Raw genomic sequence first — 56,923 nt, forward strand, 5'->3', positions numbered from 1 at the left:
TGTCTTCCTCCGCCACCGTCCCGCGGCCCTCGGCCTGTCCGGGATTGCTGCGCATCGTGCCCGCGCGCGATGGCGGCCTGTGCCGGGTGAAGTTGCCGGGTGGACGACTAACGGCAGACCAGGCACGGGCCATCGCTGCCGCCAGCGAGCGCTGGGCGACTGGGGTTTTGGAACTGACCAACAGAGCCAACCTGCAACTGCGTGGCGTGCGCCCGGAAGGGGCCGATGCCCTGGTCGCTGACTTGCAAGCCGCCGGTCTGGGCCCCAGCGATCCGGCTGCCGACGACGTGCGCAATCTGTTGCTGAGCCCTGCGGCGGGCCGCGATCCGCAACAGCAGCAGGACGTCCGCCCCCTGGCCGCCGAACTGCTGGCCCTGTTGGAAGGCGACCGCCGCCTGCATGGGCTATCGGCCAAGTTCGCCCTGCAATTGGACGGCGGCGAAGCCCTGGCGCGGCTCGATCATCCCCACGATGTCTGGCTGTCGGCGCGCGCCGAGGGCTTCGTGCTCGGCCTGGCCGGTACGCTGCTGGATGCACCCCTGGGTCTGATCCCCGTGGGGCACGAGGTAGCCACGGTGGCGACCCTGCTGCATCGCTTTCTCGACCTGGCCGGTCCCGAGCAGAGCCGCATGCGACAGTTGCTGGCGCAATATCCGGTCGAGGAGCTGCTGGTCGGTCTGGATCTGCTGCCGACTCCAAGCCAGCCACGCGCGCCAGCGGAAACCGCCAGGCGCCTGGGTAGCCATCCCCAGCGCCAAGCCGGCTTCCACTGGGTCGGCACCCAACCCGCCCTGGGTCGACTGCCAGCCGCGACCCTGGCCGCGGTCGCCGACCTGGCCGAGCGCCTGGGCAATGGCGACCTGCACCTCACCCCCTGGCAGGGCCTGCTGCTGCCGGATGTACCAGTAGATAAGGCAGCCGAGCTGCTCGCCTTGCTGGCTGCCCTGGAGCTGACCACCGATGCCGCGGCGCCCCTGGCCCGATTGGTCGCCTGTACCGGCAGCCAGGGCTGCGCCAAGGGCCAGGCCGACACCAAGGGCGATGCGCTGCGCCTGGCCGGGCAGCTGCCCGCGGACGTCGAGGTGCACCTCTCCGGTTGCCCACGCAGTTGCGCCCTGGCCGGCCAGGCCCCCCACACCCTGCTGGCGGTGGCCCCCGGCCGCTATGACCTCTTCGCGCGCGACGCTACCCAGCCCGGTCCGGGCCGGCGGCGCGCCACCCAACTATCCCTCGACGAGGCCGCCGCCTGGCTGGCCCGGAGTCCTAGTGATGCTTGAATACGAACGCGACGGCCAGGCGATTTATCGCCAATCCTTCGCCACCATCCGCGCCGAGGCCGATCTCTCGGCCATCCCCGCCGATCTGGAAAAGCTCGCCGTGCGGGTGATCCACGCTTGCGGCATGGTCGACGTGGTCCGGGACCTGGCCTTTTCCCCGGGTGCCGGGGCGGCCGGTCGCGCGGCCCTGGCGGCCGGTGCGCCCATCCTCTGCGACGCGCGCATGGTCGCCGAGGGCGTCACCCGTACCCGGCTGCCGGCGGATAATCAGGTCATCTGCACCCTGCACGACGAGGGCATTCGCGAGCTGGCGCTGGAGCGGGGCAACACCCGCTCGGCAGTGGCCCTGGAGCGCTGGCGGCCGCACCTGGCCGGCAGCGTGGTGGTGATCGGCAATGCCCCCACGGCGCTGTTCTACCTGCTGGAAATGCTCGATGCCGGCGCGCCCAAGCCGGCGCTGATCCTCGGCATGCCGGTGGGCTTCGTCGGGGCGATGGAGTCCAAGGACGCCCTGGCCGCCGACAGCCGTGGCGTGCCCTACGTCATCGTCCGCGGTCGGCGGGGCGGCAGTGCCATGGCCGCCGCGGCGGTCAACGCCCTGGCCACGGAGGTGGAGTGATGGCCGGCCGCCTGCTCGGCCTGGGCGTCGGCCCGGGCGATCCGGAACTCATCACCCTGAAGGCCCTGCGCCTGCTGCAGGGCGCACCGGTAGTGGCCTATTTCGTCGCCAAGGCCAAGGCTAACGTCGGCCAGGGCGGCAATGCCTTCGGCGTCATCGAGGGCTATCTGCAGGACGGCCAGCAGCGCCTGCCGCTGGTCTATCCGGTGACCACCGAAAAGCTGGCGCCGCCGCTGTCCTACGAGACGGTGATCGCCGACTTCTACGACACCGCCGCCGCCCAGGTGGCCGATCATCTGGACGCCGGCCGCGACGTGGCGGTGATCTGCGAGGGCGATCCCTTCTTCTACGGCTCCTATATGTACCTGCACGACCGCCTGGCCGAGCGCTACGAGGCCCAGGTGGTGCCGGGGGTCTGCTCCATGCTCGGCGGCGTGGCCATGCTCGGCCTGCCGCTGGTCTATCGCAACCAGACCCTCACGGTGCTCTCCGGGGTGCTCTCCGCCGAGGAACTCAAGGCGCGCCTGGCGAGCGCCGACGCCGCCGTGGTGATGAAGCTCGGCCGCAACTTCGAGAAGGTGCGTCAGGTCCTGCGTGACCTGGGCCTGGACCAGCGCGCCCGCTACATCGAGCGCGCCACCATGGACAACCAGCGCATCGTCGCGCTGGACGAGGTGGAGCCCATGGCCTCGCCGTATTTCTCGCTGGTAGTGGTGCCGGGGGTGAAATGGAAGGGTTGAGCCCGGCCATCGTCATCCTCGGTCCCGGCGCCCTGGCCACCGCCCGCCGCTTGCAGAGCGGCTTGCCAGGCAGCCTGGTGCACGGCCTGGCCGGCCGGGTCGAGGGCGATGTCAGCTACAGCGCCTTCGGCGACCATCTGCGTGACCTCTATCGGCAACAGCGGCCGTTGGTGGTGCTCTGCGCCGCCGGCATCGTCATCCGCAGCCTGGCGTCCTTGCTGGATGACAAGACCGCCGAGCCGCCGGTGCTGGCGGTGGCCGAGGACGGTAGCGCCGTGGTGCCGCTGCTGGGTGGCCTGGCCGGCGCCAATTGCCTGGCCCGTCAGCTCGGTACGCTGCTGGAGGTGGCCCCGGCCATCACCACCAGTGGCGAACTGAGATTCGGCACCTGTCTGCTCGATCCGCCGGCCGGCTATGCCCTGGCCGATGTCGACGTGGCCAAGCACCGGGTGGCCGATCTGCTGGCCGGTGAGCCGGTGCGCATCGAGGGCGAGGCGCCCTGGCTGGAGGAGGTGCCCCTGGCCCGCGATCCTGGCGCGCGGCAACGCATCCTGGTCTCGCCCATGATCAGCGCTGACGACCACACCCTGTTGATCCATCCCCGCGCCGTGCTGGTGGCGGTGCGCGCCGATGCCACGGCTGCCGCGGTCAGCGAGCGACTCGCCCGCGCCGGCTATGCACCGGCTGCCGTGGCGGTGCTGCTGGCGCGCGCCGAGGACATGCCCGACCTGCGCCTGGCTGAACTGGCCGACGCCCTGAGGCTGCCACTGCGTTTCGTCGATAATACCACCCCTGAATTCGCCGGGCAGGCGGTGGTGCAGGCGCAGGAGGAGGGTGTCGCCCTGTACCTGCACTCGGCGCCGCTGGAGATCGATCTTCTCGGCCAACGCCGCGGGCGCCTTAGCGTGGTGGGCCTCGGCCCCGGTGCGGCGGAGCTCATGGCACCGGTGGTGCGCCGCGCCCTGGACCAGGCCCAGGACGTGCTCGGCTACGCCACCTACGTGAAGTTGGCCGGCCCTTTGCGCCCGGACCAACTGGCCCATGCCAGCGACAACCGCGAGGAATTGCAGCGCGCCCGCCATGCCTTCGAACTGGCCGCCAGCGGGCGCCAGGTGGTGATGGTGTCGTCCGGCGATCCGGGCGTCTTCGCCATGGCCGCCGCGGTGCTGGAGGTGCTGGAAGGCGCCGACGATCCGCGCTGGGCGGCGGTTGAGCTGGAAATCCTGCCAGGCATCACCGCGGCCATGGCCAGCGCCGCCCTGGCCGGCGCGCCCCTGGGCCACGACTTCTGCCTGATTTCCCTGTCCGACAACCTCAAGCCCTGGGCGGTGATCGAGCAGCGCCTGCGCCAGGCCGCCGCGGCGGACCTGGCCATGGCCTTCTACAACCCCATCTCCAAGGCGCGTCCGCACCAGCTGGAGCGGGCGCTGGACGTCCTGCGCAGTTGCCGCCCGGCGACCACCCCGGTGATCCTCGGCCGCGACGTCGGCCGTCCGGGTGGCGGTCTCGAATACACCAGCCTCGGTGCCCTGCGCAGCGAGATGGTGGATTCGCGCACCCTGGTGATCCTCGGCTCCAGCCATACCCGGCGTTTCCCCCGGGCCGATGGCGGTGAATGGGTCTATACGCCGCGCTGGTATGATCCGAAATTGTTATAAAGTAACATTTAGTGCTTGAATCCTGGTCGCCGCTGCCTCACCCTCGGCGACCCCTTAGATCCCTTGGCGGGAAGCCGGTGAGAATCCGGCGCGGTCGCGCCACTGTGAGCTTCAAGAGAAGCGAGCCAGACCTTGCCAGGGGACACCCAACATCCAAAAGGGACGCGTCATCCCAAGGAGAGTCCATGTTTCGCCATCTTCTGCCGCTGCTCGCCGCCGGCCTGTTGTCCGCTGCCTCTCTCACAACCCAGGCGGCCACCGCCTATCCGCTAACCGTGCACAACTGCGGTCGTGACCTGGTCTTCGAGCGCGCGCCCCAGCGGCTGGTCAGCCTCGGCCAGGCCAGCACCGAGCTGCTGCTGCGCCTGGGCGTAGGGTCGCGAATAGTGGGTACCGGTGTCTGGTTCGGCGGCTTGCCCAAGGATCTGCAGGAGGCCGGCAAGGGCATTCCGCGCCTGGCCGACAATGCGCCCAGCTTCGAAGCCGTGGTCGGCACCCGACCGGACCTGGTGGCGGCCCAGTACACCTATCACGTCGGCCCCGGCGGCGAGGTGGCGGACTTCCCGCGCTTCGCCAAGCTGGGGATCGCCGCCTACGTGGCGCCCAGCGATTGCGAAGGCAAGGCGGTCACCGCCGACTCCAACAGCGACGGCAGCCGCAGCTCGCCCTTCGACATGAATCTGGTGACTCGCGAGGCACATGAACTGGCGGCCATCCTCGATGTGCAGCCGGCCGGTGAGCATCTGGTCGCCGAACTGGACCGCCGCATCGCCGCCGCCGGCGAGCAGGCCAAGGCGGCCGGCGTCCAGGGGCGTTCGGTGCTGTTCTGGTTTTCTAGTCCGCGGTTAGAGGGCGATCCCTGGGTCGCCGGCAATCTCGGCGCACCGGCCTGGATCGCCCGGGCCCTGGGGCTGCGCAATGTGGTCGACAGCGCCGAGGAATGGCCGGCGGTGAGCTGGGAGCGCGTCGCCGCCCTGGACCCGGACTATCTCGTGGTGGCGCGTATGGATCGTCGTCTCTACCCGGCCGATGACGTGGACAAGAAGCTGGCCTTTCTGCGTAGCGATCCCCTGACCCGCGAATTGCGCGCGGTGCGCGAGAATCATCTGCTGGTGGTGGACGCCGCGACCCTCAACCCCTCGCTGCGGGTCGTGGACGGCGTCGAAGCCCTGGCTGCCGACCTGGCCAAGCCGCAACCATGAGTCTGCCCCTGGCCGCCGAGGGCGCCCGGCCCTGGCGCTGGCTGCTGGGCCTGGCCGCGGTGCTGGCCCTGGCGGCCAGCGTGGTGTTGGCGGCGTCCTTCGGCGAGATGCCCATCGCGCCCCTGACCAGCCTGCAGGCCATCGCCAACGGCCTCGGCTTGGGGCCCTATCCGGTGGAGCGCATCGTCCAGGGCATCGTCTGGGAATACCGCCTCAGCCGCGCCCTGGTGGCCGCCTGCTGTGGCGCGGGGCTGGCGGTGTCCGGCGCCATCCTTCAGGCGCTGCTGCGCAATGCCCTGGCCGAACCCTATGTGCTGGGCCTGTCGGCCGGTGCCTCCACCGGCGCAGTGCTGGTGATGCTGCTGGGCGTCGGTGGTGGGATGCTTGGCGTGTCCCTGGGCGCCTTCCTCGGCGCGGTGCTGGCCTTCGCCGTGGTGCTGCCCTTCCTCGGCAGCGGCGGCAGCACCCGCATCATCCTCGCCGGAGTGGCCGCCTCTCAGCTGTTCAATGCCCTGACCGCCTATATCGTCGCCACCGCGGCCAATGCCGAGCAGGCGCGCAGCGTGATGTTCTGGCTGCTCGGCAGCCTGGCCGGGGTGCGCTGGCCGGATGTCTGGCTGGCCGCCGGGGTGGTGCTCGCCGGCCTGCTGGTGTGCCTGGCCTGCGCCCGGGCGCTGGATGCCTTTGCCTTCGGGGAAGACGCCGCCGCCAGCCTCGGGGTCGCCGTGGGGCCGCTACGGCTGCTGCTGTTGGCGGTCACTGGCTTGATCACCGCCTGCCTGGTCAGCCTGGTGGGCGCGGTGGGCTTCGTCGGCCTGGTGATCCCCCATGTGGCGCGTTTCCTGGTCGGGCCGGGACATGGCCGGTTGCTGCCTACCTGCGCCCTGATCGGCGCCCTGTTCATGGTGCTGGCCGATATCGTCGCCCGCACCCTGGTGGCCAAGCAGACCCTGCCCATCGGCGTCGTCACCGCCCTGGTGGGCGCGCCGGCCTTCGCCTTGATCCTCTATCGCGCCCGGGAGGTCCGATGAGTCTCGCCGCGCAGGACGTGGCCTGGAGCGCCGGCGGCCAGCCGATCCTCCGGGGCGTGACCCTGCAGGTGCCACCCGGCGGGGTGCTCGGCCTGCTCGGCCCCAACGGCTCGGGCAAGTCCAGCCTGCTGCGGTTGTTGGCCGGACTGCGGCGGCCAGAGGAGGGGGCGGTCAGTCTCGACAAGACGCCGCTGTCTGAGGTGCGCCGCCGCGACCTGGCGCGCCGCGTCGCCCTGGTGGAGCAGCAGGCCGGCACCGAGGCCGATCTCTCGGTGGCCGAGGTGGTACGCCTGGGGCGCACGCCCCATCGCGGCCTGCTCGACGCCTGGAGCGCGCGCGACGCCGAGGTCTGCCAGCGTGCCCTGGCCCAGGTCGGTCTGGTCGACAAGGCCGGTCGCCGTTGGCATAGCCTCTCCGGTGGCGAACGCCAGCGCGCCCAGATCGCCCGCGCCCTGGCCCAGGAGCCCAGTGAACTCCTGCTGGACGAGCCCACCAACCACCTCGACATCCAGCACCAGTTGGAAATCCTCGACCTGGTGCGGCGCTTGCCGGCCACCTGCGTGCTGGCCATCCACGACCTCAACCTGGCCGCGCTGTTCTGCGACCGCCTGGCGGTGCTCCAGGACGGCCGCCTGGTGGCCGAAGGCGCCCCGGGCACGGTGCTGACGGCAGAGCTGATCCAGCAGGTCTGGGGCGTGCGGGCGCAGGTAGCCTTGGATGGCCCCGACGCCCGCCCGACGATCCGCTACCGGCTGGGCTGACGGCGCCGTACCGGGCCGGCCCGTTCTTCGATGGTCCGCCGCAGGTCCGGGCGGCCACCCATCAGGAACACGGCTTCGGTAGCGATGAACAGCGGGCCGATGGCCAGGCCGGCCAGGTCGTCGAGAAAGGCCGGCTTGCGCCCCTCGTAATGGTGCCCCACGAACTGGATGGCCCAGCCGACCAGGAACAGGCCCAGCCCCCAGGTCAGCCAGACGCCCGTGGCCTGGGCCGCCAGTGCGGCACCCAGCCAGAGGGCAAGACCGAGCAGGACGCTCATCAGCAGGCCTAACGGCCGATCCAGACGTAGGTAGAAGAGGGCCACCGCACCGGCCAGCGGTACCGTGGGTGACAGTGGCCAGCCGGCCAGGCTGAAGACCGGACGCGACAGCAGGATGGCCACCGCCAGGACGATCATCAGGATGCCGGGGAAGTGGCTGGCGATATTGCGCGGGTCGCGGTGATAACGGGCGTACTGACTGAGGTGATCTTCCAGGGTCTTCATCGGCGGCCATCCGTATGTCTGGCGGAGGTTTCAGCATGCGCCCGAGCGGTCGTTTTGTCTGCCTGACAGTAGATCATCAGGATTGCGATAATCGCCCCTTCGCTCGATAATCGATCAAAAGCCTGCCGAGGACCGCCCCGATGGACGATAACCGCACCGCTCACGCCACCGGCCTGCCGCCGCTGGCGGCGCCGCCCATCATCGCCTCGCCGGCCAAGCGCATCGAGGCCTTCACCGGCGACCCGAACTTCATGACCTCCCTGGCGCGTGGGTTGGCGGTGATCCACGCCTTCCAGGAACGCAAGCGCCAGCTGACCATCGCCCAGATCAGCCATCGCACCGAGATCCCTCGCGCCGCGGTGCGCCGTTGCCTGCATACCCTGATGAAGCTGGGCTACGTCACCACCGACGGTCGCACCTATTCGCTGCTGCCCAAGGTGCTGACCCTGGGCCATGCCTATCTGTCGTCGACGCCGCTGGCGGTCACCGCCCAGCCGGTGCTCGATCGCCTGAGCGAACAGCTGCACGAGGCCTGCTCCATGGCCACCCTGGAGGGCGACGAGATCCTCTACATCGCCCGCTCGGCGACGCCGCAGCGGCTGATCTCGGTGGATCTCAGCGTCGGTAGCCGGCTACCGGCCTATTGCACCTCCATGGGCCGCATTCTGCTCGCCGCCCTGGACGATGCCGCGCTACACGACTATCTGGAGCACGCCGACCTGCAGGCCAAGACCAGTCGCACCCTCTATCAGCCGCCGGCGCTCATCGAGTGCCTGGGCCAGGTGCGGCAGCAGGGCTACGTGATCGTCGATCAGGAGCTGGAAGTGGGGCTGAGATCCCTGGCAGTGCCCTTGAGAGACGCGGCCGGCCAGGTGCTGGCGTCGCTCAACGTCGGCACCCATGCCAGCCGGGTCAGCCGCCAGGAGCTGGAGGCGAAATTCCTGCCGGTGTTGCTGGCGGCCAGTGAAGAGCTGAGCACCCGGCTGTTCCACTAGCCGGGCACTCCGCCAACCTGGGCTTAGAAGCGCACCGTCAGCCCGGCATTCACCGAGTGGAAGCGGGTGTCCGAGCCGAACTGGCCCTGGTAGGACAGTCCTACGTCGGTCAGTCGGTTCACCCGCAGGGTCGCCCCGACCTCGGTTACCGCGGTGTCGCGCGCCTGTGGCACGCCCTGCACCTCGAAGCTCGGACCGCCGGCGAAGGACTGCACGTTGCGCGGGTCCAGATCACCATAGGCGCGGCGCCAGCCCAGCGAGCCATAGAGCTGCGTTTCGTGGTTGGCCAGCCGGGTGTTGGCCGTCGCGCGCAGGCCCAGCGTCGAGAAGAAGGTGTCCTGGGTGTCGCTGGAGATGTCCAGCGCGGCCGGGCCGCCTTTCTCGTGTAGGTCCGCGGCGTCGAAGCGCACGTAGGAGAGCCCGGCGAAGGGTTCCAGCACCACCTGGCCGAAGGGGATGCGATAGGCGGCTTCACCCCCGGCCTGCAGGGATTCGGCGTTGCGCTTGCCGGTCAGGCGATCGCTGTAGCTGGCGAAGCCGACGTCGCGCTCGCTCTCCAGGCGATGCCAGGTGTAGCCCAGGTCGGCACTCAGGCGCAGGGCGTCGATCTGGCCGCCGGTGTAGAGGCCGAGGTGGTAGTTGTCGCTGTGGCCGCTGGCATCGCGATCGTCGGCGTTGAAGTTCGAGCGGCTGTAGCCGCCGTAAATGCCGCCGCGCCAATCCTCGGTGAAGCTGCCGTCGGCACCGATCAGCACGCCACCGGTGTCTTGCCGCAGGCCGCTGGCGCCGTTCTGGCCGCCCAGGCGGGTCCAGTTGCCGAAGGGCTGTACCCAGGCGCCGTTTTCCGCCGGTGCGGTGCCGGGCTGGAAGTTGAGCGCCATGGCCGGCATGCGCAGCGAACCCAGGTCCAGCAGGCTGCGCAGACGATTGCCGAGGACGCCGGAGACCACCTGGCTGTTGGCGATCAAGGCGGTCGAGGTACTGGCCTGGTAATCGCCGGACAACTGGTCGGCGGCCTCGCGGGCGCTGGCTGCATCCAGGATCAGCAGGTTGTTGTACAGGCGCAGGGGGGCGCCGCTCTGGGCCAGCTCGCCGAGGGCGCCCGCGGTGTTCCACTGGTTGGAGGTTTCCATCACGGTCTGGAAGATGCCCGGATTGGTCGGGGTGCCGGTGCCCGGATTGCCTGGGTTCGACGGATTCCCGGGATTGCTGGGATTGCCTGGATTCGATGGATTGCCGGGATTCGTGGGGGTAGTGTCCTTTTGCGCGATGGTCAGATTGAGGTCGGTGGCCGTCCGCTGCAGGCTCACGTCGAGGAAGGCCGAGTTGCTCACCGCCTGGGCATAGGCGGTGCCCTGAGCGGCACCGTCGACCAGGCCGCCCTGGGCGCGCAGCAGGGTATAGCTCTGGCCGCTCTGGTAGCTTTGCTGCGGGTCCAGAGCGGTCACCGCGACCTGAGTGCCGCGCAGGGTGGCGGTGCCGCTGACGTTGATGCGGTCGCCCGTACCGTTGCCGGCGATGTCCGCGGCGTAACGCGAGCCGGAGGCCATGTCCAGGTTGCCCTGGATGCTCAGGGTGCCGATGGCGCCCTCGCCGGGCGAGAGGGTACCGCCGGAGGCCACTGTAGTGCTGCCGACCTGGCCGTTACCGGCCAGGACACCACCGTCCAGCACCTGGGCGCTGTTGGTGTAGGTGTCGAATTGGGTGCGGCCGACGGTGCCATTGACCACCAGGGTGCCGTTGCCGACGTTCAGCCGCGAATAACTCTGGGAGAAGCTGGAAGCACCGCCCAGGTTGACCTGGTCGACGTTCCCGGCGAGCACCAGCCGGCCGCCGCGCACCACGACGGAGCCGGAGAAGCCGGAGAGATCGCCACTCATCGTGGTGTCCCCGGCGAAGGAGTAGATCCGCCCTTGGCCGCCTACGCTGTTGCCGAATTGCAGGCCGCTGTCGGTATGGTTGAAGGCCAGGGTACCGCGGCCGGGACCGAAGCGGACGGCGGTCTGGGGATCCAGTTGCCCAGCGGCCTGGGCGCTACTGGCGGTGACGGAGTCGTAGGCGCTACTGCCATCGTCCACCGTCACGCCGCCGCCGATGCTGAGAGCGCCACTCGCGGCGGTGTTGACCCCGGTCAGGGTGCCGAGGGTCAGGCCGTTGCCGGCGCTCAGCTGGGCGCCGTTGGAGAGTGTCAGCACGGTGCTGGAGCTGGTGGTGCCGAGGGTCAAGCCTTGGGCCACGGCCAACTGCGTGCCTTGGCCGGAGACGGTCACCTGGGTATTGCGGTCGTTGTGCGCCGAGCCCAGCGCCAGGGTGTTGCTGGTCAGCACCGCGCCGTCGCTCAGGCTGAGGTCGTTCTTGGTGGTGAAGGCGCCGCTGTTGTCCCAGCGGCTGCCGTTGCCCGAGAGCTGGGTGACCGAGTCGATGGCGACCTGTTGGCTGGTGATGTGGCCGCCGTTGGCGACCGTGATGCGCGAGTCGTACAGCAAGCCGGACCAGCCGGCATTCACATTGACGGTGTCGAGCAGGGAATTCTGTCCGTTCACCACCAGCTCCGCGCGGGACAGCGCATTGCCGGTGTTGCCGTTGCTACTCAACTGCAGATCCCTGACCGATACCTGGGCACCGTCATCGATGGTGAGAATGCCCCGACCGCTGCTGCCGATCAGGATGGTATTGCCCAGCACGTAAGGCGTTTGCGGCACCGTCCAGTGGGTACCGGCGCCCGTTACCAGGATGCTGCCCTGGCCGACGTTGGCGGCGGAGTTGCTGGAAGGGCTGCTGACCTCGCCGCCCTGGCTGGTCACGGTCGCGCCGTTGTTGATGACGAGGCTGGCGGTGCCGCCACTGCCTGGCCTGACCACTACTTCGCCATTGATGGTTCGATCCGAGCTCCAGGTTTCCTGGCCACTGCTGATCACATAGTCCGCCGCCTGGGCCTGCGGCAACAGCGCAAGGGTGATGGCGAGGGCGAGCGGGGATTGTTTGAATAGGGGCTTCATAACGACTCCAGAGACTCCATGGGTGTCAGGGTGGCAGCGACCTTTGTCGCCACCTCGACCTTTCCTGACCGGCCGGTAGCCAGCGCGGGAAGTATCTGGAGCCGCTCTGCAGCGACGAATAGTACGGGTGTACAGCTAGTGCTTCTGTACTAGTGGCGATTGGCCGTGGATCGCCTTGGCTGTCGTCGGGGACGCAAATGGCTATCTCGTCGTGGCGCCGATCCCGCGGCATGGTGCGGTGGGGCGCCATACCCTGGGGGTATGGACAGGCAACCTCGCTGGTATTGGACAGGTGCTAGAGCGGCTGCGCATCCTGGCGGCATAACAACAAACTGCCAGGAGCATCGCCATGGACAGGGTCTTGCTGAGTGAACGCAGCCAGGTCTTCGCTGCCTGCGCGCCCGGTCAGGTCTCGGAGTACGTCGGTCGTCATCTGGGCAACCATCGCCTGCAGATCGGCCGCGACGTCGCCGCCCGGGCCAGTCTCGCCCATCGTCCTTTCGCCGCCCTCGACCTCTGCCGGCTGCACTACGCCGGCCAGGTGCGCATCCTCGCCCCCGCGCTCGACGACCTCTACCACCTGCAGATCCTCTTGCGCGGTCGCTGCCTTTGGCAGGGCCGTGACGGCTCGCGCTGCTACGGCCCCGGCGAGTTGATGCTGCTCAATCCCAGCGAGCCGGTGGACCTGGTCTACTCCGACGACTGCGAGAAGTTCATCGTCAAGCTACCGGCGACGCTGCTGGAGCGTGTCTGCCAGGCCCGCGGCTGGAGTCTGCCGGCTGCGGGCATCCGCTTCACCCGACCTCAGGCGCAACGTCCTTCCAGCGACATCCTCGACCTGCTCAGCCTGATCTGCCATGAGGCCGAGACGGCGCTGCCCGGGGGCTTTCACGAGCCCTACCTGCAGATCCTGGCGAGCAAGCTGCTGCTGCAATTGCCGAGCAACCTGGCTGCGCCGGCGAGCAGGAGGGAACCCTGCAATCGCTTCGCCCAACTGGTGGAGCTTATCGAGGCGCAGCTGGACGCAGAACTCACGCCGCGCCAACTGGCTGCCCAGGTGCACCTCAGCGAGCGGGCCCTGTTCAGCCTGTTCCAGCGCGAGGTCGGCTGCTCGCCGCTGGAATTCGTGCGGCAACGTCGGCTGGAGCGGGTCCGCCAGGTGCTGCTCGATCCCCAGGCGAGCGCGCGCAGCGTGACCGAGGTGGCCCTGGCCCATGGCTTCCTGCACCTGGGGCGTTTCGCCCAGCAGTATCGGGTGCGGTTCGGCGAAACGCCCTCGACCACCTGGCGCGACGGCCGAGCTAGACGGCGGTAGGCGGATAGTCCCGCACAGTGGCGGGATAGTGACGAGGGTGAGTGGAGGCGAGCATGGACACCAGGGACGCCAGACGTCCCGCCCAGCGACAACGCTCCTACAACAACAACTCGAGCGCACCGCCATGTCCAAGCCTTTCGCGTTATCCGCCAGCACGGTTCTGCCCGTCGCCTCCGCCTTGCTGCTCGGTCTCGGCACCAGCCTGCCGGTCCAGGCCAACAATGGTGTCCAACTGCCCGCCTATGGCGCCAAGGCCATGGGCATGGCCGGGGTGTCCATCGCCCTGCCGCAGGATGCCGCCGCCTCCGCCAACAACCCGGCCGGCATGGCCCTGCTGGGCAATCGCTTCGACGCCGATCTGACCCTGTTGCGGGCACCGATCCGCACCGAGGTCGGCAACAACCACTATGCCGACAATGCCGTGGTCGCCGTGCCCACCGGCGGCTTCAACCGGGTCATCAACGAGGATCTGAGCGCCGGTCTCTCGGTGTTCGGCCAGGGCATCGCCCTGGACTACGGCGAGCCGGTGTTCGGTACCCATGACCTCAAGTCCAGCCTGCAGCAGGTGGTGCTGGCGCCCACCGTCACCTGGCGCCTGGCTCCGGGTCACTATATCGGCTTCTCGCCGCGGCTGGCTTACCAGCGCCTGGACATCGCCGGGCTGGAAGGCTTCGGCTTCGCCAGTCCGGGGGCCGACAAGGCCTATGGCGGCGGCTTCGCCCTGGGCTACCAGGGCGCCCTGAGCGAGCGCCTGAGCCTGGGCATCAGCTACGCCAGTCCGCTGTGGTTCCAGCGCCTGAAGCGCTATCGCGGCCTGTTGCCGGACGGTCGCCTGAACCTGCCGCAGCAGGCCGGCGTCGGCCTGGCATTCAAGGCCACCCCGCAACTGACCCTGGCTGCCGACGCCCTGTGGATCAACTGGTCCGGCGAGCATGCCTATGGCAATCGCCTCACCGAAGGTGGACCCCTGGGCGCCAGCGACGGACCCGGCTTCGGCTGGCGCGATCAGAAAATCCTGCGTTTCGGCGCCAGCTACGAGCTGAACGAGCAGTGGACGCTGCGTGCCGGCGCCTCCTTCTCCAACCACTTCATCCCCAGCAGCGAAGCCACCTTCGCCACCCTGGCCCCGCTGGCCCAGTACGACCACTACAGCCTCGGCGCCAGCTATCGGCTGGGCAACGGCTGGGAGCTCACCGGCAGCTACCTCTATGCGGTCAACGACCGCCTCAAAGGCAGCGGCGCCAGCCAGGGCATCACCGTCGGCACCGACGTCAACTATCTCAATCTCGGCATTGGCTACCGCTTCTAGGAGGACGACACCATGACCACTACCTACCTGCTGATCCATGGTTCCTGGCACGACGGCCGTGCCTGGGACGGCGTCGCCCAGGCCCTGCGTGCCCAGGGTGCCGAGGTGCATGCCCCGACCCTGGCTGGCCACGGTCACGGCGCGGACCTGGCGGCCAGCCACGCCGACTGCGTGGATTCCCTGGTCGACTACGTGCGCCGCCACGACCTGCATGACGTGGTCGCCCTCGGCCACAGCTGGGGCGGCACCGTACTGCAGCGCCTGGCCGAGATCGAGACCGCGCGGCTCAAGCGGCTGGTGTTCCACAACGCCTTCGTGCTGCGTGACGGCGAGGCGCTGTTCGACCTGGTACCGCCGCACTACCAGGCTCTCTGGCGCCAGCTGGAGCAACCCGATGGCGGCATCATGCTGCCCTTTCCGGTGTTCCGGGACGCCTTCATCGGCGATGCCAGCCTGGAGCAGGCCCAGGCGGTCTATGCCGAGTACCTCACCCCGACCCCGGCGCGTAGCCACTTCGACGCCGTGCCGCTGAAGACCTTCGACAGCCTGCCGCTGCCGCGCAGCTGGCTCTACGCCCAGGACGACGTGGCCCTGCCGCCCGGCCAGTACGGCTGGCACCCGCGCCTGAGCGAGCGCCTGGGCGGCTATCGCCTGGTGTCCCTGGCCGGTAGCCACGAGGTGCTCTTCACTCGGCCCCAGGCCCTGGCCGAAGCCATCCACCTGGCCGGTCGCGACTAGCGGCAGGCCCTGCGCGAGGAATTCCCATGAACGCTCCCCTCAACGTCGCCATCGTCGGTGGTGGCATCGCCGGCGTCGGCCTGGCCCTCGGCCTGAAGGACGCGCCGCACCTCAAGGTCACCCTGTTCGAATCCGCCCCGGCCTTCGGCGAGATCGGCGCCGGGGTGTCCTTCGGCGCCAACGCCGTGCGCGCCCTGGCCGGGCTGGGCATGGCCGAGCCCTACCAGGCCCTGGCCGACCGCACCCCCGAACCCTGGCAGGACGTCTGGTTCGAGTGGCGCCGCGGCAGCGATGCCGGCTACCTGGGCGCTACCCTGGCGCCGGGCGTCGGCCAGTCCTCCATCCACCGCGCCGACTTCCTCGACGCCCTGGCGCGCCGGCTGCCCACGGGCCTGGCGGTGTTCGGCAAGCGCGCCTGCGGCCTGCAGCAGGACGCCGCGGGCGCCACCCTGAGCTTTACCGACGGCACCACCCATCATTGCGACCTGGTACTGGCCGCCGACGGCATCAAGTCCGGCCTGCGCGCGCCGGTCCTGGCCGGCCACGGCTTGAGCGATCCGGGACCGCGCTTCACCGGCAGCGTCGCCTATCGCGGCCTGGTGGAGCGCGAGCTGTTACGCGAGCGCTTTCGCGCCGCCGGACTCGACCAGCACCTGCTCGACGTACCGCAGATGTACCTGGCCCAGGACGGCCATATCCTCACCTTCCCAATCAAGCAGGGGCGGATCATCAATATCGTCGCCTTCCTCACCGCCCAGCCACGCTCGGCGGTCTGGCCGGCGGACCAGCCCTGGGTACGCAACGCCAGTCGCGCTGAGGTGGGGGCGGCCTTCGCCGACTGGGGCCTGGCGGCGCGCACCCTGGTGGAGTCCATCGCCTCGCCGACGCTCTGGGCGCTGCACGACCTCGAAGAGCTGCCGCACTACGTGCACGGGCGCGCCGCACTGCTCGGCGATGCTGCCCACGCCATGCTGCCGCACCAGGGCGCCGGCGCCGGTCAGGGTCTGGAAGACGCCTGGTTCCTGCGCGAACTGCTGATCGATCCGCAAGTGGAACAGGGCAACCTTGAGCGGGTGCTGCAGGCCTACGAACGCTGGCGCCTGCCCCGCGCCTGCCGAACCCAGCGCACCTCCTGGGAGGCCGGCGAACTCTACGAGTACCGCGATAGGACCGTCGGCGACGACGAGGCCCGTCTGGGCCAGACCCTGGCCCAGCGCTTCGCCTGGCTCTGGCAGCACGATCTCTTGAGCGACGTGCGCGAGGCCCGGCGCTGGTTGGGCTGGGCGCTGCAACCCGCCTGAGACCGACCGGTCAGGAAAAGCGGTCGATTATCGATCAGGTCGCCGATAATCGAATTGTCAGGGCATTGGGGAGGGGCTTAAGGTCGGGCGAGCGTCGTATGACGGAATAACAACAATGAGCGCCTCGCCATGACCCAAGCCTTCGAATCCACCGCCTTGCCCTTGGCCGGCAGTCCCGCGCCGGCCGTGTCCGGCACCCTGGACGTCCAGCAGTTCATCAATCGCCAGGCGCTGTCCGCCTACCAGTGGCGCATCGTCGCCCTGTGTTTCCTGATCGTCTTCCTCGATGGCCTGGATACCGCCGCCATGGGTTTCATCGCCCCGGCGTTGTCGGTGGAGTGGGGCATTCCGCGCGCCAGCCTCGGGCCGGTGATGAGCGCCGCCCTGGGCGGCATGGTCTTCGGCGCGCTGTTCTCCGGTCCGCTGGCGGATCGCTTCGGCCGCAAGGGCGTTTTGGTGGTCGCCACCTTCATCTTCGGTGGCTTCAGCCTGCTGTCGGCCTTCAGTGCCAACCTCGACCAACTGGTGGTCCTGAGATTCCTCACCGGCCTGGGCCTCGGCGCCGCCATGCCCAATGCCACCACGCTGCTCTCGGAATACACCCCCGAGCGGCTCAAGTCGTTGCTGGTGACCAGCATGTTCTGCGGTTTCAACCTGGGTATGGCCGGTGGTGGCTTCGTCTCGGCCTGGATGATCCCGGCCTACGGCTGGCACAGTCTGCTGGTGCTGGGTGGCGTACTGCCCCTGGCGCTGGCCGTGGTGCTGCTGCTCTGGCTGCCGGAGTCGGCACGCTACCTGGTGGTGCATGGCAAGAGCGCCGAGCGCATCCGCAAGGTTCTCGCCCCTATCGGCAGCGAGGCCGCCGAGGCGCGGCACTTCGTGGTGCCCGAGCAGCGGACGGTCAAGGCTGGCAATGTCTTCGCGGTGATCTTCAATCGCACCTTCAGCGCCGGCACCCTGCTGCTGTGGCTGACCTATTTCATGGGCCTGGTGATCGTCTACCTGCTCACCAGCTGGTTGCCGACCCTAATGCGCGACGCCGGTGCCAGCCTGGAGCAGGCCGCGCTGATCGGCGCGCTGTTCCAATTCGGCGGGGTGCTCAGCGCGGTGTTCGTCGGCTGGGCCATGGACAGATTCAATCCGCACAAGGTGATCGGCCTGTTCTATGCCCTCGCCGGCATCTTCGCCTACTGCGTCGGCCAGAGCCTGGGGCAGGTCGCCCTGGTAGCCACCCTGGTGCTGGTGGCCGGCATGTGCATCAACGGCGCCCAGTCGGCCATGCCCTCGCTGGCGGCGCGCTACTACCCGACCCATGGCCGCGCCACCGGAGTGTCCTGGATGCTCGGTATCGGCCGCTTCGGCGCCATCACCGGCGCCTGGATGGGCGCGACCCTGCTGGGCCTGGGCTGGACCTTCACCCAGGTGCTCACCGCGCTGCTGGTGCCGGCCGGTCTCGCCGCCCTGGCCGTGCTGATCAAGGGGGGGGTCAGCCACGCCGATGCGACTTGAGAGGAAGTGTCAGGGTTGGGCTACGCATTGGAAGCGCAGGCAACCTGCCTGTTCAGCAGCTTGTAAGACTAGCGCTAGATCGCTTCCCTTGGTTCTGTACGCGGCCAGGATGTAACGCGAAGTCCGCTCGTGGGGTAGCGGCCTTGCCCGCTTGCGCATCTTTGCATATCAACTCTACAATCACTAAATAAATGGACTGGGGGTTCCCGGTCGGCGTCATGGCCTCGGTGCGATCACCGGGGCCTTTCGCTTTCTAGCGGTGGGTGAATTTTCAAGCCCCAGCCTTCGAAGCCTATGCCTACCTGCATACGGCCACCGCTGCAGAAGAATTTTCGCTTCAGCAGGTCGAAAGCCCGGTTCGGCTGCTCGGGTTTGACGACCGATAGTCCTATAGGCCGTGCTACCAGATCTGCCAGTTGCAGGCCGGAAGAGTTGGTCTTCTTGTCGGCGAAGACGATCTCGAAAGGTAGTATTCGACTGAATCTATTGTCTCCAGCACACAGGCGCCTGAATTCAAGTTCAAGTTCCGCGTCTTCTCGTCTGCCCCGGCATTCCACCACGATATGCGTCGTCAATGACTGTTCCTGCTTTTCTTCGAGAAACTCGTACAGCGTCTCTAAACAAAAGCCCAGCGCCAGGTGGTAAGGATTGTCGCTCCGCTCACGCAAGCGATGCTTGTCGATGACGCAAGCGATCAGGATGAAGTTGCTGGTTTCGATGATGTCCGTCAGCTCATCCAGGAAGAGCTCTTTATGTTGGCGACTGTCGAAGCGGAAACCACTCTTCTCCTTGCGAATGTCGGTTTCATGCAAGACCACGAGATCATGTCCAAAATGTTTGAACTTGAAGGTCTCGATTGAAGGCACTACGCGTTGGGCATAGTGGTTCTTGTGGAAAATGCAGAAGGCTAGGGTAAAAACGGGATAGTTAGGGTCAATTCGTTCCAGTCCATGGTCCCCACTTTCATCTACGTAGACGACATATCTGCTGAATGATTTTTCTGTCCGAACAGGCTCTGCACTCATGGCAGGCGGCTCGTCGACGGCAGGGAAAAGCGGTAGTTGGTGAGAGTGCAGCCCTGTTTGGTCCTGCGGCGTCGCGGTGCGTGTATCCATCGTCATGGGTTTGGCTGCACGAAGTAAAGGGTATGGAAAAGATAACGCTGTGACAGGACATGGCGCCACAGTCGCACGAATCTTTCGAAATTATAAAGATAGAGTCATCTTGGGAATACGTTGAGCGACGCGCCAACATTCATGTCGACGATTAAACCGGGGTACAGATCGCTCGACTGAGCGGCGGGCTAGGCAAGATGGATGCGCATTAGTTCATCATGCGCCAAGTATCTTCGTGGTGGTGAGGGGGTGGTAAAAGAATTCAATCCCGAAGAGGCGCCGCGGTGCTTTGGCAGTGTTCTGCTCGCACTCGCCTAGCGCGTAATCAGGCATTGTCATGGTTATCCCTCGGGACGATCGGTTTCGGCGTAGCATGCACGCCTTGTCCCGCTATAGATCCGACCATGAACACCGCCATTCTCGCCACCCTGACCAATCTCCTGACCTCTGCCCTGGCCGACCCGCCCCGCGAAGCGCGCCGGTTGATCCATGGCCGCGGCCGCTTGCTGCCAGGGCTTGAGCAGCTCACCGTCGACTGGCTGGAAGGCGTGGTGCGGGTCTGCCTGTTTCGCGAATTGCCAGCCGCCGAGCTGGAGGCCTTGCGCGCCACCCTGGTGGCGCTGGCGGAGACCCCGGCCTGGACCGGCAGCGGGGCGCGCAGTCTGCTGCTGCAACACCGCTATCGCCTCGACGCCGCCAGCGAGGCGCTGATTGGTGCGCCAGTGGGGGAGCATGTCATCCATGAGGACGGCCTGAAATTCGGCCTGGATCTCTCCCGCCATCAGAACATGGGGCTGTTCCTCGACATGCGCCTGGGCCGCCGCTGGGTGCGCGAGCAGGCGGCCGGGCGGCGGGTGCTCAATCTCTTCGCCTACACCTGTGGCTTCTCCGTGGCCGCCATCGCCGGGGATGCGGCCCAGGTGGTCAACCTGGACATGGCGCGCGGGCCCCTGACCCGCGGGCGGGAGAACCATCGCCTTAACGGCCACGACCTCGGCAAGGTCGCCTTTCTCGGGCACGAACTGTTCAAGTCCTGGGGCAAGGTGCGCAAGCTGGGGCCCTACGATCTGGTGATCGTCGATCCGCCCAGCTTCCAGCAGGGCAGCTTCGCCCTGACCAAGGACTACGCGCGCATCCTGCGCCGCCTGCCGGAGCTGCTCACCCCCGGTGGCCAGGTGCTGGCCTGCGTCAACGATCCCGGCGTGGGCGCGGACTTCCTCATCGCTGGCATGGCCCAGGAGGCGCCGAGCCTGGCCTTCGTCGAACGTCTGGCCAACCCGCCAGAATTCGCCGATGAAGACCCCGAAGGTGGGCTCAAGGTGCTGGTGTTCCGGCAGGGCTGAGCGCCTGGCTGTTGGCGTCTGGGCGTAAGTGGGTGCTGAGCCAACGCTGCCCGTGTTCCGCCGCGCGGGGATCGTGGCAGCGTCTCATCCAGACGTTTCGCGGTGGCTCTGTGTCAGTGGAAAACGCTGCGCGGTTTTCCACGCTACGGTGAGCGTGGCCAGGGCGGTCCGTCGATGTGGATCTAGGGAGAAGGGATCCTTTGATCGCGGCCATGGGCCGCTCCTACGGTGCCTGTAGGAGCGGCCCATGGCCGCGATAGGCCGGCACATCTTAGGCGCGGCCACATCGACGGACCGCCATGGCCGCGATAGGCCCTTATTGGAGAGAGCCTTTGGGGCCTGGGGCAGGGCGCGGCTTCGGTGCGGGCGGCGGGGTCGCCTTGCCGGGGCCTTGGCTGGTGCAGCGCTGGCCGGCCTTGAGGTACTTGCTGGCGATCTTCCAGGCCGGTGCGTCCTGGCCGTTGCGGGGTTCCAGGCTGAGGTTGTAGTCACCCCAGCCCGGGCCGCCGGCCCAGAGAGTGACCGGCAGGCAATTATCGGCCAGGTACTTGAGCGTATTCTCGAAGGGTACCAGCCAGTTCGGATTGTCGTTGGGAATGCCCAGTTCGCCGAGCAAACCCTGCTTGTTGTTGACCTTGAGCCATTCGACGAAGGGCTTGAGGCGGTTCACCCCGACCATCGGATCCTGGGGACCGGCGTCATCGGGATGGTCGTAGGTGCCGCTGTTGTTGCGATCCAGATAGGTGTGGGCCGAATAGATCAGCTTGTTGGCGGGGTCCTTGATGTCGAGCAGACCCACGCTGCCCCAGACGTCCCACAGCCAGGCGCTGGAATAGCCCTCGCCCTCGATGATCACCGGATGGACGCTGTCGTAGCGGCGAACCCCGTCGACCCCGGCCTGCATGATCTTGACGATGTTGTTGTCGGTGTAGACCGGTTCGTTGGACAGGTCGTAGCCGTACAGACCGGGGTGGTTGCCGAAGCGCAGGGCCAGGCGCTGGTAGAGATCGGTGAAGGCCTTGAAGGGCACGGCGTCGCTGCCCACCAGCTCGCCGCGGTAGCGCACCGAGTTGTGCAGGTCGAGCAGGATGCGGATGCCGTTCTTGTGCGCATAGCCCAGGGTCTTGCCGATCAGGTCGGCGTAGGCACTGTCCAGCGGCCCCATGAGCGTGGGCTGGAGTCGCTCCCAGAGGATCGGCAGACGCACGGTCTTGACCCCGCGCGCGCTCCAGTCCTTGAAGTATTGTTCGCTCGGGAAGACGTAGTTGACCCCATTGGTACCCGGCAGCACCTGGGGCGCGAAGGAGGCGGCGGAGAGGTTGATACCGATCAGGTCGATCCCGGCCTGGGCCAGAGGGGCGCTACCCAGCAAGAGCAGGGCGAGGGTGGCAGTGCGCAGCCGCAAGCAGGCAGCGGCAGGTCGCCGGACAGAGGGCATGGGAGCATCCTTGCAGAGCCGATGGGGAGGTGGTGAGGCGACGGTAGCACTACGAAAAAGTGCGTCGTAGAGGGCTTCGCTGGCAATTTTGCCATTAGGTGATGGCCATCACGGGCTGTGCGCGATGTTCTTCGGCGGTCAGGTGATCCAGGCACCCCCCGCGTCGGGGAGGACCTACGCAAACACCGGGGCAGAGGCTGCCCTGCCGATAGGTATGGCGGGTGCTACGAGCGTCCTTCACCTACGCTCACCGGGCCTTGGGCGAGCGTCCTCCTACCGCTCAGGTCGCGCGCTTGGGCAACCGTCGATAGAGCTGTTCCACCTTCTCCCGCGCCCAGGGCGTGCGCCGCAGGAAGGTCAGGCTGGATTTGATGCTGGGTTCGTGGGTGAAGCAGCGCAGCGGAATGCGGCGCCCGAGTTCTTCCCAGCCGTGATGCTCCACCAGGCGGGTGAGCAGGGCTTCGAGGGTGATGCCTTCGAGGGCGGGGCGGGATTTGTCGGACATCGGTTGGGCTCTTGGCTAGGATAGGGCAGTGTAGCCGGTGCGCCGGCTGACCGCGTACCGGTCGGGTCGATAGCCTGCTGAGCAATCCTGTTCGATAATCGAACTATTAGTCGATTATCGGATTGTTTGCGCCGGTAGGGCTTTGTAGTCTGATCCCAGACCGCCGCACCGGGCGGCGCCGATAACAAAGACGCGAGTCGACAATCCATGGCCCAGATCCTGTCCCTGAGCGAAGCCATCCAGCGCTTCGTCCACGATGGTGACACCGTCGCCCTCGAAGGCTTCACCCACCTCATCCCGACCGCCGCCGCCCACGAGTTGATCCGCCAGAACCGGCGCGATCTGACCCTGGTGCGCATGACCCCCGACCTGGTCTACGACCTGCTGATCGGCGCCGGCTGCGCCAAGCGGCTGATCTTCTCCTGGGGTGGCAACCCCGGCGTCGGCTCCCTGCACCGCCTGCGTGACGCGGTGGAGAAGGGCTGGCCGCACAAGCTGGACATCTCCGAGCACAGCCACGCGGCCCTGGCCAACGCCTATGTCGCCGGTGCCTCCAACCTGCCGTTCGCCGTGCTGCGTGGCTATCAGGGCTCGGACCTGGTCAAGGTCAACCCGGACATCAAATTCATCGAATGCCCCTTCACCGGCGAGAAGCTCGCCGCGGTGCCCAGCGTGCGTCCGGACGTCACCGTCATCCACGCGCAAAAGGCCGACCGCCAGGGCAACGTACTGATCCAGGGCATCCTCGGCGTGCAGAAGGAAGCCGCCCTGGCCGCCCAGCGCTGCATCGTCACCGTGGAAGAGATCGTCGACGACCTCCAGGCGCCGATGAACGCCTGCGTGCTGCCGACCTGGGCGCTGAGCGCCGTCTGCGTGGTACCGGGTGGGGCGCATCCGTCCTATGCCCACGGCTACTACGAGCGCGACAACCGCTTCTACCAGGCCTGGGACCCGATCGCCCGCGACCGCGATACCTTCACCCAGTGGATCGACACCTACATCCGCGGTACCGCGGACTTCGCCGCCTTCCAGGCGAAGCTGGCTGCGGAGGCCTGAATCATGAGCGACTTCACCACCAATGAAATGATGACCGTGGCCGCCGCGCGCCGCCTCGGCAATGGCAGCGTCTGCTTCGTCGGCATCGGCCTGCCGTCCACCGCGGCGAATCTGGCGCGCCTGACCCATGCGCCGGACGTGGTGCTGATCTACGAATCCGGCCCCATCGGCGCCAAGCCCACGGTGCTGCCGCTGTCCATCGGCGACGGCGAACTGGCCGAGACCGCCGACACCGTGGTGCCCACCGGCGAGATCTTCCGCTACTGGCTGCAGGGCGGGCGCATCGACGTCGGCTTCCTGGGTGCCGCCCAGGTCGACCGCTTCGGCAACATCAACACCACGGTGATCGGTGACTACAACCAGCCCAAGGTCCGCCTGCCGGGCGCTGGCGGCGCGCCGGAGATCGCCGGCTCGGCCAAGGAGGTGCTGATCATCCTCAAGCAGTCGCACCGCAGCTTCGTCGACAAGCTGGCCTTCATCACCTCGGTGGGTTACGGCGAGGGTGGCGATCATCGCCAGCAGCTGGGCCTGCCGGGCAAGGGCCCGACCGCCATCATCACCGACCTCTGCATCATGGAGCCGGAAGCCGGCACCCACGAATTCGTGGTGACCGCCCTGCATCCCGGGGTGACTCGCGAGCAGGTGGTGGCTGCTACCGGCTGGGCCATCCGCTTCGCCGACCAGGTCGCCACCACCGAGGCGCCCACCGCCACCGAACTCGACGCCCTGCGCGATCTGCAGGCGCGTACTGCTGCCGCTCATGGCGGCCAGAAGGGAGGTGAGGAATGAGTCGCGCCGTCTATATCTGCGACGCCGTCCGCACGCCCATCGGCCGGCTCAACGGCGGACTGTCCGCCGTGCGCGCCGACGATCTGGCGGCCATCCCGCTCAAGGCATTGCAGGAGCGTAACCCGCAGGTGGACTGGTTCGCCGTGGACGAGGTGTTCATGGGCTGCGCCAACCAGGCCGGCGAAGACAATCGCAACGTGGCGCGCATGGCGGTGCTGCTGTCGGGATTACCGGAAACCGTACCGGGCGTGACGCTGAATCGTCTCTGCGCCTCGGGCATGGAGGCGGTGGGCCAGGCCTACCGCGCCATCGCCCTGGGCGAGATGGACCTGGTGATCGCCGCCGGGGTGGAGTCCATGACCCGCGCGCCCTATGTCATGGGCAAGGCCGACAGCGCCTTCGGGCGCGGCCAGAAGCTGGAAGACACCACCCTGGGCTGGCGCTTCGTCAATCCGGCGCTGAAGGAAGCCTATGGCGTCGACAGCATGCCGGTCACCGGCGATAACGTCGCCGCCGACTATGGCGTCAGCCGCGCCGACCAGGACGCCTTCGGCCTGCGCAGCCAGCAACGCGCCGCCGCGGCCCAGGAGTCCGGTTACTACGCCGAGGAAATCGTCCCGGTAACCATCAAGGGCAAGAAGGGCGACGTGGTGGTGGAGCGCGACGAGCATCCCCGCCCGGATACCACCGCTGACGGCCTGGCCAAGCTCAAGCCGGTCAACGGCCCGGATAAGACCGTCACCGCTGGCAACGCCTCGGGGCTCAACGATGGCGCCTCGGCGATCATCCTGGCCTCGGCGGAAGCCGTGAAGAAGCACGGCCTCAGGCCGCGCGCCAAGGTACTGGGCATGGCCAGCGGCGGGGTAGCGCCGCGCATCATGGGCGTCGGCCCGACGCCGGCGGTGCGCAAGCTGCTGGGGCAACTGGACCTATCCATCGACGCCTTCGACGTCATCGAACTCAACGAAGCCTTCGCCGCCCAGGGGCTGGCGGTACTGCGCGAGCTGGGCGTGGCCGACGACAGTCCCAAGGTCAATCCCAACGGCGGTGCCATCGCCCTGGGCCATCCCCTGGGCATGAGCGGCAACCGCCTGGTGCTCACCGCGGTGCACCACCTGCAGAAGACCGGCGGCCGCCTGGGTCTCGCCACCATGTGCGTGGGTGTTGGCCAGGGGTTGGCGTTGGCGGTGGAGCGGGTGGACGGGATCTAAAGCTTTATCGCTCGGGCCATCGCGGCCATGGGCCGCTCCTACAAAAGCATGACCCTGTAGGAGCGGCCCATGGCCGCGATTCTCGGGGCCGAGCGTCGAGCAAACCACCCAAATCTCATCCACTCCATGCCCACAACCCCTGTAACCGCGTGTGTCTCCCAGAGTCCGAATGGCGGTAGTCTGTCTCCCGTCCATCCATACCTATAACTAAGGATTCCCATGAGCACGCAGCCACATTACAGCTTCGAGGAGCGCAAGAAGCGCATCTTCGCCATCGTCGGTGCCTCCTCCGGCAACCTGGTCGAGTGGTTCGACTTCTACGTCTACGCCTTCTGCTCCATCTACTTCGCCGCCGCCTTCTTCCCCAAGAGCGACCCCACCGTGCAGTTGCTCAACACCGCCGGGGTGTTCGCCGCGGGCTTTCTCATGCGGCCCATCGGTGGTTGGATCTTCGGTCGCATCGCCGACAAGTACGGTCGGCGCACCTCCATGGTCATCTCCATCCTGATGATGGGCGCCGGTTCCCTGGCCATCGCCTGCCTGCCCACCTATGCCAGCATCGGCGTCGCGGCGCCGGCCCTGTTGCTGCTCGCGCGACTGCTGCAAGGCATCTCGGTGGGCGGTGAATACGGCACCACCGCTACCTACATGAGCGAGGTGGCGCTGCGCGGCCAGCGTGGCTTCTTCGCCTCCTTCCAATACGTCACCCTGATCGGCGGCCAGTTGCTGGCGGTGCTGGTGGTGGTGATCCTGCAACAGGTCTTGAGCGACGCCGACCTGCGCGCCTGGGGCTGGCGGATTCCCTTCCTGGTCGGCGCCGTTGCCGCGGTGATCTCGCTGTTCCTGCGCCGTTCGCTGGAAGAGACCACCACCGCCGAGAGCCGCGCCAACAAGGAGGCCGGCACCCTGGGTGGCCTGTTCAAGCACCACAAGGCGGCCTTCTTCACGGTGCTCGGCTACACCGCCGGCGGCTCGCTGATCTTCTATACCTTCACCACCTACATGCAGAAGTACCTGGTCAACACCAGCGGTATGGATGCCAAGACCGCCAGTGGCGTGATGACCTGCGCCCTGCTGGTGTTCATGCTGATGCAGCCACTGTTCGGCATGCTCTCCGATCGCATCGGCCGCCGTGCCTCCATGCTGCTGTTCGGCGGTCTGGGCGCGGTCTGCACCTGGCCCATCCTTACCGCCCTGGCCAGCGTCCAGAGTCCCTTCGTGGCCTTCCTGCTGATCTGCCTGGCCATGGCCATCATCAGCCTCTACACCTCCATCAGCGGCCTGGTGAAGGCGGAGATGTTCCCGCCCGAGGTGCGCGCCCTGGGCGTGGGCCTGTCCTATGCGGTGGCCAACGCGCTCTTTGGCGGTTCAGCGGAATTCGTCGCCCTGAGCTTCAAGACCCAGGGGCACGAGGAAGTCTTCTATATCTATGTCTCGGTGATGCTGGCGGTGGCCTTCCTGGTCAGCCTGCGGCTGCCGCGGCAAGCCGCCTATCTGCACCACGACCACTAAGTCCGAGGAGTCCCCATGTCCAACCTGCTGTTCGACGCCTATTTCACCAACGCTGCCATGCGTGAGGTGTTCTGCGACCGGGGCCGACTGCAGGGCATGCTGGACTTCGAGGCGGCCCTGGCCCGTGCCGAGGCCGCGGTGGGGGTGATCCCGCAGGCGGCGGTGGCGCCCATCGCCGCCGCCTGCCGGGCGGAGCTGTATGACGCGGCCGAGCTGGCTCGCGCCGTGGTCAGTGCCGGCAACTCGGCCATTCCCCTGGTCAAGGCCCTGGGTCGGCAGATCGCCGCCGCGGATCCCGAAGCCGAGCGCCACGTGCATCGCGGCGCCACCAGCCAGGACGCCATGGACAGCGGGCTGGTGCTGCAGATTCGCCAGGCACTGGACCTCTTGGACGCCGACCTGGCACAACTGGCCGAGGCCCTCGCTACCCAGGCCGAGCGCCATGCCGGCACCGTGTTAGCCGGCCGTACCTGGCTGCAACACGCAACGCCGGTGACCCTGGGCATGAAACTGGCCGGGGTGCTGGGCGCCATCACCCGGCAGCGCCAACGCCTGGCCGAACTGCGACCAAGGGTGCTGGTGCTGCAATTCGGCGGTGCCTCGGGCAGCCTGGCCGCCCTGGGCGAGCAGGCCCTGCCGGTAGCCGAGGCCCTGGCTGGCGAGCTGGAACTGAGTCTGCCGGAGCAACCCTGGCACACCCAGCGTGATCGTCTCGTCGAAGTCGGCGCCTGGCTCGGCCTGGTGGCCGGCAGCCTGGGCAAGCTGGGGCGGGATCTCTCGCTGCTGATGCAGACCGAAGCCGCCGAGGTCTTCGAGCCTTCGGCGCCGGGCAAGGGTGGTTCCTCCACCATGCCCCACAAACGCAATCCGGTCGGCGCGGCCGTGCTCATCGCCGCCGCCACCCGCGCGCCGGGACTGGTCAGCACCCTGTTTTCCGCCATGCCCCAGGAGCACGAGCGCAGCCTCGGCCTCTGGCACGCCGAGTGGGAAACCCTGCCGGAACTGTTCTGCCTGGTCTCCGGCGCCCTGCAACAGGCCCAGGCCATCGTCGCCGGCCTGGAAGTGGACGCCGCACGCATGCAGGCCAACCTGGAGCTCACCCACGGCCTGGTGCTGGCCGAGGCGGTGAGCATCGCCCTGGCCGGCCGCCTGGGCCGCGAGGCCGCCCATCACCTGGTGGAGCAGAGCTGCAAGCGCGCCGTCCAGGAGGGTCGCCACCTGCGCCAGGTCCTCGGCGATACCCCCGAGGTAACCGCCGAGCTCTCCAGCGCCGAGCTGGATCGCTTGCTGGACCCCGCCCATTACCAGGGCCAGGCCCGGGCCTGGGTGGCCCGCGCCCTGGCCGAACACCGCTCTCTGCTTGCCCACTCCTAAACAAGAGGACTGCCTGATGCCCAGCGTACGTCTCGCCGATGGCGACCTGAACTACCGGCTGGAGGGCCCCGAGGGCGCTCCGGTGCTGATCCTGTCCAACTCCCTGGGCACCAACCTGGCCATGTGGGATGACCAGGCCGCGGCCTTCAGCGAGAGCTTCCGCCTGCTGCGCTACGACACCCGCGGTCACGGCGCGTCCCTGGTGACGCCCGGCCCCTATCGCATGGACCAGAACGGCCGCGACGTCCTGGCCCTGGCCGATGCCCTGGGCATCGATCGCTTCGCCTTCTGCGGGCTGTCCATGGGCGGTTCCATCGGCCAGTGGCTGGGCATCAACGCGCCCGAGCGGGTCACCCGCCTGGTCCTGTGCAACACCGGCGCCAAGATCGGCACCCCCGAGGTGTGGAATACCCGCATCCAGACCGTGGAAGCCGGCGGCGAGCAGGCCATGCGCGACCTACGTGACGCCTCCATCGGCCGCTGGTTTACCCCCGACTTCGCCAGCGCCGAGCCGGCGAAAGTCGACCGTATCGTCGCCATGCTCGCCAGCACCTCGCCCCAGGGCTACGCGGCCAACTGCGCGGCGGTGCGCGATGCCGACTTCCGCGAGGTGCTGGACGCCATCCAGGCGCCGACGCTGATCGTCGCCGGCACCCATGACGCCGTGACCACCCCGGCCGACGGACGCTTCCTGCAGGAACGCATCCCCGTCGCCGAGTACGTCGAGTTCCCCGCCGCCCACCTGTCCAACGTGCAGATGGGCGCTGCCTTCACCCAACGCGTGCTGGCCTTCCTCAGCGCCTAAAGGAGTCGATCTTGGACGAAAGAGAACGTTACGCAGCCGGCATGCAGGTCCGCCGCGCGGTGCTGGGCGATGCCCACGTCGACCGCAGCCTGGAAAAGCTGACGCCCTTCAACGAAGAATTCCAGGAGATGATCACCCGCCACGCCTGGGGCGACATCTGGACCCGCCCCGGTCTGCCGCGGCACACCCGTAGCCTGATCACCATCGCCATGCTCATCGGCATGAACCGCGAGGGTGAACTGCGCCTGCACCTGCGCGCGGCCCGTAGCAACGGGGTGACGCGGGAGGAGATCAAGGAGTTGATCATGCAGAGTGCCATCTACTGCGGCATCCCGGCGGCCAATGCCACCTTCCATCTGGCGGAGGCGGTGTGGGATGAGTTGGGGGTGGAGTCGTTGGAGGGGTGAGTTTTCCCCCCTCTGTTGCCCCCTTGAATGGCGCCCGCTGGAGTGATCTGGTGGGCGTTGTAGGTTGGGGTGAGCGAAGCGAAGCCCAACGGATTACGGTTAGGGTTATAGGTGCCCTAGCTATTTATCGCGGTCTGCTTGTGGCTCTTGTTTCGCCCACCCGGGCGACTCACTTTTTTCAGTCGCGAAAAAAGTAAGCAAAAACGCTGTCCCCACGTTTCGGCCCTCCGCTTCGCTCCGGGTCCCCTCGTTCCGGTGCCGCTCCGGGGGCAAGGCACGAAGGGGCCTCCTGCCCCTCGCGCCTTGCTCGGCGTCCTGCCTCGCATCCCCCCTCCGCAACACCTACACTCGGCCTCACTGACGGGGACGGGACGCCAGCCTGAAATTTTGGGAGCGCTTGCAGGGAAGCCAGCGCGATTCGTAGCGTGGAAAACCGCACAGCGTTTTCCACAGGTGGGCACCGAAACCATCAGCGGACAAGGCTTCGCCGTTGTCCACGCTACGGGCTACGGGCTACGGGCTACGGGCTACGGGCTACGGGCTACGGGCTACGGGCTACGGGCTACGGGCTACGGGCTACGGGCTACGGGCTACGGGCTTTTTTGGCTATTCAACCAAAACTTTCAGGCTGGCGAATCGCCCCGTTCAGGAGGGCGAACGCCGGGGTCGTGGAGAGGGTCGAGGCGCATGGATGCGGCGAGAGGTCCAGTGGGCCATGGATGGCCCATCTGGACCGACCCCGGAACGGCGCTGGTGTGAGCGGACCCGAAGCGCAGCGTAGGGCCGGATGGTGGGGCAAGCGTTTTTGGTTACTTTTGCCGCGATTGGCAAAAGTGACTCGCCCGGGTGGGCGAAACAAGAGCCACAAGCAGACCACGATAAACAGCTAGGACACCGGTAAACCAAGCCATCCCGGCCAAACTCAGCGGTGTTGGGCTTCGCTCCGCTCGGCCCAACCTACGAAACCGGCACCCGTATCAGCTCTGTCTTGTCAGGCTTCGCTAACTGCCAAGGCAAGCCTGAATTCACGCCTTATCGCGGTCATGGACCGCTCCTACGCAAGCGGCCACCAGCCCGGAGCTGGTTACTTAGCCATCACCCGCGTAATCCGATCCCCCTCGGCATCATCCTGCCCCTTGGCCTTGTTCACCGCGTAGACCACGCCCTTGCTGTCCACCACCGCATGGTTGGGGAAGGTGCCCAGCTCCAGGTTGGCCTTGATGGTGCCGTCCGGGTCGACCACCGTCAGGGTGCCGGCGCCGCGGTTGGTGACATAGGCCAGGCGCTTGACCGGGTCGAAGACCACGCTCAGGGCCCCGGCGCCGGTGGTGACGTTGTGCAGGGTCTGGCCGGTCTTGGCGTCGACGATCAGCAGGTTGTCGCTGCCCTGGGCGGCGATGAACAGACGGTCGGTTTGCGGATCGTGGGCCACGTTCATGGGGGTCTTGGCGCCCTGGATCGGGAAGACCTTCTCGACCTTTTCGGTCTTGGCGTCGATCACCGCGGCTTCGTTGGTCTTCATGCTGACCGCGTAGAGCTTGTGCACCGCCGGGTCCAGGTGCATGCCGACCACGGCGAACTGTTCGCCGCGCACGCCGGACTCGATGGTGATGTGCTTGCGCACGGCCGGGGTCTTGGCGTCGAAGCTGACGATGTCCGGGGTCATGGCCGCCGAGGCGAAGGCGCGGTCGAGTTTCTCGTCGACCACCACGGTGTGGGCATGGGCGACGAGGCCGGGTTCGAATTGCTTGACCAGGCCCAGGTCGCTCTGGCGATAGACCGCCACGGTGTTCTGCCGGGTGTTGGTGGTCCAGACGGTGCCGTTGCGGTCGTCCACGCCGACACCGTAGACGGCATAGACCCCGGCGTCTTGCCCAGGCGCGGCGGCCGGGGTCACCTGGCGTTCGATGGACAGGTCCTTGGGATCGAGCTTGAGCAACTGCGAGACCTTGACCGGCGGACGGCCCACGGCGGAGGTGACGAAGAGGGCGCCGGTCTTGGCGCTGATGTCCACCTGGTAGAGGCCGGGGACCAGTTTGACCGCGGTGAGGCTGTAGGCGTCGGCGCCGGACAGCGGCACCACCGGCGAGACCTTGAGCGGGAAGACCGCGGCGCCCGAGGGCTGGGCGGTGTTGACCACGATGGGGTGCTGGCCGGGAGCGGCGTCTTCGGGGACGCGGATGGTCGCCTTGAAGTTGCCCTGGGCGTCGGCCACGTAGGCGGCGTCGGGGTTGAGCGCCACGCCGCCGCGGGACAGGGTGATCTGCTGACCGGGCTTGAAGCCGCGGCCTTCCAGCGTCACCTCGCTGCCCGCCAGGATGGCGGTGCCGGCGACGGGGCTGGCCTTGATCTCACCACGGTAGTCCGGATCGGGAGCGTCGAAGCTGGAACGCGCCTGGGCGGTCTGCACGCCCAACGCCAGCACGCCGGCGAGCAGGGTAAGGGAAAAGGCACGCCGGCCCTTGGCCGCGGACGCTAGAGCGAAGTTCATCGGGGATTCCTTGTATCGGCGATCGAAACGCCGGCGCCAGAGCGCCGGGCAGGAGAAGACCTCCAGGGCGCGGCTATGTTAATGCGAAAAGCGAAATACTTGCATTTAGATTTGCAAGTTTTACGAGTGCGCGTCGGTCGGGGCGTCGAGGCTGAGTTGCATCAGGCAGGCGCCGACGCCATAGCCGGCCAGCTTGGCGGTGAGCGCCGCATCGGCGGGGACCGGGCGGTATTGGTGACGCTGCCAGTAGCCGATGGCGTTGGACAGCGACACCAGCCGACCCTGGCGCAGGCGGGCGCGCCGGGCCTGGCCCTTGGCGTGGCGATAGAGCCGCCCGGCCACGCCCTGGCCCTGGGCGTCGGGGTGCACGGCGCAGTCGTGGAGGAACCAGGTCGAGGCCTCGCCCGGCAACTGCTCCAGGCGGGCGCCGAGGACCGGTGGCAGGCCGTCGTCCCAGGGATAGCCGATCAGATAGCCTTGCAGCCGGTCCTGGGGGTCGGTCGCCGCCCAGCAGTGCTCGGGCGCCAGGGCCAGGCGATTGGCGTAGAAGGCGTGGTCTTCGAGCAAGTCGGCGGGGTAGTTGGCGGCCTGGATGGCAAGGACGGCGGGGAGATCGGCGGGGCGGAGTGGGCGAATCGAGGACATGGCGGCAGGGGAAAAGGTCCGGCCGGGCAGTATGGTCACTGCCCGGCCGGGAGGCAAATGCCTCGGAGCCGTGGGTGGTGAGTCCCGCTGCAAGACTGCAACGGCAACGGTGAACCGCAGGTGCCGTCGACGACATCGACGTACCTCGCGGCGCCTTCTGGCACGCGGGTTACGACCGCAACGTCGCTTATGGCTCCTTGGCTGTGGTTTCAGGCCTTGGCGATCAACCGCGAGTTGCGGGCGTTACGGAATTGCAGGTCCTCGATGCCCAGGGTGGTGGTCTCGGCTTCGGCGCGGGCGGCGAGGATGAGGTCGTGGTGCGGGGACTTGGCGCAGACCGGATCGGCATTGCGCGCATCGCCGGTGAGCATGAAGGCCTGGCAGCGGCAGCCGCCATAGTCCTTTTCCTTCTCGTCGCAGGAGCGGCAGGGCTCGGGCATCCAGTCGTAACCGCGGTAGAGGTTGAAGCCGAAGGAGTCGTACCAGATGTGCCTGAGGTCCTGCTCCTTCACGTTGGGGAAGGCGACGGGCATCTGCCGGGCGCCGTGGCAGGGCAGGGCGGTGCCGTCCGGCGTGATGGTCAGGAACAACTTGCCCCAGCCGTCCATACAGGCCTTGGGGCGCTCTTCGTAGTAGTCCGGGGTGACGAAGATCAGCTTGCAGGGATGGTTCTCGGCCTTGAGCCGGGCACGGTATTCGTTGGTGATGCGCTCGGCGCGCTCCAGCTGGGTCTTGGTCGGCAACAGGCCGGCGCGATTGCGTTCGGCCCAGCCGTAGAACTGGCAGGTGGCGAGTTCGACGAAGTCGGCTTCCAGGGCCAGGCAGAGGTCGATGATCTGGTCGATGCGCTCGATGTTGTGCCGGTGGGTGACGAAGTTGAGCACCATGGGATAGCCATGGGCTTTCACCGCCTTGGCCATGGCCAGCTTCTGGGCGAAGGCCTTCTTCGAACCGGCCAGCAGGTCATTCACCTGGGCATCGCTGGCCTGGAAGCTGATCTGGATATGGTCCAGGCCGGCCTGCTGGAACTCGGCGATGCGCGCCTCGGTGAGGCCAATGCCGGAGGTGATGAGGTTGGTGTAGTAGCCCAGCCGGCGCGCCTCGCGGATCAGTTCGGCGAGATCCTGGCGCACCAGGGGTTCGCCCCCGGAAAAGCCGATCTGGGCGGCGCCCATCTCCCGCGCCTCGGCCATGACCTTGAACCACTGCTCGGTGGTCAACTCGCGACCCTGGGCGGCGAAGTCCAGCGGATTGGAGCAATAGGGGCACTGCAGCGGGCAGCGATAGGTGACCTCGGCCAACAGCCACAGCGGCAGGCCGACACTGGGCGCTGCAACGGTAGGCGGCTGCGGCAACTGCATGGGTACGCCAGGCAGCGGCGTATCAGCCGAGCAAGAGCCAGTGCTCTGCACGGGCAACCTCCATGAATTGCTCCACGTCGTCGCCCAGCTCGGGCACGCCGGGGAAGCGCTCGTCGAGGGCGGTGATGATGGCGGCCACGTCACGCTGGCCGTCGATCAGCTCGCCGATGGCGGCGGCGCTCTCGTTGAGCTTGATCATGCCCTCGGGATAGAGCAGCACATGGCCGTTCTGCGCCGGCTCGAACTGGAAGCGGTAGCCGGGGCGCCAGCGCGGCACCTGGGTGCGGTCGAAGCTCATAGGTCGATTCCTCGATGCCAGCGACGCTCGGCGGTGACGCTGTGATAGGGCGGGCGCTGCAGTTCGTAGGCCATGCTCATGGCGTCGAGCATGGTCCAGAGGATGTCCAGCTTGAACTGCAGGATCTCCAGCATGCGCTGCTGGGATTCCCAGGTGGTGTAGTGCTGCAGAGTGATCTGCAGGCCGTGCTCGACATCACGGCGCGCCTGGCCCAGGCGGGTGCGGAAGTACTCGTAGCCGGCCGGATCGATCCAGGGGTAGTGCTGCGGCCAGGCGTCCAGGCGCGACTGGTGGATCTGCGGGGCGAACAGCTCGGTCAGGGAGCTGCTGGCGGCTTCCTGCCAGGAGGCGCGGCGGGCGAAGTTGACGTAGGCGTCCACCGCGAAGCGCACCCCGGGCAGCACCAGCTCCTGGGAGAGCACCTGCTCGCGGTCCAGGCCGGTGGCCTCGGCCAGCCGCAGCCAGGCCTCGATACCGCCTTCGCTGCCGGGCTCGCCGTCATGGTCGAGGATGCGCTGCACCCATTCGCGACGGATCTCGCGGTCCGGGCAGTTGGCCAGGATGGCGGCGTCCTTGAGCGGGATGTTGACCTGGTAGTAGAAGCGGTTGGCCACCCAGCCCTGGATCTGCTCGCGACTGGCGCGACCCTGGTACATGGCCACGTGATAGGGGTGGTGGATGTGGTAGAGCTCACCCTTGGCGCGCAGGGCGGCTTCGAATTCGGCGGGAGTCAGGGCGTTGGGCATGGCGGTCACAACTCGATGGACAGCCCATCCCAGGCGACTTCCACACCCTGGCGCTCGACCTCGGCGCGTTCGGGGGAGTCTTCGTCCAGGATCGGATTGGTGTTGTTGATATGGATCAGCACCTTGCGCTGGCGCTCGAAGCCGGCCAGCACCTCCAGCATGCCGCCGGGGCCGCTCTGCGGCAGGTGGCCCATCTCGGTGCCGGTGCGGGTGCCCACGCCGCGACGCTGCATTTCGTCGTCGGTCCAGAGCGTGCCGTCCACCAACAGGCAGTCGGCCTGGCCCATCAGCTCCAGCAGGGCGGCGTCCGGCTGGCCCAGGCCCGGGGCGTAGAACAGCTTGCCGCCGGTACTCCGGTCATGGACCAGCAGCCCCAGGTTGTCGCCGGGGTGCGGATCGTGGCGATGGGGCGAATAGGGCGGCGCGGCGCTGCGCAGCGGGAAGGGAGTGAATTCCAGATTCGGACAGGCCGGAATGGTGAAGCTGCCGCTCAGGGCGATGGGCTGCCAGTTGAGGCCACCGTTCCAGTGCTGGAGCATGTTGAACAGCGGAAAGCCGCTGGTCAGGTCCTGGTGGACCATCTCGGTGCACCAGACCTCATGGGGGCAGCCCTCGCGCAGGCTGAGCAGGCCGGTGGTGTGGTCGATCTGGCTGTCCAGCAGGACGATGGCGCGGATGCCGGTGTCACGCAGAGCTCGCGCCGGTTGCAGCGGGGCGAAGCCGGCCAGCTGGGCGCGGATGTCGGGCGAGGCGTTGCACAGGATCCAGTTCACCCCGTCGTCGGACAGGGCGATGGAGGACTGGGTGCGGGCCTGGGCCCTGAGGGTGCCCTTGCGGAAGCCGTCGCAATTGGGGCAATTGCAGTTCCACTGGGGAAAGCCACCGCCAGCGGCGGAGCCGAGAATCTGGATATGCATGGGAAAGGTCGAACCTGGAAAAAGTACGCCCCGGCGGACCGGGGCGTGGGGCGCATCAACGGTTGGCGAAGTACATGGTGACTTCGAAGCCGATGCGCAGGTCAGTGTAGGCAGGCTTGGTCCACATGGGAGGTCTCCTCTTTTGACTGCGAAGCCGGATGGATCCGGTCGCCAAGTTTAACAAAGTTGTTTAGCTAAGGGTTTTACCGATAGCCAATCGGTCGGCTGACCACGACATAACTGTCTTACCGATCCTGCAACAGATGGACCGCCAAGGCCGGCCGACGCTCCCGGGAAAGTGTTGAAAGCTATGACAGCCAGCCGGATGGCGCGGCGGCATTGGCCAGGACGAGGCGCGGGGCGTCGGTGGCGGTGAGTTGCTGCCAGGCCTGCTGCAGGGCCTCCTCGTCCAGGGCGGCGAGAGCCTGCTGCAGGGGCGTGAGGTCCAGGGCCCCGCTACGCTGGAAGCCCCACCAGAGGCGCTCGGCCAGGGCGGCGCGCTGAGTGGTGGCAGGGCTGAAGTCGCGCTCCAGTTGGCGGATGTTTTGCGCCAGCATCGCGGGCTCGGCTTGCACTGCAAACAGACTGTCCGCCAGGCAGGCCTCGATTTCCGTCAGGATCTCCGTCGCCCGCGCATGGGGCGACTGCACGCCGATCAACAGGCCGCCGTGATCGCCGAGCTGGCGATAGGCGGAAAACACCGCATAGCCCAGTTGCCGCTCGCTGCGCAGGCGGCGGAACAGCGGTCCTTGCAGACGCGCCGCCAAGAGCCGCCAGGCGGCTTCGGTGGCGGGCTGTGCGCTGGGCTGCGGGCAGAACAGCAGCAGCGCCTGCTGGGCGTCGGTGCTGGGCTCCTGCTGCCAGTGACGGCCGGTGAAGTTGGGCGCTTCGTCCAGTGGTCCTGCCTGGAACTGCGGCGGTGGCGTGAGGGTGGCCAGGGACGCCTGTGCCACCTTGGGCAGGCCGCAGGCCAGGGCCTGCCAGCGCGGGCTTGCTTCATTCACTGTTAGCGGCGTGACGGCGGTCACTCGCTCGGGCAGGACCTTGAGCAACTGGCGGATCAGCATGGGTTCGGGCGTTACCACAGGCGCCGGTCTGATGTTATCCAGCTCTGCCTCCAGGCTGTCGAGCGCCCGCTCCAGCACCGCCGGCAGCGCCGTGGCCCAGCCTTGCAGCCGCAATTCCCAAGGCGCCCCGGGTGGGCTCCAGCGCAGGTTGACGCCCGCTTCGGCAGCCAGCCGGGGTAGCGCGCCCAGCACCTGGGCCTGAGGCGCGACCGGTGCCGGTCCCGGCCATTGCCAGCGCAGGAACAGCAGGCCTTCGCGCTGCTGGGGGGCGAGGGCCTGGCTGATCGGCCAGGGCTGCAGCGCCGGGACGCTCGGCGTGACGGGGTCAGTGAGCAGCGGATTGGGCGGCGGCAGGGCAAAGGGGGTGGCGATGGGAGCTGTTGTGCGCGAGGAGTCGGCCAGGCCGGCGGCGAAACCGCTGAGACGCTCCGGGACCAGTTGCGCGAGCAGCCGCGGCCAGGCGGCCTGGGCGGCAGGCGAGAGCGCCGGTTGTGGCCAGACGTCTCCTGACCGATCCAGCCAGAGGCGTTCACCCAGGCGCCTTACCAGCGCCAGGGCGGGCAGGGTGGCCCACTGGCGCTGGACCCGTGCGGCGTGGCCTTGCTGCAGCACGGCGAGCGGCGTCTGACGCAGGGCGTCCAGCCAGGCGAACAGGATGCGGGTCAGATGGCTGGGGCTGGCCTGGGGGCCGGGCGCGAGATCCAGCCGGAGCAGGCCCTGGCGTGCCTGGCGATAGGGCCAGGCAAGGCCCAGTCGTTCGGCCTGGCCCGCCTGGCGCAGGGTCGCGGGCAGGCCGCCGGGATGGTCGCCGAGCAGCAGGATTTCCAGCAGCTCCGCCGCTTCCCAACTGCCGGGTGGCAGAACGTCGAGGGCGAATTGCAGGGCCAGGGTCGGGGGCGCGGCAGCTGTGATCTGCCAGTGTTCGCCTGTAGCCGGGAGCGCTTGCGGCGTTACGGCGCTGGGCGCCGGGCCGGATGGTAGTAGGGCGCCGTGCTCGCGGGCCAGGTCCGCGAGTTCGTCCAGCGGTTGCGGACCGGCCAGCACCAGCAGGGCATTCTCCGCCCGGTAGTGCCGGTGCTGGAAGTCGCGCAGGGCCGCCTGGAAGGTCGGGCTCTGCAGCGGCAGGCTGTAACGGTTGCCGGCATGGAAGCCGGCGGCCGGATGGGTAGCGGGCAGCCCCATGGCCAGGGCCAGGTCGCGGCGGGTATCGGCGCTGCGTGACCAGGCGATGAATTCGGCGTGCAGCACCTCGCGCTCGCGGCGCTGGGCGTCCGCGGCCAGCAGGGGTGCAGCGAGCATGTCCAGCAGCCGGGCGAGGCCGGCGCCCAGGTGCTCGGGAGCCACGGCGAAGAAGAAGTCGGTGGTGGTCTCGCGGGTGCTGGCGTTGAGTTCGCCGCCGAGGCGCTGCACTAGGGGCATCAGGCCGTCGGCGGCCGGATAGCGGCGGCTGCCGAGAAAGAACAGGTGTTCGAGAAAGTGCGCCAGCCCTGGAAAGGCCCGCGGCGCCTGGTGACTGCCGGCACCGATGCGCACCAGGGCGGCGGCCTGGGGTAGCTCGGGATCGTGCAGCAGGGCGACGGCCAGGCCGTTGGCCAGGCGCAGGCGGCGGTGGAGGGGGGCGGAGGTGGGCATGGGGGTAGCTTAACCGAGTCCGAGGGAAGGTGATGGCGCGGGGTTGGCCCTCACCCCGGCCCTCTCCCAGGGGGAGAGGGGGAAGAGCAGATGCGGTGCCTGGGTTTGCCCTCACCCCGGCCCTCTCCCCGAGGGAGAGGGGGAAAAGCACTCCCTGGCGCCTTTCCATCTAGACAGAACGCCAATAGAGCTAAAGCCCAGGCGAAAAAAAATCCCGGCTGGGCCGGGATTTCGGGGTGGGGCGAGGGGGATTCCAACAGGATGTCAAAAATGCTCGAAGCATCCTCGCCCCGGACCCTCTCCCGAAGGAGAGGGGAGCTCGGGCGCGGGCGCCCTTACTTCTGCTCGGGCAGGGCGAAGGCCATCACGTAGTCGCCCTGCTTGGTGCCCAGCGAGCCATGGCCGCCGGCATAGACCAGCACGTACTGGCGACCGTCCTTGCCGGTGTAGGTCATGGGGGTGGTCTGGCCACCGGCCGGCAGGCGGCCTTTCCACAGTTCCTTGCCGTTCTTCACGTCATAGGCGCGCAGGTACTGGTCCAGGGTGCCGCTGAGGAAGGCCACGCCACCGGCGGTGGTGACGGTGCCACCCAGGCTGGGCACGCCCATGGGCAGCGGCAGCGGGACCGGCGAGTTGTCGCGCACGGTGCCGTTCTTGTGCTTGTAGACCAGCTTGCCGGTGGTCAGGTCGAGACCGGCCACGTAGCCCCAGGCGGGTGCCTGGCAGGGCAGGCCCAGGGGCGACAGGAAGGCCGACAGGATCACGCCATAGGGCGCGCCCTTGTTGGGCTGGATGCCCTCGGTCTCGCTCTTGCGCGCCGGCTGGTTGGCGATCTCGTCACGCGGCACCAGCTTGGAGGTGAAGGCCATGTAGCTGGGGTTGAGGAAGGCGATCTGGCGGACCGGATCGACCGAAAGACCACCCCAGTCGAACACGCCGAAGTTACCTGGGTAGACGATCGAACCCTGGGTGGACGGCGGGGTGTAGATGCCCTCGTAGCGGTGCTCGCGGAAGGCGATGCGACACAGCGCCTGGTCGAAGGGCGTACCGCCCCACATGTCGCTTTCCTTGAGGGTCGGCGCGGCCAGATTGATCGAGGAGACCGGCTGGGTCGGCGAGGTATGGTCGCCGGACACCGCGCCCTGGGGCACCGGGGTTTCGGTGATCGGGTAGATGGGCTGACCGTTGGTGCGGTCCAGCACATAGATGCTGCCCTGCTTGGTCGAGGCCATCAGCGCGGGTTTCACGCCGCCAGCGGTCTTGATGTCCACCAGGGTCGGCTGGCCGCCCACGTCCATGTCCCAGAGGTCATGGTGGGTGAACTGGTAGTTCCAGCGCACCTTGCCGGTGGCGATGTCGAGGGCGACCACGCCGGCGCTGTACTTCTCGGAGGCCGGGGTACGGTCACCGCCCCATTGGTCGGGCATCTGGTTGCCCATGGGCAGATAGACCATGCCGACCTTCTCGTCGACGGCCATCATCGACCACATGTTGGGCGAGTTGCGGGTGTAGATACCGTCGGCGGCGATGGGCGCGGTGGCGTCCGGATTGCCGCTGTCCCAGTTCCACACCAGCTTGCCGCTGTGCACGTCGTAGGCGCGGATCACGCCGGACGGCTCGTCGGTGGAGACGTTGTCGGTGACGTGGCCGCCGATGATCACCAGGTTGCGGGTCACCGCGGGCGGCGAGGTGGAGTAGTAGCCACCCGGCGTGAAGCTGCCCATGTTGGCGCTCAGGTCGATCTGGCCGTTGTCGCCGAAGTCGCTGCACACCTTGCCGGTGTCGGCGTTGATGGCGATCAGGCGGGTGTCGGCGGTGGGCAGGAACAGGCGCCGCGGGCAGCTGTTGGCAACCGGGGTGCTCTGCTCCTCGACCGGCACGGCATTGCCGGTGGCCGGGCTCTGGCCGGCGGTGGTGGTACCGGCGTAGGTGGCGTCGTCGTGGTAGGCCACGCCGCGGCAGGTCATGTGCGCCCAGCCCTTGAAGCTGTCGGCGTGCTGGGTGCTCAGCTTGGGATCGAAGCGCCAGATTTCCTTGCCGCTGTCGGGGTCCACGGCGATCACCTGGCTGTGCGGCGTGCAGACATAGAGCTTGCCGTTGACCTTGAGCGGGGTATTTTCCGCGGTGGTCTCCTGGGGATCGTTCGGCCCGGGGATGTCGCCGGTGCGGAAGGTCCAGGCCGGTTGCAGATCCTTCACGTTGTTCACGTCGATCTGCTTGAGCGGCGAGTAGCGGTCACCGAAGGCGGTGCGGCCATAGGAGGGCCAGTCACCGTCGGCGGCGGTCGGCGCGGCGCTCTCGATGCCGGCGGTATCGCGGCCCAGGTCGCCGTCCAGACGGTTGTAGTTGACGAACTGGGCGATCAGGGCAACAGCGCCGGCGATCACCAGGGAGCCGACCAGCGGCAGGCCGCCGCTACGGCTGTCCAGCGGACGGCGGAACACCGGGATCAATAGCACCAGGCCAAGGACGAACCAGAGTGCCAGGCGCGGCACCAGCTGCCACCAGTCGAACTGGACTTCCAGCACGGCCCAGGCGGTGGACATCACCAGGAAGAAGGCATAGACCCAGACGCCACTGGCGCGCCGGATGCACAGCAGGTAGCCGCTCAGGGCGAGCAGTACGCCGCCGCCGAGGTAGTACAGGGAACCACCGAGGGTGGCCAGCTTGATGCCCAACCCCAACAGGGCCAGGCCCAAGAGGATGAACAGGATACCGAGCAACCTGGCGGGCAGGCCCCCCGGTCTCGCGTTGGAAGTGACAGTCATGGCAGCGCTCGCAATGCAATCGTGAAAAGAGACTTCGACTCGGCCGACGACATCGCAAAGGGGAACCGCGTGCGGATCTGTCGTCTGCTACGTCTGAACCTGTTGTCTGTCTTATTGTTCCACCCCGTCGCCGGCTTCCCTGGCGGGAACTCAGCGCGGTTGCGCTGGGGCGAAGCGTGGGATGGCTCGGGAGGCGTCGGCTGAATCGGGCGGGTAGATAGTAAGCTAAGCATTGATTGATGTCACTTCGCGATGATGGGTGGACGCAAGCGGCGTAGCGCCCCGCCTGCTACCATCGCGAACCGCTCCTTGATCCCTTCGTTTCCATGTCCGATGTGCTAGCCCTGATCCAGGCGACCTTCGACGTCACCGCCCCGGTCTTCGCCCTGGTCCTGCTCGGTGGCCTGCTCAAGCGTCTGGGCTGGATCGATACCGCCTTCATCAACACCTCATCCAACCTGGTGTTTCGCGCCACCATGCCGACGCTGCTGTTTCTCGGCATCGTCAAGGCCGATCTCGGCGCCGCCCTGCAGCCGCTGCTGCTGGGCTACTTCGCCCTGGCCACGGTGGCGAGCTTCCTGGCAGCCTGGAGCTGGGCGATCTGGCGCTGTCCGCCTGCGGATCGCGGGGTGTACGTGCAGGGCGCCTTTCGTGGCAACTGCGGCATCGTCGGCCTGGCCCTGGCCGCCACCCAGTACGGCGACTACGGCCTGTCGGTGGGCGGGATCATGGCCGGCATGGTCATCCTCTTCTATAACGTGCTCTCGACCATCGTCCTGGCGCTCTACAGCCCGCACCTGGAGGCCAACTGGCGCACCCTGCTGCGCAGCATCCTCGGCAATCCGCTGATCATCGGCATCCTCCTGGCGATTCCCTTCGCCTATTGCCAGTGGCAGCTGCCCCGCTGGCTGGATACTTCAGCGCGCTACTTCGCCGGGCTCACCCTGCCGCTGGCCTTGATGTGCATCGGGGCCAGCCTGTCCCTGGCGACGCTGCGCGAGAGCAGTCGCCTGGCGCTGGGCGCCAGCCTGTGGAAGATCGTCTGGATTCCGCTGCTGGGGGTGCTGGGCGCCCTGGCCCTGGGCATCCAGGGGCCCGCGCTGGGCATTCTCTTCCTCTACCTGGGGTGTCCGACGGCGGCGTCGAGTTTCGTCATGGCCCGCGCGGCCGGCAGCAATGCCCAGCTGGCGGCGGCCATCGTGGTGCTCAGCACCCTGGGCGGGATGCTCACCACCAACCTGGGGTTGGTCCTGCTGAAAGGATTCAGCTTGGTCTAGCGTGACTGTCCGGACATCGGCTAGCCGAGAGCGTCCATCGGTGTACCCGATAAATTGACTGACGAATGCGTGATAGTGCGCCGGTCATCCTGGCTTCCGTCGTCGCCCTTCGCTGAACGTTTATCGCGATCAAGGTCTGGCCGCGTTGGGGAGGCCGCCCGCCTCGTCCGCTGCGTGGTACCCATGAAACGCTCTCTCCAATTCAGCCACAAGATCCTGCTGGCGGCCGCCCTGGTCGTGACCCTGGCCCTGGCCGGCTTCGCCAGCTTCAATGCCTACCTGCAGCGCCAGGCCATCACCCAGAGCCTGGAGGCCTCGCTGAGCGAGATCGGCCGGACCACCGCCGGCAACATCGCCTACTGGCTCGACGCCCGCATCAAGCTCATCGACAGCCAGGCCCAGGCGCTGTCCCGCGACAGCAGCCCGGCCAATGTGGTCGGCCTGCTGGAGCAGAAGCTCTACACCAGCAACTTCGACTCCACCTACCTGGGTGAGGTCGACGGCACCTTTACCGACCGCCCCCATACGCCCATGGAAGCCGGCTACGACGCCCGCCAGCGTGACTGGTACAAGGCCGCGGTCAGTGCCGGTGGCCCCATCCTCACCGAGCCCTATCTCACCGCCCCGCCGCAGAACTTTCTCTGCATCACCATCGCCGCGCCGGTGTTGCAGAACGGCAAGCTGGTCGGCGTGGTGGCCGGCGACCTGGTGATGGACAGCCTGATGAAGATGATCACCTCGCTGGACGCTGGCGGCCTGGGCGAGGCCTTCCTGGTCGATGCCGATGGCAAGATCCTGGTCAGCAGCCATGCCGAGCAGGTGCTGAAGTCGCTCAAGGACGTGTTCCCGGATCAGACCCCGACCCTGACCCCTGGCTTCCATAGCGTCGTGCAGAACGGCAGCGAGCGCCTGGTGAGCTTCACCCCGGTCGCGGGTCTGCCTTCGGTCAAGTGGTACCTGGCGCTGTCCATCGACCAGGCCAAGGCCTATGCCCCGGTGACCCAGGCGCGCAACCTGGCCATCGTCGCCACGGTCGTAGCGGTGATCGCCATCATCCTGCTGCTGGGCCTGCTGATCCGCGTCCTGCTGCGTCCGCTGCACGACCTGACCCGCGCCATGGCCGACATCGCCGAAGGCGAGGGCGACCTGACCCGCCGGCTGCCGGTGCAATCCCGCGACGAATTCGGCGCCCTGGCCGAGGCCTTCAACAAGTTCGTGGCGCGGATCCATACCTCGATCCGCGACGTCGCCCAGACCACCGGTGAATTGAACCAGAGCACCCGGCACGTGCTGGAGGCTTCCCATTCGTCCATGCGCCAGTCGGATGTCCAGGCTCAGCGCACCACCAGCGTGGCGGCGGCGATCAACGAGCTGGGCGCCGCCGCCCAGGAGATCGCCCGCAATGCCGCCCATGCCTCGGGCGAGGCCAGCGAGGCGCGCACCCAGGGCGAGGAGGGCCGCGAGGTGCTCGACGAGGCGCTCCTCGCCATGCAGACCTTGTCGACGAAGATCGGCACCAGTTGCGAACACATCGAAGCGCTCAACGGCAAGGCGGCCAACATCGGCCAGATCCTCGAAGTCATCCGCGGTATCTCCGAGCAGACCAACCTGCTGGCGCTCAATGCCGCAATCGAAGCGGCCCGTGCCGGCGAAGCCGGCCGCGGCTTCGCCGTGGTGGCCGACGAGGTACGCTCCCTGGCCAGCCGCACCCAGAGTTCGGCGCAGCAGATTCAGCAGATGATCGAGGAGCTGCAGAGCGGCTCCCGCGACGCCGTGGCCCTGATGCAGGAAAGCCAGCGGCAGAGCGCCCACAGCATGCAGGTGGCCAAGAGCGCCGGCGAGCGACTGGGCAGCGTGACCGAGCGCATCGGCGAGATCGATGGCCAGAACCAGTCCGTCGCTACTGCGACCGAGGAACAGACCTCGGTGGTGGAGACCCTGAACATGGACATCAGCGAGATCAACCTGCTGAACCAGCAGAGCGTCGATAACCTCCAGTCGACCCTGGCGGCCTGTTCCGCCCTGGAAGCCGAGGCCGGTCGCCTGCAGCGGTTGGTGGGTGGCTTCCGCATCTAAAGATGGCGTGCGAAAGATCCGCCGTTTGGCTCAAGTAGTCATACTTATTTCCGATAAGCATGGCGATGGACCATGCCCCGATTCCGGCATGGTCGCCTTGCGAAGGACGCAGACCCCGTATGAAGCGACACCTGAAATTCAGTCATAAGATCCTGCTCGCCGCCGCCCTGGTGGTGACCCTGGCACTGGCCGCCTTCGCGGGATTCAACGCGTACCTGCAACGCCAGGCCATCGATCAGAGCCTGAGCGCGACCCTGAGCGAAACCGGCAAGGTGACCGCCGGCAACATCGCCTACTGGCTGGATGCCCGCGTCAAGCTCATCGAGGGTGAGGCCCAGACCCTGGCGCGGGACCGCTCGCCCGCAGGGCTGGTCGGTCTGCTGGAGCAGAAGGTCTACACCGGCAACTTCGACTCCACCTACCTGGGCGAGGTCGACGGCACCTATACCACCCGGCCGCTGCGCAACCTGCCGGCCGGCTACGATCCGCGCAAGCGGCCCTGGTACGCGGCCGCCACCGCCGCCGGCACCACGGTGCTGACCCCGCCCTATATCTTCGCCTCCTCCGGCCAGCTGGGCGTGACCATCGCCACCCCGCTGCTGCGCGACGGCCAACTGGCCGGCGTGGTGGCCGGCGACCTCAACCTCTCGGCCCTGGTGGAGATCATCACCTCGCTCAACGTCGGTGGGCTGGGCGAAGCCTTCCTCGTCGACGGTGACGGCAAGGTGCTGGTCAGCAGCCATCCCGAACAGGTGCTCAAGACGCTCAAGGACGTCTTCCCGGAGCAGACCCCGTCCCTGCAAGCCGGCCTGCAGGCCGTCGCCCAGAATGGCAGCGAGCGCCTGGTGAGCTTCACTCCGGTCAACGGCCTGCCCTCGGTGAAGTGGTACCTCGGCCTGTCCATCGACCAGGCCAAGGCCTATGCCCCGGTGACCCAGGCGCGCAACCTGGCCATCGTCGCCACGGTCGTAGCGGTGATCGCCATCATCCTGCTGCTGGGGCTGCTGATCCGCGTCCTGCTGCGTCCGCTGCACGACCTGACCCGCGCCATGGCCGACATCGCCGAAGGCGAGGGCGATCTGACTCGTCGCCTGCCCGTGCAGGCCCGCGACGAATTCGGCGCCCTGGCCGAGGCCTTCAACAAGTTCGTGGCGCGGATCCACGATTCGATCCGCGACGTGGCCCAGACCACCGGTGAGCTGAACCAGAGTACCCGGCGGGTGCTGGAGTCTTCGCAATCTTCCATGCAGCAATCGGATCTGCAGGCTCAGCGCACCACCAGCGTGGCGGCGGCGATCAACGAATTGGGCGCCGCTGCCCAGGAGATCGCCCGCAATGCCGCCCATGCCTCGGGCGAGGCCAGCGAGGCGCGCGCCCAGGGCGAGGAAGGCCGCGAGGTACTCGACGAGGCGCTCCTCGCCATGCAGACCTTGTCGACTAAGATCGGCGCCAGTTGCGAACACATCGAAGCGCTCAACGGCAAGGCGGCCAATATCGGCCAGATTCTCGAAGTGATCCGCGGCATTTCCGAGCAGACCAACCTGCTGGCGCTCAATGCCGCCATCGAAGCGGCCCGTGCCGGCGAGGCTGGCCGTGGCTTCGCCGTGGTGGCCGACGAGGTGCGCTCCCTGGCCAGCCGCACCCAGAGTTCGGCGCAACAGATCCAGCAGATGATCGAGGAGCTGCAGAGCGGCTCCCGCGATGCCGTGGCCCTGATGCAGGAAAGCCAGCGGCAGAGCGCCCACAGCATGCAGGTGGCCAAGAGCGCCGGCGAGCGGCTGGGCAGCGTGACCGAGCGCATCGGCGAGATCGATGGTCAGAACCAGTCCGTCGCCACCGCGACCGAGGAACAGACCTCGGTGGTGGAGACGCTGAACATGGACATCAGCGAGATCAACCTGCTGAACCAGCAGGGCGTGGACAACCTCCAGGCGACCCTGGCGGCCTGTACCGCCCTGGAAGCCGAAGCCGGTCGCCTGCAGCGCCTGGTGGGTGGCTTCCGCATCTAGCCCGGCGTCGCCGCGCTCAGGCGACCGAGCTGTGCCTTGGCTGGCGTACCGCCTGGCCCTGCGCATCGAAGTAGCGCAGGTGTTCGACGGCGCTGGCCAGGTGCACCTGTTGCCCCTGGTGCAGCTCGGCCTTGCCGGCCACCTTGGCCACCAGCGGCTCGCCGCCGTTGCCGAGGTCCACGTACACCAGCGTCAGTTCGCCGAGTTGCTCGGTAAGGGTCACGCTGCCGGACAGGATGCCCTGGCCGGCCGGGACCAGCTGCAGGTGCTCCGGGCGTACCCCCAGGTGGACGACGCCCCGCAGCCCTGCCGGCGCGGGCAACGGCTGATCGCCCTCGGCGCCCTGCAGGTCCAGGCGTCCGTCGCGGACGTTGGCGGCGATGATGTTCATGGCCGGCGAGCCGAGGAAGCGGGCGACGAAGAGGTTGTCCGGATCGTCGTAGAGTTCCAGGGGGGAGCCGACCTGCTCGACGCGACCGCCGTTGAGCACCACGATGCGGTCGGCCAGGGTCATGGCCTCCACCTGGTCGTGGGTCACATAGATCATGGTGGTGGCGGGCATCTGCTCGTGCAGCCGGGCGATCTCGATGCGGGTCTGCACCCGCAGCGCGGCATCGAGGTTGGACAGGGGTTCGTCGAACAGGAACACCTTGGGATCGCGGGTGATGGCCCGGCCGATGGCCACGCGCTGGCGCTGGCCGCCGGACAGTGCCTTGGGCAGCCGTTCCAGGTAGGGCGTGAGCTGCAGCGCCTCGGCCGCCCGCCGCACACGGGTATCGATCTCGGACTTGGGCGTGCCCTTGTCGAGGGTCAGGCCGAAGGCCATGTTCTGGTAAACGGTCATATGCGGATAGAGCGCATAGGACTGGAACACCATGGCGATCCCGCGCTCCTTGGGGGTGCGCTCGTTGACCACCTCGCCGTCGATGGCGAGGGTGCCCGCGGTGATGTCCTCCAGGCCGGCGATGACCCGCAGCAGGGTCGACTTGCCGCAGCCGGACGGGCCGACGAAGACGATGAATTCGCCCGCGCGGATGTCGAGGTCGACGTGATGCAGGATCTCGACGCTGCCGTAGCGTTTCTTGATCCCCTTGAGGGTAAGCGTGGTCATCCGGGAGTCCTCGTCGGTTAGCGGTGATCGGCAGCGCCCGCGAGGCGGACGATCAGGCCGGAATGGGGGGGCAGCAGCAGGCGCTGACCAGCGCAGCGACCACCCAGCACCCGCGGGGTAATGTCCTCCAGCAGCCGCTCGGCGAGGGGCGCCACCACCTCCACCTCCAGTGGCTGGCCGCCGGCCAGGTTGAACGCCACCAGCAGCCGCTGTTCGCCCAGCTGTCGTTCGAAGGCGAGCAGTTGCGGATGCAGGTCGAGGAACTGGATCGAGCCCTTGGTCAGGGCCGGCAGCGCCCGGCGCAGGGCGATCAGGGTGCGATAGCAGGTGAGCAGGGAGTCGTCGCGGAGTACCTGCCGCTCCACGGCCAAGGCCAGGTGCTTGCTGGGTACCGGCAACCAGGGCCTGACGCCGGCCGCGGTGAAGCCGCCGTGGGGCAGCACGGCGCTCCAGACCATGGGTGTGCGGCAGCCGTCGCGGCCCTTGATAGCCGGCCAGTAGCGCTTGCCCCAGGGATCGACGATGTCGGCGAAGGCGATCTCCGCCTCGGTCTGGCCCAGCTCTTCGCCCTGGTACAGGCATACCGAACCGCGCAGGGTGAGCAGGATCGCTGCGGCCAGGCGCAGGATGGCCGCACCGTCCGGTCGGTCCTTGGCCCACCGGGTGGCATGACGCACCACATCATGGTTGGAGAAGGCCCAGCAGGCCCAGCCAGTGGGCGCGGCGCTTTCGAATTGCTCGATCACCGGACGGATGTCGTCCACGGTCGGCAGGGCGGTGTTGAGGAAGTCGAAGGCATAGCTCATGTGCAGCCGATCATCGCCGCTGGTGTACTCGGCCATCAGCCTGGTGCCGTGGATCAGCTCACCCACCTCGCCCACGGCGGTAGCCGCCGGATACTCGTCGAGCAGGGCACGGAAGCGCCGCAGGAACTCGAGGTTTTCCGGGCGGTTCTTGTCGTAGCGGTGCTCCTGCCAGTTATAGGGGCGATCGCGCGGGGCCACGCGCTCGTTCCGGAGCTCCGGCGGTAGCGGCGGGTTGTCGCGCAACTCGGCGTCATGGAAATAGAAGTTCACGGTATCCAGACGGAAGCCGTCGACGCCCCGGTCGAGCCAGAAGCGCACCACGTCCAGCACCGCCTGCACCACCTCTGCGTTGTGGAAGTTGAGGTCGGGCTGCTCGATGAGGAAATTGTGCAGGTAGTACTGGCCGCGGCCGGCATCCCATTCCCAGGCCGAGCCGCCGAAGTTCGACAGCCAGTTGTTGGGCGGCGAGCCATCCGCCTTGGCGTCGGCCCAGACGTACCAGTCGGCCCGTGCATTGTGGCGATCCCGACGACTCTCGGCGAACCAGGGATGGCGGCTGGAGGTGTGCGAGAGCACCAGGTCGATCATCACCTTGAGGCCCAGCTCGTGGGCCCGCGCGACCAGGTCGTCGAAGTCGGCCAGGGTACCGAACTGGGTGTCGACGTCGCGATAGTCGGAGACGTCATAACCGAAGTCGGCCATGGGCGAGCGCATGAAGGGCGAGATCCAGATGGCATCGACCCCGAGCTCGGCCACATAGGGCAGGCGCCTGGTGATGCCGGCGAGATCGCCGATGCCATCGCCGTTGCTGTCCTGGAAGGAACGCGGATAGATCTGGTAGATCACCGCACCACGCCACCAGTCGCGGTCGAGGGTCTGAGGTTGAGTCTTGGTCATGGCAGGTTATCCCTTGACGCCGCCGGCGGTGAGACCGGCGACGATCTTGCGCTGGAAGATCAGCACCAGGACGATCAGCGGCAGCGTGACCACCACCGAGGCGGCCATGATGGTGCCCCAGGGCGTTTCCATTTCCGAGGCGCCGGAGAGCAGGGCGATGGCCACCGGCACGGTCCGGGTATCGTTGTTGGCGACGAAGGTCAGGGCGAAGAGGAATTCGTTCCAGGCGGCGATGAAGGCGAGCAGGCCGGTAGTGACCAGCGCCGGCCACATCAGCGGCATGAAGATGCGGGTGACGATGGTGAGGGGCGAGGCGCCGTCGACGATGGCCGCTTCCTCGATCTCGACCGGCAATTCGCGCATGAAGGTGGTCAGCACCCAGACCGTGAAGGGCAGGGTGAAGATCATGTAGGCCAGGATCAGCGACAGCAGGCTGTTGTAGAGGCCCAGGGCGCGGACCATCTCGAACAGCCCGGCGAGCACGGCGATCTGCGGGAACATGGAGACGCCGAGGATGGTGACCAGCAGCAGGCCGCGTCCGCGGAAGGGCACCCGCGCCAAGGCATAGGCGGCGGTGATGGCCAGCAGCAGCGAGAGCGCCACCACCGCGACCGCCACGATCACCGAGTTGAGCAGGTTGTGCAGGAAGGTATCGGTGGCCAGGATGCTGGCGTAGTTGGCGAAGTTCACCGCCCGCGGCAGGTAGTCGACGCGGAACAGGTCGGTGCCGGTCTTCAGGCTGGTCAGGATCGCGTAGTAGAAGGGAAAGACCGAGAAGACCACGATGGCCACCACCAGCAGGTAGAAGCCGGTGCGGGCGGTGAGGGCCTTGAGGGTGCGGGCGTTCATTTGCTTGCTCCCAGGTCGAGTCGAGCCATCTTGAGATAGATCAGGGTGATCAGCGCGACCACCAGGAACAGCAGGGTGGAGGCCGCCGAGCCTTGGGCGAAGTTGTCGAACTGGAAGAGATTTTCCTGGGCGTAGACGCTCATGGTCTTGGTCTCGGGGTTGTTCGGCGTCAGCACGTAGATCAGGTCGAAGACGCGCAGGGCATCCAGGGCTCGGAAGATCACCGCCACCAGGATCGCCGGGCGGATCAACGGCAGGGTCACGCGGAAGAACACCTTGACCGGGTGCACGCCATCGATGCGGGCGGCTTCGTAGACGTCACTCGGCACCAGTTGCAGGCCGGCGAGGATCAGCAGCGCCATGAAGGGTGTGGTCTTCCAGACGTCGACGATGATCACCGCGGTCATGGCGGTATCCGGTGACGCGGTCCAGGCGATGGGCGCCGCCAGCAGACCGAGATTGACCAGCAGGTCGTTCAGGATGCCGAACTGGTCGTTCATCATCCAGGCCCAGAGTTTGGCCGAGACGATGGTGGGAATGGCCCAGGGAATCAGCACCGCGGCGCGGACCAGGGCGCGACCGGGAAAGCGGGCGTTGAGTACCAGGGCGACGATCAGACCGAAGAAGGTCTCCAGGCTCACCGAGATCAGCGTGTAGCGCACCGTGTTCCACACCGCATGCCACCAGACCGGGTCCACCAGGACGCCGAAGGCCTCGCCCTCTCCGTTGCCATAATCCACCCACTCGTAATAGTTGCGCAGGCCGACGAAGGCGGCGCCGGGCAGATCGCCCAGGCGGGCGTCGGTGAAGGAGAAGTAGATCGTCTTCAGCAGGGGCCAGGCAGCCACCCCGGCGAGCACCATCAGCATCGGGGTGATGAACAGCAGCGCCGCGCGGCGCCGTTGGCGCGATAGCGTGGAACGCGAGGCTGAGGCCTCGGGGGCGACCGCAGCGGGCAGCGTGGGACCGGATTCGAAGTGGGTCATGATCGGGTGTATCCGCGAAGCTTGGCGTGGCCGGGATCGGCCACTACGGGGGCGCGTCCGGGACTCGTCGCGAGACCCGGACGCTCGTGCAGGCCTTTACCAGTCGTTGCGTTTCAGGCGGCGCAACTGCTTGTCCAGGGCATCGAGGTTGGCGGCCGCATCGCCCTGGCCGGCCAGGGTGCGGTTGACCGTGGTCCAGAACTGCTGCGAGACCTCGTTGTAGCGCGTCTTGGTCGGCGCCGAGGGACGCGGCGTGGCGTTCTCGAAGACCTCTTTCCAGCGGGCCACCAGCGGCTGCTGGGCGACGATGTCCGGATCCTGGTACAGCGCGGTGATCGACGGCAGGCGGGCGTTGAGCAGGGCTCGTTGCTTCTGGGCCTCGACCGAGACCAGGTAGCGGACCAGTTCGATGGCCGCCTGCTGGTGCGCCGAATACTTGGAGACGGCCAGGTTCCAGCCGCCCAGGCAGGCCGCCGATTTGCCACCGGCGCCGGCCGGCAGGGGCGCGACCTCGAACTTGCCCTTGATGGGCGAGTCGGCACCGTTACCCAGCGGATAGGCGTAGGGCCAGTTGCGCATGAACACGGCGTTGCCGGTCTGCCAGACGCCGCGAGCGTCCTCTTCCTGATAGCCGAGCACGCCCTTGGGAGCTATGGTGCCGACCCAGCTGCGGGCGGCATTGAGGGCTGCGGCGGCCTTGGGATTGTTGACGGTGATTTCGCCTTTGGGCGAGACGATCTCGCCGCCGCCATTGGAGGCGATCCACTCCAGGCCCACGCAGGTGGTGCCTTCGTAGGCCGCACCCTGGAACACCAGGCCATTGAGCTGGGTATGCCCGGCCGCCCGTTCGGCGTCCTGGATGTCCTTGGCGGTGGCGGCGAGTTCGCTCCAGGTGGAGGGTACGGGCTTGCCGTACTTTTCCAGCAGGTCCTTGCGGTAGTAGAGCGCCGGGGCATCGGAGAACATCGGCATGGCGACCAGTTTGCCATCCACGGTCTGGGAGGCGATCACCGAAGGGGAGTGTGCGCCGACCACGTCCTTCATGGCGTCGGTCAGGTCGACGAAGCTGGCGGCGAGCTGCGGCGCCCAGACCACGTCGGTGCGGTAGACGTCGATGTCCTTGTTGCCGGCCGACAACCAGAGGCGGTACTGACCGAACTGATCGGTAGCCGAGGACGGCATGGTGACGATTCGCACCTTGTGTCCGCTGGTCTTCTCGAAGGCATCGAGCTGCAGGCGCAATTCCTCGATGTCCTTGCCGATCGAGCCGGCGACGATGGACAACTCCTCGGCGTGGGCGGCGCCGCCCAGCAGAACTCCTGTGACGAGCACTCCTGCCAGTCGCTTAAACATGCTGTTCATCTCCTGGCGGATACCCGGCGTCCCTGCTGTTGCCCTCCTCGAGAGCGGAGCGGGAGCAGGACGAGCGGATACCCGGCCTTTCATTGTTGTTGTTGTTGTCTTCACCGGCGCTGGCGGCGCGCGTCGAACCTCGGCGAGGCACTGCGAACGGCGTCGAAACGCGCAGAGCGCGCCAAAGCACCCGGTAAAATCGATGAAAACCCTATTCAAAGCGCTTTGAAAGCGCTGGATGGAGACTGCGCGACTTTGCGGGACGTGTCAATCGCCGTATCATCCGGCCGCTTCCCGACGAGCTCTTCTTGGAGCGAAGTCACTCTTTCCGCCAGGTGCCGACAACAACATGATCAATAGCCTGAAGGACCTCGCTGCCCATCTGGGGCTCTCGCCGACCACCGTGAGTCGGGCCTTGAACGGCTACCCCGAGGTGGGGGCCAAGACGCGCCAGCGGGTGCTGGAGGCCGCGCAGCGCCTCAACTACCAGCCGAATCCGACCGCGCTCCGCCTGGCGACCGGACGTGCCGACGCCCTGGGCATCCTGCTGTCGATCCACGACAACATGCTGGAAAATCCCATCGTCACCGACCTCTTGACGGGCATCAGCGAGACGGCCGCCGAATGCGGCCTGGCCATCCACCTGCTGCCTACCCTCAAGGGGCAGGAGCGGGTCGTCTGCGAGCGCGTCATAGGTTCCGGCGCGGTGGATGCCCTGGTGCTGCTGTCGCCGGTGTTCGACGATCCGGAAACCGCCGATCTGGCCGAGATCGCCTTTCCGGTGGTCGCCCACGGCCTGCCGGTCTTCGGCCAGAACGTCGCCTCGCTCAGCGTCGATAGCCTCGGCGCCTTCGCCAAGGGCACCGCGCACCTGCTCGGCTTCGGGCATCGGCGGATTGCGCTGCTCAACGGCGAGGAACACCTGGCCTATGGCCGTGACCGGCGCGCCGGCTATCTGAACGAACTCGCCGCCGCTGGCCTCGCTGCCGATCCGGCGCTGATGGCCGCCGGTCAGCAGACCTATTCGCGGGGCTACGAAGCCGCCCGGGACATGCTGGCGCTGGCCGCGCCGCCCACCGCCTTCATCTGTTCCTCGGTGCTGCAGGCCATAGGCGCGGCGCGCGCCATTGCCGAGGCCGGGCTGTCGATTCCCGGTGACATCTCGCTGCTCGCCCATGACGACGGCGTCGCCGCCTTGCCGGCGGAGATCGCCGCGCCAGGGCTCACCGTCCTGCGCTCCTCGATCCGGCTCGCGGGGCGCCGCATCGCGCACATGGCCATCGAGCGGGCGCGGGGCGTACCGGCGGCGGAGCTGGTGGAAATCTGGGACGTGCCACTGATCCCGGGTTCTTCCACGGGGCCCGTGGTGCCCGCGCGACGGGATCAACCGGTCTAGAGCGAGGCGCGATCCACGAGCGGGCAGGCCAGTTCATGGCGCGCCTGGTGGCTGGGGCGGTCCTCGATCAGGTGCAGCGCCGCCTGGCGGCCGAGCTCGAAGTGGGGCAACTGCACGGTGGTCAGTGGGGGGTGGAAGAGTTCGGCGACGCCGACCATGTTGTCGTAGCCGAGCACGGCCACGTCTTGCGGGATGCGCAGCCCCCGGGCCAGCAGCCACTGATAGGCCACCAGGGCGATACGGTCGTTGCCGCAGATCAGCACGTCCGGCGCGCTGGCCGGCGTGGCGAAGCGCCGCTCCAGCTCGTCGCGGGTTTCATCGTAGGCGTCGTCGGCGCTCAGGTCGTACTGGCCGAGGGCGTCGGCCAATGCGGCTTCGCGGCAGGCCCGGAGCAGGCCGGTCTGGCGCAGCGGCCAGGCCGGGCTGTGGCGTGGCAGGTTGATGGCCAGGGGACGCCGATAGCCGCGTGCCAGGGCGGTGCGTACCGCCTGGTACTGTCCCTCGGCATCGTTCGGCACGTAGCAGTCCACGTCCGCCGCTTCGGCGTAGCAGTTGCTCAGCACCACGGGACGCTCACCCAGGCCAGGCGGAACCGCCACGGCACGCAGGTGCATGGAGCTGAACACGATGCCGTCGGGACGATGCGCCAGCATCAGCTCGATCTCGGCAGCGCTGGGCCGGTCTTCCAGCAGGTTGAGAATGAACAGGTTCCAGCCGTGCTCGCGGGCCGTGCGCTCCAGCCCTAGCAGCAGATCCACGGCGAAGGGGGTGGTAGCGGTACCCAGCGCGAAGACCCCGATGGTCTTGCCGCTGGAGCGCCCGCCGCGGATCCGGCGGGCGGCCAGATCCGGCACGTAGCCGAGCGTCTGGATCGCCGACTGGATGCGGGTCAGGGTCTCGGCCCCGAGCTTCTCCGGATTGTTCAGCGCGCGCGAAACCGTCATGGCCGAGACGCCAGCCAGTCGAGCCACATCCTTCACCGACGGCATCCCGCCCCTCCCGCTCGCCTCGTCAAGGGGACCAGTATGCCAAATCGGCAGCGGGTCAGAGTCCCAGATCGCGCAGGGTCCAGGCGCGCAGTCGCGTGAAGCGGGCGCTGCCGTTGCTGGCGAAGAGCGCCAGCCCCTGGCTGTCCGGCCCTGGGTAGAGGCGGCTGCTGAGGGTGTGCAGGCCGTCATCGACGAAGACTTCCAGCGACGAACGGTCCAGGTAGAGCCTCAGGCTCAGGTGGGTCTGGCCCGGGGCCAGCGCCAGGCTACGCACGCCGGCCACGCCGCGACCGGCCCGCTCGCGATCCAGCACCAGGCGCCGGGCCTGGGCGTCGACGTAGAGCAGCGTTTCCTCGCGACCATTCGGGTCGACCCGCAGGGCCAGGCCGAAGCGTTCGGCATCGCTGCCGGCGAGGTCCACGTCGAGCTGCAGCTCCAGGCGCTCGCCGCGCAGCGGCAGCAGTTGCCGCGCGCTGTTCAGGAGGGGAGCGGCGAGGGCATGTTCGGTTTCCCGCAGTGCCTCGAGCTCGCGTGCCGGTCGCTGCCGCAGGCGCTCGCCTGCCAGGCTGAGCTCCCGCGGCAGCGAAAGCATGCCGCACCAGCCGTCGGCCTGGCTCGGCATGGGGCTTTCCCACATGTCCAGCCAGGCCCAGAGCAGGCGGCGGCCGTCCGGCGCTTCCAGGGTCTGGGCGGCGTAGAAATCGTGGCCGTGGTCGAGTTCGCTGAAGTCGGTACGCGGCTCGAAGCGAGCGGCGTCGGTCAGCCGACCCAGGCGATAGCTGTTCTGGTAGAGATTGCGATAGGCATAGCCCTGGGGCTGCAAGCCCTGCGGCGAGCACAGGAAGACGTCCTGGTCGCCCAGCGGGAAGAGGTCCGGGCACTCCCACATGTAGCCGTCCCGGTCGCGGGTACCGCTCAGGGCGCTGCCCAGGTACTCCCAGCGGTGCAGATCGGTGGAGCGATAGAGCAGCAGGTGCGGGTCGTCGCCTACGCGGGCACCCAGGGCCAGCCACCAGGCGTCGGCACGGCGCCAGACCTTGGGGTCGCGGAAGTGCTGCATCTCGGGTGTCGGCGGTTCGATCACCGCGCCGTGCTTGCTGAACACCAGGCCGTCCCGGCTGCTGGCCAGGCACTGTACCTGATGCAGTCCCTGATCCTCGCGGCCCGGCTCGCCCAGCCAGCGATGGCCCGTGTAGAGCAGGTAGAGGGTGTCGTCCCAGACCACCGCCGAACCGGAAAAGCAGCCATCGCGATCGGCGTCGATATCGGGTGCCAGGGCCACCGGCAGGTGCTCCCAGTGAACCAGGTCGGCGCTCTTGGCATGTCCCCAGTGCATGGGGCCCCAGGCTGTCGAGTAGGGGTGGTACTGGTAGAAGACGTGGTATTCGCCGCGGAAGAACACCAGGCCGTTGGGGTCGTTCATCCAGCCGACCGGGGGAGCCAGGTGATAGGCCGGGCGTAGGCTGTCGCGACGGCTGCCAAGTCGTTCCTGAATGGCTTCGCGAGCCCTGAGCAGTGCGGAAGAGAGCATGAAATCGAGTCTCGTTGCAGAACATTGAGGAGGAAGCACGAGAAAAAACGCTCGACGGGTGCCGGCTATGCGGTGGCATCCGTCGTGACCTTCGGCAAAGGGTCACCCCGCGGCTCTCGACCTCCCGAGCGCTACGCCGGAAAGCCTGCAATAGACGTGTCGAGCCCGCTTTGGTGCGGTTGGAATTTTTTCGTGGGAGCCTTGTT

46 protein-coding genes and 1 riboswitch (1 of these 47 cut by a window edge) are annotated in these 56,923 nt (G+C 67.5%); of the genes, 25 read left to right on the forward strand and 21 right to left on the reverse strand.

Translation table 11 applies throughout. The features are described 5' to 3' along the window. From cobG to QZ471_RS17360, 7 genes are all read left to right on the forward strand, one after another. Positions 1–1,277, forward strand: partial view of a precorrin-3B synthase gene (cobG, locus tag QZ471_RS17330; RefSeq protein WP_295466066.1) — the 3' portion only. Its footprint begins 10 nt before the window's first position; the window shows 1,277 of its 1,287 coding nt (coding positions 11–1,287); its start codon lies beyond the left edge, outside the window; its stop codon occupies positions 1,275–1,277. Further along, complete coding sequence (locus tag QZ471_RS17335) at positions 1,270–1,896, forward strand: precorrin-8X methylmutase (protein WP_295466068.1); 627 nt, start codon at positions 1,270–1,272, stop codon at positions 1,894–1,896. Before cobG ends, QZ471_RS17335 begins: the two co-directional genes overlap by 8 nt. After that, positions 1,896–2,636, forward strand: coding sequence for a precorrin-2 C(20)-methyltransferase (locus QZ471_RS17340; RefSeq protein ID WP_295466070.1), 741 nt, complete (start codon positions 1,896–1,898; stop codon positions 2,634–2,636). Before QZ471_RS17335 ends, QZ471_RS17340 begins: the two co-directional genes overlap by 1 nt. Beyond that, complete coding sequence (cobJ, locus tag QZ471_RS17345; RefSeq protein WP_295466072.1) at positions 2,624–4,294, forward strand: precorrin-3B C(17)-methyltransferase; 1,671 nt, start codon at positions 2,624–2,626, stop codon at positions 4,292–4,294. Before QZ471_RS17340 ends, cobJ begins: the two co-directional genes overlap by 13 nt. A gap of 6 nt (positions 4,295–4,300) precedes the next feature. Continuing rightward, positions 4,301–4,449: riboswitch (cobalamin riboswitch) on the forward strand. 30 nt (positions 4,450–4,479) lie between these two features. Then, positions 4,480–5,496, forward strand: a complete 1,017-nt coding sequence (locus QZ471_RS17350; RefSeq protein WP_295466074.1) for an ABC transporter substrate-binding protein — start codon at positions 4,480–4,482, stop codon at positions 5,494–5,496. Beyond that, positions 5,493–6,527, forward strand: a complete 1,035-nt coding sequence (locus QZ471_RS17355) for an iron ABC transporter permease (RefSeq protein WP_295466076.1) — start codon at positions 5,493–5,495, stop codon at positions 6,525–6,527. Before QZ471_RS17350 ends, QZ471_RS17355 begins: the two co-directional genes overlap by 4 nt. After that, a complete protein-coding gene (locus QZ471_RS17360) occupies positions 6,524–7,288 on the forward strand; it encodes an ABC transporter ATP-binding protein (protein WP_295466078.1) in 765 nt (254 codons plus the stop codon). Before QZ471_RS17355 ends, QZ471_RS17360 begins: the two co-directional genes overlap by 4 nt. Here the strand turns inward: QZ471_RS17360 and QZ471_RS17365 are convergent. Beyond that, entirely contained in the window at positions 7,273–7,791 is a 519-nt protein-coding gene (locus QZ471_RS17365) for an Mpo1-like protein (RefSeq protein WP_295466079.1), read from the reverse strand. The two genes, QZ471_RS17360 and QZ471_RS17365, sit on opposite strands and share 16 nt — an antisense overlap. Positions 7,792–7,931: 140 nt before the next feature. Here QZ471_RS17365 and QZ471_RS17370 point away from each other — a divergent pair, with 140 nt between their 5' ends. Further along, positions 7,932–8,786, forward strand: coding sequence for an IclR family transcriptional regulator C-terminal domain-containing protein (locus QZ471_RS17370; protein WP_295466081.1), 855 nt, complete (start codon positions 7,932–7,934; stop codon positions 8,784–8,786). 23 nt (positions 8,787–8,809) lie between these two features. Here the strand turns inward: QZ471_RS17370 and QZ471_RS17375 are convergent, their stop codons facing one another. Next, on the reverse strand, positions 8,810–11,704 hold the full coding sequence (locus QZ471_RS17375) for an autotransporter domain-containing protein (RefSeq protein WP_295466727.1): 2,895 nt from the start codon (positions 11,702–11,704) through the stop codon (positions 8,810–8,812). A 430-nt stretch (positions 11,705–12,134) separates the two neighbouring features. On the opposite strand from QZ471_RS17375, the gene QZ471_RS17380 reads away from it, so the two are divergent. The 5 genes from QZ471_RS17380 (at position 12,135) to QZ471_RS17400 (ending at position 17,957) form a co-directional block, all read left to right on the forward strand. Next, on the forward strand, positions 12,135–13,100 hold the full coding sequence (locus tag QZ471_RS17380) for an AraC family transcriptional regulator (RefSeq protein ID WP_295466083.1): 966 nt from the start codon (positions 12,135–12,137) through the stop codon (positions 13,098–13,100). A gap of 124 nt (positions 13,101–13,224) precedes the next feature. Then, positions 13,225–14,409: an outer membrane protein transport protein gene (locus tag QZ471_RS17385; RefSeq protein ID WP_295466085.1), complete on the forward strand. Its 1,185-nt coding sequence runs from the start codon at positions 13,225–13,227 to the stop codon at positions 14,407–14,409. A 12-nt stretch (positions 14,410–14,421) separates the two neighbouring features. Then, on the forward strand, positions 14,422–15,147 hold the full coding sequence (locus tag QZ471_RS17390; protein WP_295466087.1) for an alpha/beta hydrolase family protein: 726 nt from the start codon (positions 14,422–14,424) through the stop codon (positions 15,145–15,147). 26 nt (positions 15,148–15,173) lie between these two features. Continuing rightward, positions 15,174–16,448 carry a salicylate 1-monooxygenase gene (gene salA, locus QZ471_RS17395; protein WP_295466089.1) on the forward strand — a complete coding sequence of 425 codons (1,275 nt, stop codon included), beginning with the start codon at positions 15,174–15,176 and terminating at the stop codon, positions 16,446–16,448. Between the two features lie 129 nt (positions 16,449–16,577). Beyond that, complete coding sequence (locus QZ471_RS17400) at positions 16,578–17,957, forward strand: MFS transporter (protein ID WP_295466091.1); 1,380 nt, start codon at positions 16,578–16,580, stop codon at positions 17,955–17,957. Positions 17,958–18,190: 233 nt separating this feature from the next. Here QZ471_RS17400 and QZ471_RS17405 read toward each other — a convergent pair whose 3' ends face one another. Then, the gene (locus QZ471_RS17405) at positions 18,191–18,982 is read right to left on the reverse strand and encodes a DUF3800 domain-containing protein (protein ID WP_295466737.1); all 792 of its coding nucleotides are present in this window, start codon (positions 18,980–18,982) and stop codon (positions 18,191–18,193) included. Between the two features lie 494 nt (positions 18,983–19,476). Between QZ471_RS17405 and QZ471_RS17410 the strand changes: the two genes are divergently transcribed. After that, complete coding sequence (locus tag QZ471_RS17410) at positions 19,477–20,415, forward strand: class I SAM-dependent methyltransferase (protein ID WP_295466093.1); 939 nt, start codon at positions 19,477–19,479, stop codon at positions 20,413–20,415. Between the two features lie 316 nt (positions 20,416–20,731). Here QZ471_RS17410 and QZ471_RS17415 read toward each other — a convergent pair whose 3' ends face one another. After that, a complete protein-coding gene (locus QZ471_RS17415; protein WP_295466095.1) occupies positions 20,732–21,853 on the reverse strand; it encodes a cellulase family glycosylhydrolase in 1,122 nt (373 codons plus the stop codon). 280 nt (positions 21,854–22,133) lie between these two features. Beyond that, entirely contained in the window at positions 22,134–22,358 is a 225-nt protein-coding gene (locus tag QZ471_RS17420) for a VF530 family protein (protein ID WP_295466097.1), read from the reverse strand. 207 nt (positions 22,359–22,565) lie between these two features. Between QZ471_RS17420 and QZ471_RS17425 the strand changes: the two genes are divergently transcribed. The 7 genes from QZ471_RS17425 to pcaC all read left to right on the forward strand — a co-directional run bounded on the left by QZ471_RS17425 (position 22,566) and on the right by pcaC (position 29,512). After that, positions 22,566–23,414 (forward strand): CoA transferase subunit A, encoded by an 849-nt coding sequence (locus QZ471_RS17425; protein WP_295466099.1) that lies wholly within the window; start codon positions 22,566–22,568, stop codon positions 23,412–23,414. A 3-nt stretch (positions 23,415–23,417) separates the two neighbouring features. Continuing rightward, positions 23,418–24,203, forward strand: a complete 786-nt coding sequence (locus QZ471_RS17430) for a CoA-transferase subunit beta (protein ID WP_058784257.1) — start codon at positions 23,418–23,420, stop codon at positions 24,201–24,203. Further along, complete coding sequence (gene pcaF, locus QZ471_RS17435; protein WP_295466103.1) at positions 24,200–25,414, forward strand: 3-oxoadipyl-CoA thiolase; 1,215 nt, start codon at positions 24,200–24,202, stop codon at positions 25,412–25,414. The genes QZ471_RS17430 and pcaF overlap by 4 nt, the downstream gene beginning before the upstream one ends. Positions 25,415–25,633: 219 nt before the next feature. Continuing rightward, positions 25,634–26,926 carry an MFS family transporter gene (locus QZ471_RS17440; RefSeq protein ID WP_295466105.1) on the forward strand — a complete coding sequence of 431 codons (1,293 nt, stop codon included), beginning with the start codon at positions 25,634–25,636 and terminating at the stop codon, positions 26,924–26,926. Positions 26,927–26,941: 15 nt separating this feature from the next. After that, entirely contained in the window at positions 26,942–28,300 is a 1,359-nt protein-coding gene (locus QZ471_RS17445) for a 3-carboxy-cis,cis-muconate cycloisomerase (RefSeq protein WP_295466107.1), read from the forward strand. Between the two features lie 16 nt (positions 28,301–28,316). Further along, complete coding sequence (gene pcaD, locus QZ471_RS17450) at positions 28,317–29,105, forward strand: 3-oxoadipate enol-lactonase (protein WP_295466109.1); 789 nt, start codon at positions 28,317–28,319, stop codon at positions 29,103–29,105. Between the two features lie 11 nt (positions 29,106–29,116). Continuing rightward, positions 29,117–29,512 carry a 4-carboxymuconolactone decarboxylase gene (gene pcaC / locus QZ471_RS17455; protein WP_295466111.1) on the forward strand — a complete coding sequence of 132 codons (396 nt, stop codon included), beginning with the start codon at positions 29,117–29,119 and terminating at the stop codon, positions 29,510–29,512. A gap of 1,084 nt (positions 29,513–30,596) precedes the next feature. Here the strand turns inward: pcaC and QZ471_RS17460 are convergent. From QZ471_RS17460 to QZ471_RS17500, 9 genes are all read right to left on the reverse strand, one after another. Continuing rightward, on the reverse strand, positions 30,597–32,003 hold the full coding sequence (locus QZ471_RS17460) for an ATP-binding protein (RefSeq protein ID WP_295466113.1): 1,407 nt from the start codon (positions 32,001–32,003) through the stop codon (positions 30,597–30,599). Positions 32,004–32,123: 120 nt separating this feature from the next. Next, on the reverse strand, positions 32,124–32,648 hold the full coding sequence (locus QZ471_RS17465; protein ID WP_295466115.1) for a GNAT family N-acetyltransferase: 525 nt from the start codon (positions 32,646–32,648) through the stop codon (positions 32,124–32,126). A 209-nt stretch (positions 32,649–32,857) separates the two neighbouring features. After that, positions 32,858–34,009, reverse strand: coding sequence for a pyrroloquinoline quinone biosynthesis protein PqqE (gene pqqE / locus QZ471_RS17470; protein ID WP_295466117.1), 1,152 nt, complete (start codon positions 34,007–34,009; stop codon positions 32,858–32,860). A 22-nt stretch (positions 34,010–34,031) separates the two neighbouring features. Beyond that, on the reverse strand, positions 34,032–34,307 hold the full coding sequence (gene pqqD, locus QZ471_RS17475) for a pyrroloquinoline quinone biosynthesis peptide chaperone PqqD (RefSeq protein ID WP_295466119.1): 276 nt from the start codon (positions 34,305–34,307) through the stop codon (positions 34,032–34,034). Then, positions 34,304–35,053, reverse strand: coding sequence for a pyrroloquinoline-quinone synthase PqqC (gene pqqC, locus QZ471_RS17480; protein WP_295466121.1), 750 nt, complete (start codon positions 35,051–35,053; stop codon positions 34,304–34,306). Before pqqC ends, pqqD begins: the two co-directional genes overlap by 4 nt. Before the next feature lie 5 nt (positions 35,054–35,058). Continuing rightward, the gene (pqqB, locus tag QZ471_RS17485) at positions 35,059–35,970 is read right to left on the reverse strand and encodes a pyrroloquinoline quinone biosynthesis protein PqqB (RefSeq protein ID WP_295466123.1); all 912 of its coding nucleotides are present in this window, start codon (positions 35,968–35,970) and stop codon (positions 35,059–35,061) included. A 55-nt stretch (positions 35,971–36,025) separates the two neighbouring features. Further along, on the reverse strand, positions 36,026–36,097 hold the full coding sequence (gene pqqA, locus QZ471_RS17490) for a pyrroloquinoline quinone precursor peptide PqqA (RefSeq protein ID WP_003243383.1): 72 nt from the start codon (positions 36,095–36,097) through the stop codon (positions 36,026–36,028). A gap of 181 nt (positions 36,098–36,278) precedes the next feature. Further along, entirely contained in the window at positions 36,279–38,669 is a 2,391-nt protein-coding gene (pqqF, locus tag QZ471_RS17495; RefSeq protein WP_295466125.1) for a pyrroloquinoline quinone biosynthesis protein PqqF, read from the reverse strand. Between the two features lie 335 nt (positions 38,670–39,004). Next, complete coding sequence (locus QZ471_RS17500; RefSeq protein ID WP_295466127.1) at positions 39,005–41,437, reverse strand: glucose/quinate/shikimate family membrane-bound PQQ-dependent dehydrogenase; 2,433 nt, start codon at positions 41,435–41,437, stop codon at positions 39,005–39,007. Positions 41,438–41,763: 326 nt separating this feature from the next. On the opposite strand from QZ471_RS17500, the gene QZ471_RS17505 reads away from it, so the two are divergent. The 3 genes from QZ471_RS17505 (at position 41,764) to QZ471_RS17515 (ending at position 46,799) form a co-directional block, all read left to right on the forward strand. Continuing rightward, positions 41,764–42,714 carry an AEC family transporter gene (locus QZ471_RS17505; RefSeq protein WP_295466129.1) on the forward strand — a complete coding sequence of 317 codons (951 nt, stop codon included), beginning with the start codon at positions 41,764–41,766 and terminating at the stop codon, positions 42,712–42,714. Between the two features lie 183 nt (positions 42,715–42,897). After that, positions 42,898–44,790: a methyl-accepting chemotaxis protein gene (locus QZ471_RS17510; RefSeq protein WP_295466131.1), complete on the forward strand. Its 1,893-nt coding sequence runs from the start codon at positions 42,898–42,900 to the stop codon at positions 44,788–44,790. Positions 44,791–44,909: 119 nt separating this feature from the next. After that, positions 44,910–46,799 (forward strand): methyl-accepting chemotaxis protein, encoded by a 1,890-nt coding sequence (locus tag QZ471_RS17515; RefSeq protein ID WP_295466133.1) that lies wholly within the window; start codon positions 44,910–44,912, stop codon positions 46,797–46,799. A gap of 16 nt (positions 46,800–46,815) precedes the next feature. Here QZ471_RS17515 and ugpC read toward each other — a convergent pair whose 3' ends face one another. The 5 genes from ugpC to QZ471_RS17540 form a co-directional block, all read right to left on the reverse strand. Continuing rightward, positions 46,816–47,910: a sn-glycerol-3-phosphate ABC transporter ATP-binding protein UgpC gene (gene ugpC, locus QZ471_RS17520; protein ID WP_295466135.1), complete on the reverse strand. Its 1,095-nt coding sequence runs from the start codon at positions 47,908–47,910 to the stop codon at positions 46,816–46,818. A 17-nt stretch (positions 47,911–47,927) separates the two neighbouring features. Next, positions 47,928–49,613, reverse strand: a complete 1,686-nt coding sequence (locus QZ471_RS17525; RefSeq protein ID WP_295466137.1) for an alpha-glucosidase family protein — start codon at positions 49,611–49,613, stop codon at positions 47,928–47,930. Between the two features lie 6 nt (positions 49,614–49,619). Then, positions 49,620–50,462, reverse strand: a complete 843-nt coding sequence (locus tag QZ471_RS17530) for a carbohydrate ABC transporter permease (RefSeq protein ID WP_295466139.1) — start codon at positions 50,460–50,462, stop codon at positions 49,620–49,622. Beyond that, entirely contained in the window at positions 50,459–51,331 is an 873-nt protein-coding gene (locus QZ471_RS17535) for a sugar ABC transporter permease (RefSeq protein WP_295466763.1), read from the reverse strand. Before QZ471_RS17535 ends, QZ471_RS17530 begins: the two co-directional genes overlap by 4 nt. 213 nt (positions 51,332–51,544) lie before the next feature. Beyond that, positions 51,545–52,801: an ABC transporter substrate-binding protein gene (locus tag QZ471_RS17540; RefSeq protein ID WP_295466140.1), complete on the reverse strand. Its 1,257-nt coding sequence runs from the start codon at positions 52,799–52,801 to the stop codon at positions 51,545–51,547. Between the two features lie 349 nt (positions 52,802–53,150). Here QZ471_RS17540 and QZ471_RS17545 point away from each other — a divergent pair, with 349 nt between their 5' ends. Next, a complete protein-coding gene (locus QZ471_RS17545) occupies positions 53,151–54,197 on the forward strand; it encodes a substrate-binding domain-containing protein (protein WP_295466142.1) in 1,047 nt (348 codons plus the stop codon). On the opposite strand, the gene QZ471_RS17550 is transcribed toward QZ471_RS17545, so the two are convergent. Beyond that, positions 54,194–55,186 carry a LacI family DNA-binding transcriptional regulator gene (locus tag QZ471_RS17550; RefSeq protein ID WP_295466144.1) on the reverse strand — a complete coding sequence of 331 codons (993 nt, stop codon included), beginning with the start codon at positions 55,184–55,186 and terminating at the stop codon, positions 54,194–54,196. The two genes, QZ471_RS17545 and QZ471_RS17550, sit on opposite strands and share 4 nt — an antisense overlap. Before the next feature lie 55 nt (positions 55,187–55,241). Then, entirely contained in the window at positions 55,242–56,717 is a 1,476-nt protein-coding gene (locus QZ471_RS17555; RefSeq protein WP_295466146.1) for a sucrose-6-phosphate hydrolase, read from the reverse strand. Between the last annotated feature and the right edge of the window lie 206 nt (positions 56,718–56,923).

Origin of the sequence: uncultured Pseudomonas sp. (assembly GCF_913774235.1) — a bacterium.
GTDB lineage: Bacteria > Pseudomonadota > Gammaproteobacteria > Pseudomonadales > Pseudomonadaceae > Chryseomonas.

Excerpts from the sequence above, each read along its gene's own strand:
- QZ471_RS17525 (WP_295466137.1), bottom strand. The coding sequence starts at position 49,613 with ATGACCAAGACTCAACCTCAGACCCTCGACCGCGACTGGTGGCGTGGT.
- QZ471_RS17535 (WP_295466763.1), bottom strand. The coding sequence starts at position 51,331 with ATGCTGATGGTGCTCGCCGGGGTGGCTGCCTGGCCCCTGCTGAAGACG.
- QZ471_RS17380 (WP_295466083.1), top strand. The coding sequence starts at position 12,135 with ATGGACAGGGTCTTGCTGAGTGAACGCAGCCAGGTCTTCGCTGCCTGC.
- QZ471_RS17530 (WP_295466139.1), bottom strand. The coding sequence starts at position 50,462 with ATGAACGCCCGCACCCTCAAGGCCCTCACCGCCCGCACCGGCTTCTAC.
- QZ471_RS17390 (WP_295466087.1), top strand. The coding sequence starts at position 14,422 with ATGACCACTACCTACCTGCTGATCCATGGTTCCTGGCACGACGGCCGT.
- QZ471_RS17445 (WP_295466107.1), top strand. The coding sequence starts at position 26,942 with ATGTCCAACCTGCTGTTCGACGCCTATTTCACCAACGCTGCCATGCGT.
- QZ471_RS17350 (WP_295466074.1), top strand. The coding sequence starts at position 4,480 with ATGTTTCGCCATCTTCTGCCGCTGCTCGCCGCCGGCCTGTTGTCCGCT.
- QZ471_RS17415 (WP_295466095.1), bottom strand. The coding sequence starts at position 21,853 with ATGCCCTCTGTCCGGCGACCTGCCGCTGCCTGCTTGCGGCTGCGCACT.
- QZ471_RS17500 (WP_295466127.1), bottom strand. The coding sequence starts at position 41,437 with ATGACTGTCACTTCCAACGCGAGACCGGGGGGCCTGCCCGCCAGGTTG.
- QZ471_RS17555 (WP_295466146.1), bottom strand. The coding sequence starts at position 56,717 with ATGCTCTCTTCCGCACTGCTCAGGGCTCGCGAAGCCATTCAGGAACGA.
- QZ471_RS17335 (WP_295466068.1), top strand. The coding sequence starts at position 1,270 with ATGCTTGAATACGAACGCGACGGCCAGGCGATTTATCGCCAATCCTTC.
- QZ471_RS17400 (WP_295466091.1), top strand. The coding sequence starts at position 16,578 with ATGACCCAAGCCTTCGAATCCACCGCCTTGCCCTTGGCCGGCAGTCCC.
- pqqE (WP_295466117.1), bottom strand. The coding sequence starts at position 34,009 with ATGCAGTTGCCGCAGCCGCCTACCGTTGCAGCGCCCAGTGTCGGCCTG.
- pqqC (WP_295466121.1), bottom strand. The coding sequence starts at position 35,053 with ATGCCCAACGCCCTGACTCCCGCCGAATTCGAAGCCGCCCTGCGCGCC.
- QZ471_RS17385 (WP_295466085.1), top strand. The coding sequence starts at position 13,225 with ATGTCCAAGCCTTTCGCGTTATCCGCCAGCACGGTTCTGCCCGTCGCC.
- QZ471_RS17370 (WP_295466081.1), top strand. The coding sequence starts at position 7,932 with ATGGACGATAACCGCACCGCTCACGCCACCGGCCTGCCGCCGCTGGCG.
- pqqB (WP_295466123.1), bottom strand. The coding sequence starts at position 35,970 with ATGCATATCCAGATTCTCGGCTCCGCCGCTGGCGGTGGCTTTCCCCAG.
- QZ471_RS17440 (WP_295466105.1), top strand. The coding sequence starts at position 25,634 with ATGAGCACGCAGCCACATTACAGCTTCGAGGAGCGCAAGAAGCGCATC.
- salA (WP_295466089.1), top strand. The coding sequence starts at position 15,174 with ATGAACGCTCCCCTCAACGTCGCCATCGTCGGTGGTGGCATCGCCGGC.
- cobJ (WP_295466072.1), top strand. The coding sequence starts at position 2,624 with ATGGAAGGGTTGAGCCCGGCCATCGTCATCCTCGGTCCCGGCGCCCTG.
- QZ471_RS17515 (WP_295466133.1), top strand. The coding sequence starts at position 44,910 with ATGAAGCGACACCTGAAATTCAGTCATAAGATCCTGCTCGCCGCCGCC.
- QZ471_RS17405 (WP_295466737.1), bottom strand. The coding sequence starts at position 18,982 with ATGAGTGCAGAGCCTGTTCGGACAGAAAAATCATTCAGCAGATATGTC.
- QZ471_RS17360 (WP_295466078.1), top strand. The coding sequence starts at position 6,524 with ATGAGTCTCGCCGCGCAGGACGTGGCCTGGAGCGCCGGCGGCCAGCCG.
- QZ471_RS17430 (WP_058784257.1), top strand. The coding sequence starts at position 23,418 with ATGAGCGACTTCACCACCAATGAAATGATGACCGTGGCCGCCGCGCGC.
- QZ471_RS17365 (WP_295466079.1), bottom strand. The coding sequence starts at position 7,791 with ATGAAGACCCTGGAAGATCACCTCAGTCAGTACGCCCGTTATCACCGC.
- pcaF (WP_295466103.1), top strand. The coding sequence starts at position 24,200 with ATGAGTCGCGCCGTCTATATCTGCGACGCCGTCCGCACGCCCATCGGC.
- QZ471_RS17550 (WP_295466144.1), bottom strand. The coding sequence starts at position 55,186 with ATGCCGTCGGTGAAGGATGTGGCTCGACTGGCTGGCGTCTCGGCCATG.
- QZ471_RS17420 (WP_295466097.1), bottom strand. The coding sequence starts at position 22,358 with ATGTCCGACAAATCCCGCCCCGCCCTCGAAGGCATCACCCTCGAAGCC.
- ugpC (WP_295466135.1), bottom strand. The coding sequence starts at position 47,910 with ATGACCACGCTTACCCTCAAGGGGATCAAGAAACGCTACGGCAGCGTC.
- QZ471_RS17410 (WP_295466093.1), top strand. The coding sequence starts at position 19,477 with ATGAACACCGCCATTCTCGCCACCCTGACCAATCTCCTGACCTCTGCC.
- QZ471_RS17465 (WP_295466115.1), bottom strand. The coding sequence starts at position 32,648 with ATGTCCTCGATTCGCCCACTCCGCCCCGCCGATCTCCCCGCCGTCCTT.
- pqqF (WP_295466125.1), bottom strand. The coding sequence starts at position 38,669 with ATGCCCACCTCCGCCCCCCTCCACCGCCGCCTGCGCCTGGCCAACGGC.
- QZ471_RS17540 (WP_295466140.1), bottom strand. The coding sequence starts at position 52,801 with ATGTTTAAGCGACTGGCAGGAGTGCTCGTCACAGGAGTTCTGCTGGGC.
- pqqD (WP_295466119.1), bottom strand. The coding sequence starts at position 34,307 with ATGAGCTTCGACCGCACCCAGGTGCCGCGCTGGCGCCCCGGCTACCGC.
- QZ471_RS17510 (WP_295466131.1), top strand. The coding sequence starts at position 42,898 with ATGAAACGCTCTCTCCAATTCAGCCACAAGATCCTGCTGGCGGCCGCC.
- QZ471_RS17355 (WP_295466076.1), top strand. The coding sequence starts at position 5,493 with ATGAGTCTGCCCCTGGCCGCCGAGGGCGCCCGGCCCTGGCGCTGGCTG.
- QZ471_RS17545 (WP_295466142.1), top strand. The coding sequence starts at position 53,151 with ATGATCAATAGCCTGAAGGACCTCGCTGCCCATCTGGGGCTCTCGCCG.
- QZ471_RS17340 (WP_295466070.1), top strand. The coding sequence starts at position 1,896 with ATGGCCGGCCGCCTGCTCGGCCTGGGCGTCGGCCCGGGCGATCCGGAA.
- QZ471_RS17425 (WP_295466099.1), top strand. The coding sequence starts at position 22,566 with ATGGCCCAGATCCTGTCCCTGAGCGAAGCCATCCAGCGCTTCGTCCAC.
- pcaD (WP_295466109.1), top strand. The coding sequence starts at position 28,317 with ATGCCCAGCGTACGTCTCGCCGATGGCGACCTGAACTACCGGCTGGAG.
- QZ471_RS17505 (WP_295466129.1), top strand. The coding sequence starts at position 41,764 with ATGTCCGATGTGCTAGCCCTGATCCAGGCGACCTTCGACGTCACCGCC.
- QZ471_RS17460 (WP_295466113.1), bottom strand. The coding sequence starts at position 32,003 with ATGAACTTCGCTCTAGCGTCCGCGGCCAAGGGCCGGCGTGCCTTTTCC.